Source organism: Acinetobacter sp. ESL0695 (genome assembly GCF_029392135.1).
GTDB lineage: Bacteria > Pseudomonadota > Gammaproteobacteria > Pseudomonadales > Moraxellaceae > Acinetobacter > Acinetobacter pollinis.
Genome location: NZ_CP113932.1, coordinates 1903159 through 1960829 on the forward strand (window position 1 = coordinate 1903159; position 57671 = coordinate 1960829).

The 57671-nt window shown below is 37.8% G+C and carries 56 protein-coding genes and 1 pseudogene (2 of these 57 only partly in view); 14 read left to right on the forward strand and 43 right to left on the reverse strand.

Going from position 1 to position 57671, the window contains the following annotated elements; translation table 11 throughout:
• The 7 genes from OZX61_RS09065 to OZX61_RS09095 form a co-directional block, all read right to left on the reverse strand.
• Positions 1-310: the 5' portion of a hypothetical protein gene (locus OZX61_RS09065; RefSeq protein WP_277094605.1), read on the reverse strand. The gene continues 191 nt to the left of window position 1, outside the view; the window shows 310 of its 501 coding nt (coding positions 1-310); its start codon is at positions 308-310; the stop codon falls past the left edge of the window.
• Positions 311-560: 250 nt separating this feature from the next.
• Positions 561-1184, reverse strand: coding sequence for a hypothetical protein (locus OZX61_RS09070; RefSeq protein ID WP_277094606.1), 624 nt, complete (start codon positions 1182-1184; stop codon positions 561-563).
• Between the two features lie 10 nt (positions 1185-1194).
• Positions 1195-1689, reverse strand: a complete 495-nt coding sequence (locus tag OZX61_RS09075) for a hypothetical protein (protein ID WP_277094607.1) — start codon at positions 1687-1689, stop codon at positions 1195-1197.
• Positions 1690-1762: 73 nt separating this feature from the next.
• Entirely contained in the window at positions 1763-2386 is a 624-nt protein-coding gene (locus tag OZX61_RS09080; RefSeq protein WP_277094608.1) for a hypothetical protein, read from the reverse strand.
• A 10-nt stretch (positions 2387-2396) separates the two neighbouring features.
• A complete protein-coding gene (locus tag OZX61_RS09085) occupies positions 2397-2897 on the reverse strand; it encodes a hypothetical protein (RefSeq protein WP_277094609.1) in 501 nt (166 codons plus the stop codon).
• A 496-nt stretch (positions 2898-3393) separates the two neighbouring features.
• On the reverse strand, positions 3394-4014 hold the full coding sequence (locus OZX61_RS09090; RefSeq protein WP_277094610.1) for a LysE family transporter: 621 nt from the start codon (positions 4012-4014) through the stop codon (positions 3394-3396).
• 89 nt (positions 4015-4103) lie between these two features.
• Positions 4104-7025 (reverse strand): DNA translocase FtsK, encoded by a 2922-nt coding sequence (locus OZX61_RS09095; RefSeq protein WP_277094611.1) that lies wholly within the window; start codon positions 7023-7025, stop codon positions 4104-4106.
• A 243-nt stretch (positions 7026-7268) separates the two neighbouring features.
• Between OZX61_RS09095 and trxB the strand changes: the two genes are divergently transcribed.
• The 3 genes from trxB to OZX61_RS09110 all read left to right on the forward strand — a co-directional run bounded on the left by trxB (position 7269) and on the right by OZX61_RS09110 (position 9853).
• Positions 7269-8219, forward strand: coding sequence for a thioredoxin-disulfide reductase (gene trxB, locus OZX61_RS09100; RefSeq protein ID WP_196337615.1), 951 nt, complete (start codon positions 7269-7271; stop codon positions 8217-8219).
• A gap of 62 nt (positions 8220-8281) precedes the next feature.
• On the forward strand, positions 8282-9016 hold the full coding sequence (gene aat / locus OZX61_RS09105; protein WP_277094612.1) for a leucyl/phenylalanyl-tRNA--protein transferase: 735 nt from the start codon (positions 8282-8284) through the stop codon (positions 9014-9016).
• 21 nt (positions 9017-9037) lie between these two features.
• Positions 9038-9853, forward strand: a complete 816-nt coding sequence (locus tag OZX61_RS09110; RefSeq protein WP_277094613.1) for an arginyltransferase — start codon at positions 9038-9040, stop codon at positions 9851-9853.
• Between the two features lie 4 nt (positions 9854-9857).
• Here OZX61_RS09110 and rimI read toward each other — a convergent pair whose 3' ends face one another.
• The 6 genes from rimI to OZX61_RS09140 form a co-directional block, all read right to left on the reverse strand.
• Positions 9858-10316: a ribosomal protein S18-alanine N-acetyltransferase gene (rimI, locus tag OZX61_RS09115; RefSeq protein WP_277094614.1), complete on the reverse strand. Its 459-nt coding sequence runs from the start codon at positions 10314-10316 to the stop codon at positions 9858-9860.
• A gap of 118 nt (positions 10317-10434) precedes the next feature.
• Entirely contained in the window at positions 10435-11625 is a 1191-nt protein-coding gene (gene tuf, locus OZX61_RS09120; RefSeq protein ID WP_195771079.1) for an elongation factor Tu, read from the reverse strand.
• Positions 11626-11717: 92 nt separating this feature from the next.
• The gene (gene fusA / locus OZX61_RS09125) at positions 11718-13850 is read right to left on the reverse strand and encodes an elongation factor G (protein WP_195771078.1); all 2133 of its coding nucleotides are present in this window, start codon (positions 13848-13850) and stop codon (positions 11718-11720) included.
• 125 nt (positions 13851-13975) lie between these two features.
• On the reverse strand, positions 13976-14446 hold the full coding sequence (gene rpsG, locus OZX61_RS09130) for a 30S ribosomal protein S7 (RefSeq protein ID WP_070069440.1): 471 nt from the start codon (positions 14444-14446) through the stop codon (positions 13976-13978).
• Positions 14447-14602: 156 nt separating this feature from the next.
• Positions 14603-14977, reverse strand: a complete 375-nt coding sequence (gene rpsL, locus OZX61_RS09135; RefSeq protein WP_023272703.1) for a 30S ribosomal protein S12 — start codon at positions 14975-14977, stop codon at positions 14603-14605.
• Between the two features lie 282 nt (positions 14978-15259).
• Complete coding sequence (locus OZX61_RS09140; protein ID WP_277094615.1) at positions 15260-16273, reverse strand: EcsC family protein; 1014 nt, start codon at positions 16271-16273, stop codon at positions 15260-15262.
• 254 nt (positions 16274-16527) lie between these two features.
• On the opposite strand from OZX61_RS09140, the gene OZX61_RS09145 reads away from it, so the two are divergent.
• Together OZX61_RS09145 and hemJ are read left to right on the forward strand one after the other, a co-directional pair.
• Entirely contained in the window at positions 16528-17757 is a 1230-nt protein-coding gene (locus OZX61_RS09145) for a beta-ketoacyl synthase N-terminal-like domain-containing protein (RefSeq protein WP_195771076.1), read from the forward strand.
• Positions 17758-17771: 14 nt separating this feature from the next.
• Entirely contained in the window at positions 17772-18224 is a 453-nt protein-coding gene (gene hemJ / locus OZX61_RS09150) for a protoporphyrinogen oxidase HemJ (protein ID WP_277094616.1), read from the forward strand.
• Positions 18225-18243: 19 nt separating this feature from the next.
• Here hemJ and OZX61_RS09155 read toward each other — a convergent pair whose 3' ends face one another.
• The gene (locus OZX61_RS09155; protein WP_195771074.1) at positions 18244-18720 is read right to left on the reverse strand and encodes an Lrp/AsnC family transcriptional regulator; all 477 of its coding nucleotides are present in this window, start codon (positions 18718-18720) and stop codon (positions 18244-18246) included.
• A gap of 156 nt (positions 18721-18876) precedes the next feature.
• Between OZX61_RS09155 and OZX61_RS09160 the strand changes: the two genes are divergently transcribed.
• Positions 18877-20043 carry a benzoate/H(+) symporter BenE family transporter gene (locus OZX61_RS09160; RefSeq protein WP_195771073.1) on the forward strand — a complete coding sequence of 389 codons (1167 nt, stop codon included), beginning with the start codon at positions 18877-18879 and terminating at the stop codon, positions 20041-20043.
• Positions 20044-20144: 101 nt separating this feature from the next.
• On the forward strand, positions 20145-20687 hold the full coding sequence (locus OZX61_RS09165) for a DUF2062 domain-containing protein (RefSeq protein ID WP_195771174.1): 543 nt from the start codon (positions 20145-20147) through the stop codon (positions 20685-20687).
• Between the two features lie 7 nt (positions 20688-20694).
• Here OZX61_RS09165 and OZX61_RS09170 read toward each other — a convergent pair whose 3' ends face one another.
• Positions 20695-21450, reverse strand: coding sequence for a class I SAM-dependent methyltransferase (locus OZX61_RS09170; RefSeq protein ID WP_277094617.1), 756 nt, complete (start codon positions 21448-21450; stop codon positions 20695-20697).
• Between the two features lie 301 nt (positions 21451-21751).
• Between OZX61_RS09170 and OZX61_RS09175 the strand changes: the two genes are divergently transcribed.
• The 4 genes from OZX61_RS09175 to OZX61_RS09190 are packed head-to-tail and all read left to right on the forward strand — an operon-like array spanning position 21752 to position 26682.
• Positions 21752-23395 carry an MFS transporter gene (locus tag OZX61_RS09175; RefSeq protein WP_196337611.1) on the forward strand — a complete coding sequence of 548 codons (1644 nt, stop codon included), beginning with the start codon at positions 21752-21754 and terminating at the stop codon, positions 23393-23395.
• A 59-nt stretch (positions 23396-23454) separates the two neighbouring features.
• Complete coding sequence (locus OZX61_RS09180) at positions 23455-24543, forward strand: HlyD family secretion protein (protein WP_228284794.1); 1089 nt, start codon at positions 23455-23457, stop codon at positions 24541-24543.
• Positions 24544-24549: 6 nt separating this feature from the next.
• Positions 24550-25425, forward strand: coding sequence for a pyridoxal-phosphate dependent enzyme (locus OZX61_RS09185; RefSeq protein WP_277094618.1), 876 nt, complete (start codon positions 24550-24552; stop codon positions 25423-25425).
• 57 nt (positions 25426-25482) lie between these two features.
• Positions 25483-26682 carry an NAD(P)/FAD-dependent oxidoreductase gene (locus OZX61_RS09190; RefSeq protein WP_277094619.1) on the forward strand — a complete coding sequence of 400 codons (1200 nt, stop codon included), beginning with the start codon at positions 25483-25485 and terminating at the stop codon, positions 26680-26682.
• 180 nt (positions 26683-26862) lie between these two features.
• Here OZX61_RS09190 and OZX61_RS12930 read toward each other — a convergent pair.
• The 3 genes and pseudogenes from OZX61_RS12930 to OZX61_RS09205 all read right to left on the reverse strand — a co-directional run.
• A pseudogene (locus tag OZX61_RS12930) lies at positions 26863-26967 on the reverse strand (hypothetical protein); the annotation flags it as partial.
• A 76-nt stretch (positions 26968-27043) separates the two neighbouring features.
• Positions 27044-28606 carry a mechanosensitive ion channel gene (locus OZX61_RS09200; protein ID WP_195771066.1) on the reverse strand — a complete coding sequence of 521 codons (1563 nt, stop codon included), beginning with the start codon at positions 28604-28606 and terminating at the stop codon, positions 27044-27046.
• Between the two features lie 1066 nt (positions 28607-29672).
• A complete protein-coding gene (locus OZX61_RS09205; protein WP_277094620.1) occupies positions 29673-29867 on the reverse strand; it encodes a hypothetical protein in 195 nt (64 codons plus the stop codon).
• A 273-nt stretch (positions 29868-30140) separates the two neighbouring features.
• Between OZX61_RS09205 and OZX61_RS09210 the strand changes: the two genes are divergently transcribed.
• Complete coding sequence (locus OZX61_RS09210; RefSeq protein WP_237411389.1) at positions 30141-30563, forward strand: hypothetical protein; 423 nt, start codon at positions 30141-30143, stop codon at positions 30561-30563.
• 13 nt (positions 30564-30576) lie between these two features.
• Here the strand turns inward: OZX61_RS09210 and OZX61_RS09215 are convergent, their stop codons facing one another.
• Together OZX61_RS09215 and OZX61_RS09220 are read right to left on the reverse strand one after the other, a co-directional pair.
• Positions 30577-30957 (reverse strand): hemin receptor, encoded by a 381-nt coding sequence (locus OZX61_RS09215; protein ID WP_277094621.1) that lies wholly within the window; start codon positions 30955-30957, stop codon positions 30577-30579.
• Between the two features lie 6 nt (positions 30958-30963).
• Positions 30964-31725: a ferredoxin--NADP reductase gene (locus OZX61_RS09220; RefSeq protein ID WP_277095653.1), complete on the reverse strand. Its 762-nt coding sequence runs from the start codon at positions 31723-31725 to the stop codon at positions 30964-30966.
• 82 nt (positions 31726-31807) lie between these two features.
• Between OZX61_RS09220 and gigC the strand changes: the two genes are divergently transcribed.
• Complete coding sequence (gene gigC, locus OZX61_RS09225; RefSeq protein ID WP_195771062.1) at positions 31808-32704, forward strand: LysR family transcriptional regulator GigC; 897 nt, start codon at positions 31808-31810, stop codon at positions 32702-32704.
• 48 nt (positions 32705-32752) lie between these two features.
• On the opposite strand, the gene upp is transcribed toward gigC, so the two are convergent.
• From upp to ndhC, 14 genes are all read right to left on the reverse strand, one after another.
• Positions 32753-33388, reverse strand: coding sequence for a uracil phosphoribosyltransferase (gene upp, locus OZX61_RS09230; RefSeq protein WP_277094622.1), 636 nt, complete (start codon positions 33386-33388; stop codon positions 32753-32755).
• 106 nt (positions 33389-33494) lie between these two features.
• A complete protein-coding gene (gene nuoN, locus OZX61_RS09235) occupies positions 33495-34979 on the reverse strand; it encodes an NADH-quinone oxidoreductase subunit NuoN (protein ID WP_277094623.1) in 1485 nt (494 codons plus the stop codon).
• Positions 34979-36580 (reverse strand): NADH-quinone oxidoreductase subunit M, encoded by a 1602-nt coding sequence (gene nuoM, locus OZX61_RS09240; RefSeq protein ID WP_277094624.1) that lies wholly within the window; start codon positions 36578-36580, stop codon positions 34979-34981. The genes nuoN and nuoM overlap by 1 nt, the downstream gene beginning before the upstream one ends.
• 1 nt (position 36581) lies before the next feature.
• A complete protein-coding gene (nuoL, locus tag OZX61_RS09245) occupies positions 36582-38477 on the reverse strand; it encodes an NADH-quinone oxidoreductase subunit L (protein WP_277094625.1) in 1896 nt (631 codons plus the stop codon).
• On the reverse strand, positions 38474-38782 hold the full coding sequence (gene nuoK / locus OZX61_RS09250; protein ID WP_195771057.1) for an NADH-quinone oxidoreductase subunit NuoK: 309 nt from the start codon (positions 38780-38782) through the stop codon (positions 38474-38476). Before nuoK ends, nuoL begins: the two co-directional genes overlap by 4 nt.
• A complete protein-coding gene (nuoJ, locus tag OZX61_RS09255; protein WP_237411394.1) occupies positions 38775-39302 on the reverse strand; it encodes an NADH-quinone oxidoreductase subunit J in 528 nt (175 codons plus the stop codon). Before nuoJ ends, nuoK begins: the two co-directional genes overlap by 8 nt.
• Complete coding sequence (gene nuoI, locus OZX61_RS09260; RefSeq protein ID WP_023272727.1) at positions 39299-39841, reverse strand: NADH-quinone oxidoreductase subunit NuoI; 543 nt, start codon at positions 39839-39841, stop codon at positions 39299-39301. The genes nuoJ and nuoI overlap by 4 nt, the downstream gene beginning before the upstream one ends.
• 20 nt (positions 39842-39861) lie before the next feature.
• Positions 39862-40878 (reverse strand): NADH-quinone oxidoreductase subunit NuoH, encoded by a 1017-nt coding sequence (nuoH, locus tag OZX61_RS09265; protein ID WP_237414663.1) that lies wholly within the window; start codon positions 40876-40878, stop codon positions 39862-39864.
• Complete coding sequence (nuoG, locus tag OZX61_RS09270; protein WP_277094626.1) at positions 40875-43565, reverse strand: NADH-quinone oxidoreductase subunit NuoG; 2691 nt, start codon at positions 43563-43565, stop codon at positions 40875-40877. Before nuoG ends, nuoH begins: the two co-directional genes overlap by 4 nt.
• An 11-nt stretch (positions 43566-43576) precedes the next feature.
• The gene (gene nuoF, locus OZX61_RS09275; RefSeq protein ID WP_195771054.1) at positions 43577-44911 is read right to left on the reverse strand and encodes an NADH-quinone oxidoreductase subunit NuoF; all 1335 of its coding nucleotides are present in this window, start codon (positions 44909-44911) and stop codon (positions 43577-43579) included.
• Positions 44908-45417: an NADH-quinone oxidoreductase subunit NuoE gene (nuoE, locus tag OZX61_RS09280; protein ID WP_023272731.1), complete on the reverse strand. Its 510-nt coding sequence runs from the start codon at positions 45415-45417 to the stop codon at positions 44908-44910. The genes nuoF and nuoE overlap by 4 nt, the downstream gene beginning before the upstream one ends.
• Positions 45418-45429: 12 nt before the next feature.
• On the reverse strand, positions 45430-47220 hold the full coding sequence (gene nuoC, locus OZX61_RS09285) for an NADH-quinone oxidoreductase subunit C/D (RefSeq protein ID WP_277094627.1): 1791 nt from the start codon (positions 47218-47220) through the stop codon (positions 45430-45432).
• An 87-nt stretch (positions 47221-47307) separates the two neighbouring features.
• On the reverse strand, positions 47308-47985 hold the full coding sequence (locus OZX61_RS09290; protein WP_277094628.1) for an NADH-quinone oxidoreductase subunit B: 678 nt from the start codon (positions 47983-47985) through the stop codon (positions 47308-47310).
• A gap of 6 nt (positions 47986-47991) precedes the next feature.
• Positions 47992-48525, reverse strand: coding sequence for an NADH-quinone oxidoreductase subunit A (gene ndhC / locus OZX61_RS09295; protein ID WP_277094629.1), 534 nt, complete (start codon positions 48523-48525; stop codon positions 47992-47994).
• A 543-nt stretch (positions 48526-49068) separates the two neighbouring features.
• On the opposite strand from ndhC, the gene OZX61_RS09300 reads away from it, so the two are divergent.
• Positions 49069-49428 (forward strand): hypothetical protein, encoded by a 360-nt coding sequence (locus OZX61_RS09300; protein WP_277094630.1) that lies wholly within the window; start codon positions 49069-49071, stop codon positions 49426-49428.
• Positions 49429-49442: 14 nt separating this feature from the next.
• On the opposite strand, the gene bfmS is transcribed toward OZX61_RS09300, so the two are convergent.
• The 9 genes from bfmS to panB all read right to left on the reverse strand — a co-directional run.
• The gene (gene bfmS / locus OZX61_RS09305) at positions 49443-51092 is read right to left on the reverse strand and encodes a sensor histidine kinase BfmS (protein ID WP_195771049.1); all 1650 of its coding nucleotides are present in this window, start codon (positions 51090-51092) and stop codon (positions 49443-49445) included.
• A gap of 47 nt (positions 51093-51139) precedes the next feature.
• Positions 51140-51856, reverse strand: coding sequence for a response regulator transcription factor BfmR (gene bfmR, locus OZX61_RS09310; protein WP_023272737.1), 717 nt, complete (start codon positions 51854-51856; stop codon positions 51140-51142).
• A gap of 474 nt (positions 51857-52330) precedes the next feature.
• A complete protein-coding gene (gene infC, locus OZX61_RS09315; RefSeq protein ID WP_195771171.1) occupies positions 52331-52879 on the reverse strand; it encodes a translation initiation factor IF-3 in 549 nt (182 codons plus the stop codon).
• A 5-nt stretch (positions 52880-52884) separates the two neighbouring features.
• Positions 52885-54807, reverse strand: coding sequence for a threonine--tRNA ligase (gene thrS / locus OZX61_RS09320; protein ID WP_195771048.1), 1923 nt, complete (start codon positions 54805-54807; stop codon positions 52885-52887).
• 186 nt (positions 54808-54993) lie between these two features.
• Positions 54994-55545: a ribosome biogenesis factor YjgA gene (gene yjgA / locus OZX61_RS09325; protein WP_195771047.1), complete on the reverse strand. Its 552-nt coding sequence runs from the start codon at positions 55543-55545 to the stop codon at positions 54994-54996.
• Between the two features lie 2 nt (positions 55546-55547).
• A complete protein-coding gene (locus OZX61_RS09330; RefSeq protein ID WP_195771046.1) occupies positions 55548-55817 on the reverse strand; it encodes an HPr family phosphocarrier protein in 270 nt (89 codons plus the stop codon).
• Positions 55814-56665 (reverse strand): RNase adapter RapZ, encoded by an 852-nt coding sequence (gene rapZ / locus OZX61_RS09335; RefSeq protein WP_195771045.1) that lies wholly within the window; start codon positions 56663-56665, stop codon positions 55814-55816. The genes OZX61_RS09330 and rapZ overlap by 4 nt, the downstream gene beginning before the upstream one ends.
• 22 nt (positions 56666-56687) lie before the next feature.
• On the reverse strand, positions 56688-57533 hold the full coding sequence (gene panC / locus OZX61_RS09340) for a pantoate--beta-alanine ligase (protein ID WP_277094631.1): 846 nt from the start codon (positions 57531-57533) through the stop codon (positions 56688-56690).
• A gap of 2 nt (positions 57534-57535) precedes the next feature.
• A protein-coding gene (gene panB, locus OZX61_RS09345; protein ID WP_277094632.1) for a 3-methyl-2-oxobutanoate hydroxymethyltransferase crosses the window boundary here: on the reverse strand, positions 57536-57671 show its final stretch. It continues 674 nt past the right edge of the window; 136 of the gene's 810 nt are visible here — the last part of the coding sequence; its start codon lies off the right edge, out of view; it ends in the stop codon at positions 57536-57538.

Sequence of the window (57671 nt, forward strand, 5' to 3'; positions counted from 1 at the left end):
GAGCAGTTCCCATACCTGCTTTTGCATCAATAATAATCGTCACACCTTGCTCTAAATAAGATTGCAACTGCTGTATCTGTTTTGTAGAAGGATTCACACTACTATCAACAATAATTGTGTTATACCCTTTAGAACTTGTTTTAAATACCTGACTTAATTTATTAAATACAAAACCAGATTTACCATTTACTGCATAAATAATTTTTTGCTCTGGTTTACCATCATAGTTCACCATATTTTCTGCAAAAGCTGATGTTCCTCCCAAAATAAGAGTACATACAAATAATGCACCTCTGCTAAAATTTTTCATTTAACCTACCCATTTAAAATTTAAAAATTTGTGTAAAGCAATAAATAAAATACTTAAAAATCAAAGTTATTTAAAATTAATTAATATATCTATAAATATATTAACTGGATGTATATTAATTTGTTTTATTTTTTTTTAGATAGCATTTTTTGCCATTTTTTTTACATAAATATTAATTTATTTTACATATAAAATATTTTTTTATTTTGAAAAATAAGAAAGCCTTAAAAAAATTAAGGCTTTCGTCTTGTTATTTATATACGTGATAGGTTGCGTATCTTCCAACCTCTACATTTGATGTCCAACCACTTGCGATACGATTTGGATCCCAACGATACATACTCGTTCTATCCGGTCTAATGCTTATTGTCCAACCACTTTCACCATTACATTTACCACCTGTTTGTACATAAGCACCTTTATATACACCACGCATCCAACGACGTGTCACTACTTGAATCGGTTCAGCAAAATAACCTGGCTGAATCGTGACATTCCAACCAAATGTTGTCGTTAAGCTTTTATTGCGAGTATAACTACCATTAATACTACCTGGTAAATATTTACCAACAACAGGGATTTTATCTAGATTCAAAGTACCACCAAGAGCCCAACTGTAGCCTGTTGTTTGTGCCTTGCTCCACTGATACATACAGCTTTGTGTACCTATAGAAGGACATCTAAACGGTTGACCATCCCCTTGTCTACCACGCCAAATCCAATCATCCCATGTATTACGTGCTTGTTGTTGTATAATTCTTTGAGAACCATCACCTAAAACTAATGGTTCATTGCGAGGATATAAGCATTCATCTGCAAAAATTTGGGTTGATGTCACTGCCAAAAGAGATAGTGCAATATGTTTAATTTTCATGTTTTATCTCCTATAGCCCAAATACAGCATCTACAGTATTCGATACTTTTTCACCACTATCATCGAGTGATGCTTGAACACCGTATACATTTGACGAAACAGGAGTGACGTCATAACCACCATTACCATCTGTACTTTTCTTAATCATGATTGCTTCTGAATTAATCGAGAATCCAGCAACTTTTTGTGCAACTGCTTGCGCTGTCCCCATGCCCGCTTTAGCATCAATAATGACTGTAATACCCTGATCTAAATAACTTTTAATTTGTGAAATCTGTGCACTTGAAGGCATAGTGCTACTATCAACAATAATTGTGTTGTATCCAGTTGTACTTGTCTTAAATGCTTGACTTAATTTATTAAAAACAAAGCCTGACTTACCATTTACAGGGTAAATCACCTTTTGTTCTGGTTTGCCATCATAATCAATCATGTCTTCTGCAAAAGCAGCTGTATTACCCAATACTAAGCTGCATACTAGAAGTAAAATAGCTTTATTTTTCATCACAATTCCCATTTTATAAAGTAAAAATATTTATTTATATGAAGATCTTACGTATAAAGATCTTCATTCATCTTTATTTATATACGTGATAGGTTGCGTATCTTCCAACCTCTACATTTGATGTCCAACTACTTGCGATACGATTTGGATCCCAACGATACATACTATGACGTTTAGGCCAAATCAGATGTGCCCAATCTGGCGCACCAGAACACATTCCACCCGTTTGTACAAATGCACCTTTATATACACCACGCATCCAACGACGTGTCACTACTTGAATCGGTTCAGCAAAATAACCTGGCTGAATCGTGACATTCCAACCAAATGTTGTTGTTAAGCTTTTATTGCGAGTATAACTACCATTAATACTACCTGGTAAATATTTACCAATTACAGGAACTTTATCTCCATTAAATGTACCGCCAACAGCCCAACTGTAGCCTGTTGTTTGTGCCTTACTCCACTGATACATACAGCTTTGTGTACCTATAGAAGGACATCTAAACGGTTGACCATCCCCTTGTCTACCACGCCAAATCCAATCATCCCATGTATTACGTGCTTGTTGCGTAACAACGCGCTGAGACCCATCACCTAAAAGTGCAGGCTCATTGTGTGGATATTCGCATTGATCTGCAAAAATTTGGGTTGATGTCACTGCCAAAAGAGATAATGCAATATGTTTAATTTTCATGTTTTATCTCCTATAGCCCAAATACAGCATCTACAGTATTCGATACTTTCTCACCACTATCATCGAGTGACGCTTGAACACCGTATACATTTGATGAAACAGGAGTGACGTCATAACCACCATTACTATCTGTACTTTTCTTAATCATGATTGCTTCTGAATTAATCGAGAATCCAGCAACTTTTTGTGCAACTGCTTGCGCTGTCCCCATACCAGCTTTAGCATCAATAATGACTGTAATACCCTGATCTAAATAACTTTTAATTTGTGAAATCTGTGCACTTGAAGGCATAGTGCTACTATCAACAATAATTGTGTTGTATCCAGTTGTACTTGTCTTAAATGCTTGACTTAATTTATTAAAAACAAAGCCTGACTTACCATTTACAGGGTAAATCACCTTTTGTTCTGGTTTGCCATCATAATCAATCATGTCTTCTGCAAAAGCAGCTGTGTTTCCCAAGAGCATTGCGGAAACTAATACTAGAACCGTCTTATTCAATTTAAACAATTTTTTACACCCCATGCCGCCATAGATTAAATATCAGATAAAGACCAGATGTTGCGATGGAACTGACATATCTAGTTTTCATCTTTTATGATCATATAAAATATATATTTGATAACAGTTATCATTTATTTTCAGAAAGATTAATCAAATCTTAAATTCTCTTTTTTTTTATGCTAATTATTTTTTTGTACCAAAATATAAAACAATAAATACGTCACAAAAATAATATAAAAAAACTATTAATTCACCAATTTATTATTTTTCAATCCACATAAATCGTCTGTCAATATAAAACCCATAGGTTCTATCAATATACACTTTAATTATTAAACTTTTATTAAGGTGATTTGTAGATACATGATTTTTCAAGTTTTGCCTAGTTGCATAATCTTCCAATTATTTTTTTTTGCACTATTTCTAACCACCCAATAAATTACTATCTACCAAATTTTTTCTTTTTATACCTTCAACTAAGGAAGGTATTTTATATAATAGATTATCTTCCAATTAGAAAAATACCAAAAGCTGTAAATAGTCCACCAGATATCCCATCAATCCATTTCATAGATCGTTGATAAAAGGCCTTACACTGCGGTAAAGAAAAAAGACATGCAACTAGACTAAACCAAATCAGAGTCTCTGAAATAATAATGAATAGCAATAAACCATGGATATGTTCAAGCAAAGGATTAGATAAAAATATAGAAAGCACACTACCAAAGTAAATCACAACCTTAGGGTTAGAAAGGTTTGTCATTAAGCCTTTGAAAAAGAATTTTTTTAGACTCATTTCTCTTTGTGAACTATTCAACGATGTCTCTGGTTTTTTCTTATTGAAAGCGGATTTTAAAAGTTGAATACCTAACCAAAGTAAATAACTGCCTCCCACCACAAATAATATTTTTTGAAGCCAAATAAATTTTTCAAAAATAAGATTTAAACCTAAAAATGCAAGTAGGGACCAAAACAATACTCCACAAGTAATTCCTCCAACTACAGATAAAGCAGCTCTTTTTGAGTAACTCATGGCTGTTTGTGTCACAAAAAAGAAATCAGGCCCTGGTGTAAGCAATGCACACAAATTAATAAAAGCCAAAGTGAATAATAATGTGACCACTTTAAATACCGAATACTTTTAAAAAACGGGATTTTATACTTTTAATCTTTATTAGAAAAGAGAAAGCCTCTATTTCAGAGGCTCTATTTTTATACTAAAATTTCACGTTTACTATTCGGTCCAGCAGCACTCACCACGCCATTGTCTTCCATCTGATCAATTAGCCTTGCTGCTCTGTTATAGCCTAGACTAAATTTACGTTGTAAAGATGAAGCGGAAGCTTTTCTACTTTCAAGTACGAAAGCCACGGCTTGATCATAAAGTACATCACGATCTGAGGCACCTTCGCCACCTTCGCCACTAGCTCTTGCCGATGGCTCCTCATCGTATGGCGTTAAAATTTCATCCACATAATCTGGATCACCACGTTCACGCCATGCATCACAAATTCTATTTACTTCATCATCACTAATAAATGCGCCATGTAAACGTTCAGGTTCAATTTTTCCGGGTCCTAAAAACAGCATATCGCCATGACCTAAAAGATCTTCTGCCCCACCGGCATCTAAAATAGTTCTTGAGTCAATTTTACTATTTACACGTAAAGCAACTCGCGTTGGAATATTGGCTTTAATTAGACCTGTAATAACATCTACAGACGGACGCTGAGTTGCAAGTAATAGATGAATACCCGCAGCACGAGATTTTTGTGCCAACCGAGTAATCATTTCCTCTGCTTTTTTACCCACCTGCATAATCATGTCAGCAAATTCATCAGCAACAATCACAATCATTGGCAAAGTTTGTAATCTTGGTGCACGCTCCTGAGTCGCTGAATCACTTGGTTTCCATGTTGGATCAATCAAGTCCTCGCCTGTCTCTAATGCCTCTTTTACTTTTCTATTATAATCTACAATTTTACGAACTTTAAGAAATGACATCAGTTTATAACGGCGTTCCATTTCATTCACACACCAGTTTAGTGCACTTACAGCATCTTTCATATCTGTAACAACTGGTGTTAATAAATGAGGAATATCGCTATAGTTAGCAAGCTCTAACTGTTTAGGATCAATTAAAATTAATCTTAAATCTTGAGGGGTATATTTAAGCAACATAGATAAAAGCATTGCATTGACTGCCACAGACTTACCAGAGCCTGTTGTACCTGCAACTAACATATGTGGTGCTTTTGCCAGATCAGTTAAAACAGGTTGTCCAGAAATATCTTTACCCATAGCCATACTAATTAGGCCATTAGGATCTAAATACTCTTGAGTATTTAGTAGCTCAGTTAAACGTACCATTTCACGGCTACTATTGGGTACCTCAATACCAATATAAGGTTTACCCGGAATAACCTCTACCACACGCACAGATGCCATAGACATAGAACGTGCTAAATCTCTTGAAATATTTGTTACCTTAGAAGCTTTTACACCAGGTGCTAAATCTAACTCAAAACGTGTAACAACAGGGCCAGGTTGTGCTTCGACCACTGTTGCTTTGACATTAAATTCTTGTAACTTAATTTCGAGAAGTTCAGACAGTCGTGCAAGCTGCTCTTCAGTAAAATTTACTTTTTTATTAGGATCTACTTCATCAAGTAAGCTTTTCTCGGGTAAAGTCGATAAACCTTTCCTTTTTGCAACAACCTGCATTGCTCTTGACATTGGTCGACCAGATGCATCTGTCAATGGTGCATCAAAATCAAACTCATCTTGTTCTTCATCAGGTTTTCCAGCAGTTTCTTGCCATGCATTTAAAAACTCTTCTTTTGAAAGTGTGGTATTTAAATGTGTTTGAATATCTGCTTGGACAAAAGCGGAAGACTGTGCATAACTATTTGTTTCTCTAGGTTTACTCTCTACAACTGACTTATTGGTTTCTTCTACTGGAGTGTGCTGAATTTCAGGCTCAGATTCCTTTTGATCCAATGCAAGTAATTTTTCAATATCATCAACATGAGAATCATAACTTGTAGATGCAACCGATGGTTTAGCTACAGATGTATTTTCAGTTTTTTCAGACTCAATATGAAAAGGTGTGTGTACATCTGGTGCAACCGCATCTTTTGGCACAGTCTTTAATAAATCATTAAATACTTGGTCATCATCCCAATTCACACTGGAATGAGGTGTATGAGTAGTATTTTCATCTTCAGAAGCTTTAAGTAATGCATGAATTTCTTTTTGCTGTTCATCTTCAGTATTTTGATCCGGTACACGCCAAACTTGACCAGTTGCAACAGTCGCATTAGACGAATGAGGAGCAGCCTGCGTTGTAGGCGTTGAAACTTTTGATGTAACAGACTCATGCTCAGCTTGTTTTACCACTAAATCATCAAATAATTTTTCAGCAGCAGGATCTGCATCTGGTGCTTTCTTTATGTTTTCAACAGGTGCCTTTTCAGCTTCCTGAGTGACTGCTTCATTTTCTTCTAATTTGTCAATTTTTTTCGGCGCAGTTGTTTTATCGTAAGCCGCTTCTGCTTCTGGTACGTTACGATAAAATAAATCCTGTAAATATTTAGGCGTCGCTTGCAGCGTTACCCATGTTTTGTTCCACTGTATACCAAAGGCAAGTGTAAAAAGTACACCCCAAAGTACAATCAAGAATAAACTAGCACCATAAATTGTAATTAGATGAGAAAGACTTTCTCCAAGTTCGTAACCAATAATGCCACCGGACGCATTCGTTAGTGCATCGGTTGGTACATTCCAAAATAGATAAAGTAAACTTGAAGTTGCGAGCAATATAAAGAACTGAGCAGCATAGCGGAATGGGCGACTTAAAAAGCTTCTTGGCCACCACACTTGAATCGCTTCAATGAACAAAAAAATGGGAATGAGTAAGCTTGCCCATCCTAAAAATCCAAATAATAAATCTGCAATCCAAGCACCAGCAACACCACTTGCATTTGATACTTCTTGGGTGTCACTTGATATGTGCATCCACCCAGGATCAAATGGTGTATATGTGACCGTTGCTAAAAACAAATAAATACCAAACGATACTAAAAATAATGTCGTAATTAAGCGCTGTGCATACACACTCGACACCGCAGTCATATACTGTCCTGTACTTGAAAAATCAATGAATATTTATGAAATAAAGTAAATTACTTTTTTCAACGATTTAATTTTAATATTATGCACATGTTATACAAGAAAATATGCAACGCTTTGTTAGTATTTATATATTAACATAGCTAAAATCGATTTAGCCCATCCATAATATCAACATTTACGCACAACACAAAGATTCTTCTTTGGCGTATAATTTTATTAACGATTTATTATAAAGGAATTCTTATGAGCGCTCGCCATTCGCGATTGATCATTTTAGGTTCGGGCCCTGCAGGTTATAGCGCAGCGGTATATGCAGCACGTGCAAACTTAAAGCCTACACTTATTGCAGGGCTACAACTTGGTGGTCAATTAACAACGACGACCGAAGTAGATAACTGGCCAGGTGACCCTGAAGGTCTTACAGGCCCTGCATTAATGGAACGTATGCAAGCACATGCGGAACGATTTGGTACAGAAATTCTCTATGACCATATTAATGAAGTTGATTTAAAAAATCGTCCATTTACCCTGAAAGGTGATATGGGTGAATATACCTGTGATGGGCTAATTATTGCTACTGGTGCGACTGCACAGTATTTAGGTCTAGCCTCTGAACAAGCATTTATGGGCCAAGGTGTGAGTGCCTGTGCAACCTGCGATGGTTTTTTCTATAAAAATCAGAATGTAATGGTTGTTGGTGGTGGTAATACTGCAGTTGAAGAAGCACTGTATCTTTCTAATATTGCTGCACATGTAACACTTGTTCACCGCAGAGACAGCCTACGCTCTGAGAAAATATTACAAGATCATATCTTCGAAAAAGAAAAAGAAGGTAAAATTTCAATTGTTTGGAATCATCAAGTAGATGAAGTATTAGGCGATAAGACTGGTGTTACTGGTGTACGCTTAAAATCTACAGTAGATAATTCAACGCAAAATATAGATGTCCAAGGTCTATTTATTGCAATTGGCCATAAACCAAATACAGAGATGTTTAAAGACCAATTAGAATTACGAGATGGCTATATCCAAATTCACAGCGGAACTGCGGGTAATGCAACAGCAACTTCTGTCGCTGGTGTTTTTGCTGCTGGTGATGTTGCAGATAGCGTTTATCGTCAGGCGATTACTTCTGCCGGATCAGGCTGTATGGCTGCACTAGATGCTGAAAAATATCTAGACAATATCGAATAACTTTAAAAGCCGTAATTATTACGGCTTTTCTTTTATACCTAAAATAAAATTGTTATCTAACTATGAGTCATATTCACCCATCGCATTATACATTTCCATTGCCTAAAGATGCCGACCCAGAAGGACATGGTTTAATTTGCTTCGGCGCTGACCTCTCTCCTTCAACTCTGCTTGAAGCATATACACATGGACTATTTCCTTGGTTTAATGAAGATGAACCCATCTGTTGGTGGAGTCCTGAACCACGCTGTATTATCTTGCCGAATGCTTATATTCCAAGTAAGTCGTTATTAAGAAATATGAAAAAGTATGATTATAAAATCACGATTAATCATGCATTTGAGCAAGTCATACGTAAATGTGCACTACCAAGAAATTACACCAATGAAACATGGATTAGCGAAGATATTATTGAAAGCTATGTCTCCATGTTTGAGCAGGGTTTTGGTTATAGCATAGAGATTTGGGACAAAGATGAGCTAATTGGTGGATTATATGGTTTAACTATTGGTCATGGCTGTTTTGGTGAGTCTATGTTTAGTCAACGTACAGATGTATCAAAAATGGCTTTTTATACACTAATGCTAGTAGGAACTGAACAGAATCTACCATGGATCGATTGTCAATTGGTAAATGATCACCTACTTAGCTTAGGTGCTACTACGATGAGTCGAGAGAATTATTTAAATTCGTTACAATCTGTTATAAAACATCCTAGAATTGATTGGAAAAAGTATCAGGACAGTGTATTTTCTAGTAAGAACATTGCAAATATGAAGCAACTACTTTCCAAATAATCAAACTGGAGGGAGACGAATATGAATACATACACCCCGAAGTCCCCTTTAAGTACGCTACAGTATTTTATTACACCTCCACATGACTGTAGCTACTTAAATGCACGTCCATCAAGAATGGTTTTTCTTGACCCCAAACAACGTATTGACGTACTTACATTGTCAGACCTATCTAGAACTGGTTTTCGGCGTAGTGGCGATTATATCTACAGACCAGAGTGTCACTCTTGCCGACAATGTCTTTCTTGCCGTGTTCCTGTTGAAGAATTCACAATGAATAGCCAACAGAAAAAGGCTTGGAAACGTAACCAAGACTTAAGTATGAAAATTACACCGATTCAGGAAGCTACTGAACAGCATTATCACTTGTACGAGAAATATATTAACATCCGACATAAAGATGGTGATATGTACCCTGCAAGCCAAGAACAATTTGAAAAGTTCTTACTGCATACATGTACAGAAAGTTTTTTCTTGGAACTTTGGAAAAATGAACAGCTTATTAGTGTTTCTGTATGCGATGCTTTAGATGATGGACTATCTGCAGTCTATACATTTTTTGAACCTGAAGAGAATAAACGCTCACTTGGTGTATTCGCTATTCTTAAACAAATCGAATATGTGAAGTCACTTAATCTGGATTATGTTTATCTTGGTTATTGGGTACCCCACTCTAATAAAATGAATTACAAATCACAATATGCCCCTTTTCAATTATTTATTGATGGTCAATGGCATACTTTAAATAAGCAATTATCATCAGAAGAAATCATTCATTTAGGCGAGTCTTTAATGACAAGCTATCCTACAGATTGGCAACATCTTTTGGGGAAATAAATGATTATTTTTTCATGTATGCACTAAAATCATCACTACACAATTTAATCATGATGATCGCATGTTCTCGTGAACCATCTTTATTGGGATAATAATTTTTTCTAAGATCAATTTGATGGAATCCAGCTTTTTCATATAATTTTATTGCTGCCAGATTACTTTCACGAACCTCTAAAAAAATTTGTATTGGATGATTCGTTAATAAATTTAAAGATCCTTCTAATAATTTGAGACCAATTCCTTGACCTTGTTCTGAAGGCATCACTGCCATAAGTAATAAATTCGCCTCATCTAAAACGGGCTGTAAAATACAAAAACCGCATATTTTATTATCTTTAACATATACTGTTGCCTGATAGTTTAAAGCTTCTTCAAATTGCTTTAATGACCAAGGATGTGTTTGTACTGCTTTTTCTATTTCATAAACCTGAGCAATATCAGCTTGCTCCATAAAACGAATCATAATTAATGAGTTAGTAAATTTTTGCTGATTATAATCTTTTTAAGCGTTTTTTCTAGATAAAACAAATTTTTTGCAATAAAAAAACGCCCCAAAGGAGCGTTTTTTTACTTTTCAGTGATTATGCTGTTACTTTAGAAACAACACCAGCACCTACAGTACGACCACCTTCACGAATCGCGAAGCGTAAGCCTGCGTCCATTGCGATTGGGTGGATCAATTCTACTGACATTTCAACGTTGTCACCTGGCATAACCATTTCAACGCCTTCTTTCAACTGGATTGCACCAGTTACGTCAGTTGTACGGAAATAGAACTGTGGACGGTAACCATTTAAGAATGGAGTATGACGACCACCTTCTTCTTTCGCAAGTACATATACTTCTGCGTCGAATTTAGTGTGTGGCTTAATTGCACCTGGCTTAGCCAATACTTGACCACGTTGTACGTCTTCACGCTTAGTACCACGTAAAAGAACACCACAGTTCTCGCCTGCACGACCTTCGTCTAGCAGTTTACGGAACATTTCAACGCCAGTTACAGTTGTTTTAACCGTGTCTTTAATACCAACGATTTCAACTTCTTCACCAACTTTTACAATACCTGATTCTACACGGCCAGTTACAACTGTACCACGACCAGAAATTGAGAACACATCTTCGATTGGCATTAAGAATGCTTTATCGATAGCACGCTCTGGCTCAGGAATGTAAGAGTCTAACGCTTCTACTAGAGCAATTACTGCAGATTCGCCATACTCACCTTGGTCACCATTAAGTGCAGCTAATGCTGAACCACGGATTACAGGAGTGTCATCACCAGGGAAGTCATAAGAAGAAAGAAGTTCACGAACTTCCATTTCTACTAATTCAAGTAACTCTTCATCATCAACAAGGTCACACTTGTTTAAGAATACGATGATGAAAGGTACACCTACCTGACGAGAAAGAAGGATGTGTTCACGAGTTTGTGGCATAGGACCATCAGTCGCAGCACATACAAGGATCGCACCGTCCATCTGAGCAGCACCAGTGATCATGTTTTTAACATAATCGGCGTGTCCTGGGCAGTCTACGTGAGCGTAGTGACGAGTTGGAGAATCATATTCTACGTGAGATGTATTAATTGTAATACCACGAGCTTTTTCTTCAGGCGCAGAGTCGATTGCTGCGTAATCTTTAGCTTCACCGCCATAAGTTTTCGCACAGATCGTTGCGATAGCAGCTGTTAAAGTTGTTTTACCATGGTCAACGTGACCAATTGTTCCCACGTTTACGTGTGGTTTATTACGTTCAAACTTGGCTTTAGCCATGATGATCTTCCTTTATTAACTGCTCATAAGGGTCACTTATGAGCAATAGGTTTTTAACTCAAATTGGGTTAGGTAATATAGTAATCGAAAGATTACTCGTCGTCACCTGATTTACCTGTTTGGAATTTAGTAATGATGCCTTCAGCCACGTTACGCGGAGTTTCAGCATATTTTGCAAATTCCATAGAGTAAGTTGCACGACCTTGAGACATAGAACGCATGTGTGTCGCGTAACCAAACATCTCAGCAAGTGGAACTTCAGCACGAATTGCTTTAGTACCACCAGGTAGGTCATCCATACCTTGAACCATACCACGACGACGGTTTAAGTCACCCATGATATCGCCCATGTAGTCTTCTGGAGTTTCTACTTCAACTTTCATAACTGGTTCAAGAAGAACAGGATCTGCTTTCATGAAACCGTCACGGAATGCGTAAGAACCTGCCATTTTGAACGACAATTCATCAGAGTCGACATCGTGGTAAGAACCATCAAACAATGTCGCTTTAATGCCTACAACTGGGTAACCAGCAAGGACACCATTCTTCATACGCTCTTGGATACCTTTATCCACAGCGCCAAAGAATTCTTTAGGTACTACACCACCAACAACTTCTTCAGCAAATTCGTATTCTTTATCGCCTTCAGGATCCATTGGCTCTAAACGAACATATACATGACCGAATTTACCTTTACCACCTGTTTGACGAACAAATTTACCTTCTTGTTCAATTGTTTTACGAATTGTTTCACGGTAAGCAACCATTGGTTTACCAATATTTGCTTCAACACCGAATTCACGCTTCATACGGTCAACAATGATGTCAAGGTGAAGTTCACCCATACCAGCAATAATTGTTTGACCAGATTCTTCATCTGTACGTACACGGAATGAAGGATCTTCTTTTGCTAAACGACCTAACGCCACTGACATTTTTTCTTGGTCAGCTTTTGTTTTTGGTTCAACTGCAAGTGCAATTACTGGCTCAGGGAATTCCATACGCTCAAGTGTAATGATGTTTTTCTCATCACATAACGTATCACCAGTTGTTACGTCTTTTAGACCTACACATGCAGCGATATCGCCCGCACGAATTTCATCTAAGTCTTGACGTTGGTCTGCGTGCATTTGCACGATACGGCCAACACGTTCACGCTTAGATTTAACTGGGTTAAATACAGGATCGCCTTGCTTAAGAACACCTGAATACACACGGATAAACGTTAAGTTACCTACGAATTTGTCATTCATAATTTTGAATGCAAGTGCAGAGAACGGAACATCATCAGATGCTTCACGAGTTGCTTCAGTTTCAGCTTTGTCATCTAAAATACCGCGAATCGCTTGTACTTCAGTTGGAGATGGTAAGTATTCAATCACAGCATCCAACATACGTTGAACACCTTTGTTTTTGAATGCTGAACCACAAAGCATCACTTGAATTTCAGATGCTAATGTACGCGCACGTAAACCTTTCATGATGTCTTCTTTAGAAAGATCACCCTCTTCAAGGTATTTATCCATGAGCTCTTCAGAAGCTTCTGCTGCTGCTTCAACCATGTTCACACGCCATTCTTCTGCAGTGTCAACAAGATCAGCTGGGATTTCACCTAGATCGAATTTCATGCCTTGAGATTCTTCATCCCAAATAATTGCTTTCATTTCGAGAAGGTCAACAACACCAGTAAATGTATCTTCTGCACCAATTGGAATTACGATAGGTACAGGGTTACCACCAAGGCGTGTTTTCATCTGTTCAACAACACGGAAGAAGTTTGCACCTGTACGGTCCATCTTATTCACGAATGCTAAACGAGGTACTTTATATTTGTTTGCTTGACGCCATACAGTTTCAGACTGAGGCTGAACACCACCAACTGCACAGTAAACCATGCAAGCACCGTCAAGAACACGCATAGAACGTTCTACTTCAATTGTGAAGTCAACGTGTCCTGGAGTATCAATTACGTTAATACGGTGTTGTTTAAATTGGTTAGCCATACCAGACCAGAAGCAAGTCGTTGCAGCTGAGGTAATTGTAATACCACGCTCTTGTTCTTGCGCCATCCAGTCCATCGTTGCAGCACCGTCATGCACTTCACCAATTTTGTGAGATACACCAGTGTAATACAAGATACGTTCTGTAGTGGTCGTTTTACCTGCGTCAATATGTGCAGAAATACCGATGTTACGGTATTGAGAAATAGGAGTTTGACGAGCCATGATGTTTTACATTCCTAATGTTATTTATAAAACAGGACGCATTAAGTCTAAATGACTTAATGCGTTCAAATATTAAAAATACAAGTATTTTTAATATTATTTTTTTGAAGGCCTGTTTTATCCGCTTAGAAACGGTAATGAGAGAAGGCTTTGTTAGCTTCAGCCATACGGTGCACGTCTTCACGTTTTTTAATTGCAGCACCTTTGCCTTCAGCCGCATCAAGCAACTCGCCAGCAAGACGTAAAGCCATAGTTTTTTCAGAACGCTTTGCAGCAGCGTCTACTAACCAACGCATAGCTAGAGCAGTACGACGGGATGGGCGCACTTCCATAGGTACTTGGTATGTAGCACCACCAACACGGCGAGCTTTTACTTCGACCATAGGACGAACTTTTTCAAGAGTAGTCTCGAAGAATTCAACTGGGTCTACTTTATTTTTTTCTTGAACGCGGTCTAAAGCACCATAAACAATGCTTTCTGCAATCGATTTTTTACCGTCTTGCATAACGTGGTTCATGAATTTAGCGATTGTTTGGCTACCGAACTTAGGATCCGGAAGGATTTCACGGGCAGCGACTACGCGACGTCTTGGCATTTTAATACACCTAATAATATGACACTTCAGGATGATCCAGCAGTTTGTGCAAAGTGTCATGCACATGACGCTGGCCTTACTATACGTCGCTTGATTTAAAAATCTAAATGATCAAACAAGCGAAACGCTAAAGGTTTTTTCGGTTTTAAGGCCTAATTATTTCTTAGGACGCTTAGTACCGTATTTAGAACGTGCTTGGTTACGATCTTTTACACCAGCACAGTCTAATGAACCACGAACGGTATGGTAACGTACACCTGGTAAGTCTTTAACACGACCACCACGGATAAGCACAACACTGTGCTCTTGTAGGTTATGCCCTTCACCACCGATGTAGCTTGAAACTTCAAAACCTGAAGTTAAACGTACACGGCAAACTTTACGCATTGCTGAGTTTGGTTTTTTAGGTGTAGTTGTATAAACACGAGTACATACACCACGACGTTGTGGACAAGCCTTCAACGCAGGAACTTTGGATTTTTCAACCAAAGTTGAACGACCCTTACGGATCAATTGATTTGTTGTTGCCATATGGCAATTCTCCCGTTAATAAAAAACCCCACAAAAGGAAATTTAACTCTTTTTGAGGGCACATAATTGTATTCAAAAACTATATCTTGGTCAATATAAGATGAAAAAGCCTTTTTAGAGTCAATCCAATCGATTACTCAATAAAAATTTATATAAAACAAATATTAACTATCTCATCGGCATAATTAAGTATGAAAGAATATATTTACTGACAAAAAAATTGATATAAACACACCTTGATCAGGCTATCTTTTAATACAGTATGAAACTAGACAAAAATATCTAATTTCTGTTTCCTATCGACTTTACCGAAGCCTGATAAGCATCAAGAATTGAAAGTGGCTCATTGGGGTGGTTTAAAAGATAATCACGTGCAATAGAAAAGATATGCTGTGATTGTTGCCCTGCTTCATCAATAAGCTTCCAACTGTATACTGCCCCCAAACCAGATAAAATAACTGGCGTGAGTTTATTTGCTAAAGAAATCTTAGGTATTTTTTCAAGCCATTCAGGCTGAATCGACTGATCTTTCAATAAATTAGAGAACCATTCAAAGTCACTTTGTGATCCCATAAAACTTTGTAATTTCTGAATATCATGTGTTTCTAAAGCACCTGAAATTGATCGAATTAACAAAAGTAGACTTTGCTTTTCTACGATCTTTTCAATTGGAATATTTTGAAAAATAAATTGAATTACATCTTGATCTTTATCGGTCAACTCAAAACCATAAGCACGACCTGTCTGGTAAACTGTTTTTAATACAAAAATTAAAGATAAAGGTACATCTATGGCCAATCCTACAATACCTAATGGCGCACAAATGCCTGCTTGTATACTTACAAGCCATTTATTTTGTTCAATGAGTGCCTGACTTAAACGTCCTGCACGTAAAATATCGTGCTCTAAGTCCTGCAATGATTTTACACCAGCTTGCGATAAAATAAGATCTGTTGTACTCATTTTTTCAGCTGTTTGATTTATCTTATTATACAAATAATCTGCAACCTGATCTCCTCCAATTGGAGATAAAAAACTCGCAATTTTAGAAACAGAACCATAATGTCTGCCAAATATTTTTTGCGACATATCTGGCACGTACTGGCGCATGACTAATTGTGATTTATCTAAAGTTTGGTTATTTAGTTTTGTTGTATTATTCGTTTGCATTTTCATGGGATCTGTTTTCATTGTATGGTCATTGAGTTTTTGAAACGCTTCGCTACTGAGCTTTTTAGCCACTCCAAAAATATGATGGACTGGCTTTAATGAAGGGTTATTACCTGTTTTTGGCATATCCATCTCCCAATTATTTTTCTTTAGATACTTAATAAATATTAGAATTACACACCATTTATCTCAACTTTAATATGTATCTTTTCATTAAATACGACAACATGCTCATTTTTTATATGAATCCTAAAAATACATATACCATTTGCCATAAGATTTAAAAAAGCTTTCTGTTATTATGCATTAAACATCAATATATGAGTAATTGATATCATAATGATAATACTTACTCATCACCATATTAAAGGGATCTGTCGATGAAACGTGTCGTCATTACAGGCATGGGAATTAACTCATGCATTGGTAACTCATTAGAACAAGTCACTGAATCTTTAAAAAAAGGGATCTCAGGTACTCGCCTTAATCAAGTACATGTAGATCTAAACTTTAAGAGCCATGTGAGTGCACCTGCTGAGCAAGAGTTTGACCATATTGATCGTAAAACAAAGCGCTTTATGGGTGTATGTGCAATGTATGCATACAACTCTGCATTAGATGCATTAAAACAAGCAGGATTAGAAGTTTCTGACTTGGGTGGCAACCCTCGTTACGGTATCGCAGGTGGTTCAGGTGGTGGTTCAACAGCTTCAGTTGTTGAAATGAATGAAATACTAGAGACCAAAGGTGCTCGTAAAGTTGGTCCATTCTTTGTACCAAGAAACATGACAAACACAATCACAGCAAACCTTGGCACTGCATTTAAATTGCAAGGTGTCGCTCATTCTGTAGCAAGTGCTTGTGCAACTTCTGCAGATGCGATTGGCTACGCTTACAACCTTATTGCACTTGGCAAACAAGATCTTATGCTTGCAGGTGGTGGGGAAGAAGACCACTGGTCACAAAGCTTACTGTTCGATGCAATGGGTGCATTAAGTAATAAATTTAATGACACACCAGAGTCTGCTTCCCGCCCATACTCTAAAGACCGTGCAGGTTTCGTCATTGCAGGTGGCGGTGGCTTCCTTGTTCTTGAATCACTTGAACACGCTCAAGCACGCGGTGCAAATATTATTGCAGAAATTGTTGCTTACGCTGCAAATAGTGATGGTGCAGATATGGTTGCTCCAAGTGGTGAAGGTGCAACACGTTGTGTACTGATGGCACTTGACGAAGCAAAACAGCATGGTGTTGAGAAAGTAGACTATGTGAATTCACATGGTACTTCTACACCTGCTGGAGACATTACAGAATTAAAAGCAATGGAAAATGCTTTTGGTACAGGTAATGTTCCACCAGTCAGCTCAACAAAATCGATGACAGGCCACAGCCTAGGTGCTGCGGGTGTACAAGAAGCAATCTATTCTATTTTGATGATGCAAAATGACTTCATTGCACCAAACATTAACGTGACTGAACTTGATGAAGGTACTGAAGGTTTCGATATTGTACTTGAAAAACGTGATGCAAAATTAAATACTGTAATGAGTAACAGTTTTGGTTTTGGTGGTGTAAATGCTTGTCTCATTTTCAAAAAGTGGGAAAGCTAATGTAAGGAAGGCTTATGGATGCTCCCTCTAGTGCATTTTTGTGGGTAAAAGCACTACATATTATCGCGGTGGTATGCTGGTTCGCGGCATTGTTTTATTTGCCACGATTATATGTTTATCACGCAATGAGTAATGATCAAGTCAGTCATGAAAGATTCCAAATTATGGAGCGTAAGCTTTATCGTGGAATTATGTGGCCAGCAATGATCGCGACACTCATTACGGCACACTTTTTAGTAGACTGGGGGGATGCAACTCGACATTATCATGAAGCACTTTGGTTTTATTTCAAAGTTGGATTAGTTGGTCTGCTTGTCATTTATCATTTTGTTTGTGGCTATTATCGAAAAAAACTTATGGATAATGCTCACTATAAGACGCATAAATTTTGGCGAATGTTCAATGAGTTGCCTACAGTCATCTTATTTGCCGTCGTTATTTTAGTTGTAGTAAAACCTCAGTTTTAACTGAGGTTTTACTTCTTCATCAAAAAGATAAAAGCCCATCTGTAATAACTTCATTTAAGACAAAGAATGTCCTAACTTGCCTTACCCCTGGTAATGCAATAACTTTTTCACTATGAAATCGATTAAATTCAGCTAAATCTTTAACACGTAGCTTTAAGAAATAATCAACCTCCCCTGCAACTAAATAACATTCCAAAACATTTGGTAGTTTCTTTACATGAGCTTCAAACTCTTCAAAACTATCAGGTGTAGAACGATCTAGAACTACCCCCACCAGTACAACCGTTTCTTTTTGCACCATCATTGGATTAATAATTGCTCGGATATCTACAATTGCACCAATTGCAAATAAGTGTTGAGTATGTTTCCAACATGAAGAACTACTAATACCTACTATTTTTGCCAACTCAGCATTGGTCAAACGACCATTTTCTTGCAAAGCACGCATAATTTTTAAATCTAAATTCGATAGCTGATTCAAGCCAACGTCTGACATAAATAATATCCCCTTATTAAGTATAATTTTTAAATATTATTACCCAAAAACACACATTATTGAAATAATTTTATTAATTTTTAATTAAATTAGAAAGCACATTCTTCTATTAAGTTGCTACATTACCGGCATAAACTCTTAAAAATGGCCTGATTAATGCTAAAACAGCTTATAAACGATTTCTCTCTCAGCGCAGCATTTGCAGGCATAATTACTTTTATTATTGGAATAAGTGTTTCAGCTGTTTTAGTCATAGAGGGAGCTCAACGTCTTGGTGCAACACCTGCTCAAATTTCTTCATGGTTTTTTGCATTAGGTATATCTATTGGGCTAATCGGAGCATTACTCTCTTGGAAATATAAATACCCCGTTTCAACAGCATGGTCAACACCAGGAATTGCTCTCATCATTGCATCAAGTCAGCACTACTCACTTGCTGAAGCAATTGGTGCTTTTATTGTATGCGGTATATTGGTTGCCATCACTGGTTTTTCTGGCATATTTCAAAAAATTATGTCTAAAATTCCACTCAGTCTAAGTTGTGCCATGCTTGCAGGAATTTTACTTAAATTTGGTTTAAATCTATTTATTCATTTGCCAGATCAGTGGTTTTTTACATTAGGAACCTTGTCTAGCTATTTCATACTTAAACGCTATGTACCACGTTATAGTATTGTTATTATGGTATGTATTGCTTTTATACTCAGTACAATTTTTTGCGATGTCTCTATTCCTAGCTTATCTCTTGAGCTCACAACACCTTTATGGATAAGTCCCACTTTTTCTCTGCAAAGTATTATCGGCCTCGCAATTCCACTATTTATTGTAAATATCTCATCTCAATTTTTACCAGGAATTGGCATGATCAAAAGTTATGGTTATCAACCAAATACCAATCAAATTGTAGGATGGATTGGTGTTACTCAAACTTGCTTTGCCCCGTTTGGTGCTTTTTCTGTCTGTCTAGCTGCTATTAGTGCCGCAGTTAGCTTAGATCATCAAGTTCATCCAGATCCCAAAAAACGTTATGTTGCAGGAATATGTTGTGGCATCTGCTATATCTTAATGGGAATATTTGCAACATATCTTACCCACCTACTCATTAACCTACCCCAGTTATTTATTATTACCGTTGCAGGTATTGCCCTACTTGGCACAATTAGTCACAACATCAGCGTTGCTTTCGAAGACAGTGACAGTCGTGATGCATCATTATTTACATTTCTATTAAGCGCATCTGGTATACAAATTCTTGGTATTGGCTCTGCTTTTTGGGGGTTGGTCTTCGGAATAATTATTTATAAATTCTTACGTTTAAAATAAAATATTTATTTATATAAATCATATAGATAAATTCTATTTAAGATTAATTAAATTAATATCAGTTAAATCTACGTTATACTAAATATGAAATAGATAACGCGATAATTATGCTAAAACAAACGCTTCAATCTTGGCTACCGACCTCTGAAAAAGTTGCATCTTCAAAGATGATGAAGCTTTTTGGAAGTCGTACGCGAGATCCATTACTTTGGTATGTTAATCGCAGATCTATTTCCAAAGCGGTATTTATTGGCGCTTTTTTTGGACTCTTGCCTATCCCATTCCATAGTATACTAATTGTTATTGCAATTTTATTACTTGAAGTTAATTTACCCATTGGTTTAAGTCTTGCTTGGTTAACCAATCCTTTAACTATTGCACCTATTCTCTACATCGCATTTTGGATTGGTAGTAAAATTTATCATGTACAAATGATTGATAAAGAAGTTTTACTTACGACATTCCATCAGATTTCAACTTGGTTAACGCATTTTGGTCATGGGTATATTGATACAACCATAACCAAAGTATTGTTTTCAGGACTACTTATCGAGGCACTATCTTTCTCTCTTATTTTATATGTAGTGACTCTAATCAGTTGGCGATGGAGCACCATTCACCAGTGGCATAAACGTCATATTTAATAAGATATTAGCGAAAGACAAAATAACCCACTTCTGTTTCAAAACTTCCATCTGATTGAATATTAAAATAACTCCTTACATGATCAGATACACTTTCTTGCAAATATCGAATTGTATGAATGGCTTCTGACGGCGTTTTCATACGTTCAACCCACTGCTGAAAATCAAGCTGTAATTTTTGCTTCTCAATAATATCGACCTCAAACTCAGCTTTCTCAGCCAAATTAATCCATTCCGCTAAACTATAATCTCTTACATGACTTGGATCTCGGATTACTTCAATACTTTGCAAAAATGTATCAAATGCTGGATTATTTGAACCTACGATATCAATCAGAATAAATACGCCACCCTTGGTAAGCACCCGTCTTATTTCTTGCATTGCTTGACTAATATTTTGCCAATGATGTGCTGAAAAGCGACTAACCACAAAATCAAATGTTTGATCTGAAAAAGGAAGCCTTTCCGCAGGGCCTTGCTGAACTCTAATATTATTTAACTGTTTTTGATTTGCCGCATCTTTAACAGTTTCCAACATTTCGGCAGATAAATCATATGCCACAACCTCTTTCACAAAAGGTGCTATTTGATAAGAGACATGACCACCACCGCACCCTAAATCTAGAACACAACTTTTCTGCTGATTTGAAATTAAGTTTATGATTTTTTTGAACTCAATACCTTGTGCATGAACTTGGCTATTTAAATAACTGATCGATTTATCTGCATATTGTTTTTGATTAATATCGTGTTGTGTTTTCATTATTCACTTTCTTAGTTACAGAACATTTAATAAACTTAAAGGATTTATTTAATAATAAAAATTCAATTATTTTAATTTGAATCATAATTTTTTTTTATCACTTATTCACTATATAACTAGTGAATAAGTATGACTTACATAATAAAAAATTTAATTTCCAATATTTTTATATGCTTTGATTTATAATATTTTTATTATAAATCGAAGTTACCGATACCAATATATATTAAGTAATACATCTTAGAATAAGAAAAATCTAAGAACGAATCTCGCCACATAATTGTCAAAGATTAGGTATTTCATGTCCAATGATAAACCCAGATATTTAGAAACACCCCCTGCATGGGAGGATGATGAAAAACCAGTCATCCCTGGTTCTCCACCAGCTTTAGATCATCCCAAATCAAAGCGCTATCTATACTTTATTATTGGTACATTTATTGCCATTACTTCTGGTTTAAGCAACGGTTTTATCACGGCGAATCTACCACAACTACAAGGTCAGTATGGCATTACCCCCTCTGAAGGTGCATGGTTACCTGCAGCTTATGTAATGGCGAATGTCAGTTCAAACCTTATCTTATTTAAAGCAAGGCAACAGTACGGTTTACGGGCATTCACAGAGATTGGTTTACTGGGGTTTATTGCTGTAATGGTACTCCACCTGTTGGTACAGAATTATCACATGGCTGTTTTTGCACGTTGCATTAGTGGTTTTGTGGCAGCTCCTCTTAGCTCTTTAGGCATGTATTACATTATGCAAGCTTTTGGTAAGGTACATCGCCTCAAAGGGCTATATTTGGGCTTTGGATTTGGCCAGCTTGGCATACCACTTGCGTGGATTATTTCCCCTTATCTGGTGAATGTAAATAACTGGGAAGACCTATATACATTTGAGCTTGGACTTGCAATTTGTTGTTATGCCATGGTGGTTTCATTAAAATTACCACGCAGTATTCGTATTGCTGTATTTGAAAAAGGAGATATATTTACATTTGCACTTCTTGCACCAGGTTTTGCATGTTTATGTATTGTTTTAACACAAGGCCCTATTCTATGGTGGTTTGATAGCCCATGGTTAGCGTATATCCTCATTATAGGCTTTACACTTATTGTATTTGGTTTTTTCTACGAGCATCAAAGAACTAACCCTCTTTTAATGACACGATGGTTGGGTACTATCCCCATGATTCGGTTTATTTTTGGTGCATTTTTTCTACGCTTCTTACTTTCAGAACAGAGTTATGCCGCTGTCAATTTTTTAAAAACCGTAGGTATGGGCCCAGACCAATTTGTAGGACTATATAGTGTTATTTTTATTGCAACGATATGTGGTGTTGTTTTTAGTGCACTTACTTTTTCTCGTGAAAGAACAGTCTTACACCTTCTACTCGCAACATTCCTAATTCTTATTGCAAGTCGATTAGATGCACACCTAACCAGTGATGTACGTCCAGAAAACTTTTTTTATAGTCAGTTCCTCATTGCATTTGCAAATGGTGTGTTTATTGGCCCATTACTTTTAACAGGTATGGGAAAGACATTACAACAAGGTGCAAGCTATGTAGTCACCTTTATTGTGCTATTTTCTGCCACCCAAAACTTTGGTAGTTTAGTAGGCTCATCATTTTATAATACGTATCAAAAACATCAAACACAGGTCTATCAGTTAGATATTAACCGAACTATGGATGCGACAGATCCAAATGTCACCAATCGAATTAATCAGTACAAAGCAAAATATAGTTCTAATCTTACAGATACTTCACAAGATCAAGGTCAAGCCGTCAAATCACTGGCACAAATTGCGACACGAGAAGCTCAGGTACGTGCTTATAATGATGTCATCAACTTAAATAGCTGGATTGCAATTATTCTATTTCTTTGGACAAGCTTTAATATTTTGTGGGATAAGTTTTATGCATCCCGTAAAAAGAATGCCTAACATTTTGAGTAAAAAACATGAGTAATACCAACGATACTGAATCAAAAAATACAAAAAAAATGGATGATGCCAATATACAAATTAAATCTATTCCTCGTGTTGGAAAGCTCATTAAAACGAAGAAATCGACGCTCATATTAATGTTTTTTGTTTTATTAATTGGTATTGCTGCAATTTTATGGGCATGGCGACTTGGGCCTTTTAACAGTCCAATTCAGCAAACAGACAATAGCTATATTAAAGGTAAAACAACAGTACTGTCGTCGCAAATTAATGGATATATTCAAGAAGTACTTGTTAATGATTTCGATCATGTAAAAAAAGGACAGCCACTTATTAAAATTAATCCTGATCGTTACGACCAACAAGTTATTCAAGCTCAAGCAACCGTTGATCAAGCCAAAAATTCATCTAGAAATCAGAATCAAACCATTGAGCAACGCAAAGCAGATATTCTTGCAGCAAAAGCAAAAATTGCGCAAGCAGATGCACAATACCAACTTTCTTTACAGCAATTACGTCGTTATCGAGAGTTACAAAATACAGGTGCAATCTCTAAAACAGAGTTCGACTCTACAAATGCGTCAGTGAAAAATAATTTGGCTTTATTGCAACAAGCCCAAGCCAATTTAGATGTTTCTAACGAAGCACTGAAAACGGCTCAAGTTGCACAAATTGGTTTAGATGCACAAATTAAAAATAGCCAAGCAGCATTAGATCAGGCACAAATCACTAAAAATTACGCTATTATTACAGCGCCTATGGATGGTCAACTTGGTGAAGTAACCCCACGTCTTGGACAATATGTCGCTGCTGGCACACAACTACTTTTTCTAATTCCTCCTAAACGTTGGATTATTGCAAACTTTAAAGAAACACAAATGGATGGTATTAAAATCGGACAAAAAGCATCTTTTACTGTAGATGCACTTAACCACCAGAAATTCACAGGCCACGTTGAACAGATTTCACCTGCTGCTGGCTCAGAATTTAGTGTACTTAAAGCAGATAATGCGACAGGCAATTTTACAAAAGTCGTGCAACGTATTCCTGTACGTATTAGTATTGATGACAATCAACAAGATCTTTCTCGTTTAAGTCCAGGAATGTCTGTCGAAACTTCAGTAGATACAAATTCAGCCAAATAATGCCCTATGTTCCAAGACATTAAAAATTATACACCTATTGAACATGTCACCATTAAAAATGGTGTACATGTTGATATAAAACGCCTTGATCAAATCCATCCTTATATTTCAGGCAATAAATTTTATAAACTCAAATACAATTTAATAGAAGCAAAACAACAAGGATATTCACAGATTCTTACTTTTGGGGGCGCATATTCTAATCATATTGCTGCTACTGCATATGCAGCAAAATATTATAATTTTAAGAGTATTGGTATTATTCGTGGCGAAGAACTTGCTAACCAACCTTTAAACCATACTCTCAGCTTTGCGCATGATGCATGTCAGATGCAACTTTCATTTGTGTCTCGAAGCGAATATAAAATGCGTGATCAATACAATTACTTAGAACAATTAAAAGCACAATATCCCAATATTTATATTATTCCTGAAGGTGGAACCAATGCTTTCGCTATTGAAGGATGTAAAGAAATTCTTAAACCATCTGAAACGAGTCAATACGATATCATTTGTTGCGCTGTAGGTACAGGTGGAACATTATTAGGTTTAATTCAGTCAACACCTCCCTCATGTAAAATATTGGGTTTTTCAGCATTGAAAGGAGACTTCCTTGCAAAAGACCTCAAAAAATTGACAACCAAAACACATTGGCATATTACAGATGAGTATTGTTTCGGTGGTTATGCAAAAACCTCACCTGAACTAATCAGTTTTATAAAATGGTTTGAAACAGCATACGGTATGCCTTTAGAACCGATATATACAGGAAAAATGTGTTATGGAATTTTTGACTTAATTAATCAATCCATTTTCCCGCAAGGTACAAAAATCTTACTTATTCATACAGGTGGCTTGCAAGGAAAATCGAGTTTGATGTAACGACAGTTTATTCGAAATCACGTATAATTCAGCGCTTTTCATTAACGGCAGAAGGTCATGACACAACAAACATTTGATGTAATTGTTTTAGGTGCAGGAGCAGCAGGACTCATGCTTGCAGCACATGCGGGTCGTCGTGGTCGTTCTGTACTTGTATTAGAAAAAGCCAACAAAGTAGGTAAAAAAATATTAATGTCTGGCGGTGGAAAATGTAATTTTACCAACCTCTATGTCGAACCAGATAACTATATCAGCCATAATCCTCATTTTGTAAAGTCTGCCCTTTCTCGTTACACACAATGGGATTTCATTGGACTTGTATCTGACTATCAAGTTGAATATGAGGAAAGAAAACATGGTCAACTTTTCACAACAAAAGGCTCTAAGCACATTCTCAACTTACTACTAGATGAGTGTGCTAAAACCCAGCATGTCACGATTGAAACAGATCATGAAGTCACAGAAGTTCATCAGCGTGATGATCTTTCATTTGAGGTCACATCCAATCATGGACATTTCTTCTGTGAATCTTTCGTCGTTGCAAGTGGGGGCTTATCTATTCCAACCTTAGGCGGTTCAGGTATTGGTTATGAAATTGCAAAACAATTTGGACACCATATTTATCCAACGCGCGCAGGCCTTGTTCCATTTACTTTTTCAGACTACATCAAAGATGTTGCCATTCGTTTAAGTGGAAATGCATTAGATGTCACGTTATCTCACTCTCTGAGATCATTTACCGAAGCATTACTATTTACCCATCGTGGTTTAAGTGGGCCAAGCGCATTACAAATTTCTAATTATTGGAAACATGGTGAACCACTTACGATTAATTTCTTTCCGACGCTTGATGTATTGCAGCTATTTCAAGAGAAAAAAAGAGAACAACCTAAAGTGTTATTAAGAACTATATTAAGTTCATATACCACAAAAAGTATTATTCAAGAGTTTCAACAACTGTTTTGGGCACAAGAATCAGAAACTTCGATTGGCGAAATAAGCGACCAAAGGTTAAATGAAATTGCAAAACAGCTTCATGCATTTTCTGTGAAACCATCGGGTACGGAGGGATATCGAACTGCGGAAGTCACTTTGGGAGGTGTAGATACAAAAGAAGTGTCATCTAAAACAATGGAAAGTAATAAAGTTAAAGGTTTATTTTTTATTGGGGAAATTTTAGATGTGACAGGCCATTTAGGTGGTTTTAACTTTCAATGGGCATGGGCATCTGCAGCTGCCGCTGCAGAATATGTATAATTAACCATTCTTTGGTTCATTATTTTGATCTTTTTTAGGCTCATGTGTGTCTTCTGATTCAGTTTTTTCCTCTTCTTCAGACACATTTTTGGTTTTTTCATCATCTTTATGATGTAAAACACTTTTCGGCTCTGTCGTCGTAAAGTCATCATTTTCTGTATATGTTGTTTCATATTCGGGCTTTTTAAAAATCGCTTTATATGCCGAATACAACACACCAGCAGTAATACCAGTGATAACTAAAGGTCCAAAAAAACGACCAGGTTTTTTATTTTCACGGCTCATCATTTTCTCCTAGTGATTAAAAAGTTCGATCATCATACGATGATCGAACTTTTAAGAACTACTTATCCATTATTGCTTATTCGCCATTTGGACGTTCGTTAGTTGGGTTTGTCTCATTCAACTTTGGTGTAGAAGAAGTATCTTCAGATTTTTTGTCTAAAGCACAACCTTCAGATTTTGCTTTATCCATAAGATCTGTAAGAAGACGCTCTGCAGGCTGACGGCCACCTAAACCAAACGCTAGTGCAAATGCAACAGCAACAGCACCGAGTGTTAGACCAAATGCAAGGTTTACGATTGAATCTGCAATACCCATTGCACGTAAGCCCATTGCAAGCACTAAGCCCATGATTAACACACGAACTAAGCAGCCTAACCAACGTGAACTCTTATATTCACCACGTTGAACAATGTTTGCAACAACATTTGCAAGCCAGAAACCAATAACCAGAATAACGGCACCAAGTAAAATATTCGCACCAAATTCAATAAACATTGAAATTAAGTGGCTTACTTGATCGAATCCTAGACGGTTTGCTGCTTCAGAAACCGCAAACAACATTGTGAAAAATACAATTAAAGATGCAACAATACCTGAAACTTTTGTTGTTCCCATGAAACGTTGAACATCAACTTTCGCAGGAATATCATCTACACCTGTACCAGAAATAACGTCTTTTACAAGGTTCGCAACAAAACGCGATACAATATAAGCAATAACAAGAATTAAACCTGCTGCAATAATATTTGGAATCGCAGACATGATTTGGTTAAGCATTGCTGTTGCAGGTTCAGAAATTGCCTGAATTCCTAGAGCTTCGAATGCAATAATTAATGATGTGATCATAATTAGTGCTGAAACAAAAGAACCTAAAACTTTTGCAATACCCGTATTTTTAAATAGGCCAAATTTTTCAACTTGTGCTTGTAAGCCAAAGCTATTAATTAAACCTTCAATAATGCCACGTACGATTTTTGCAAGAATGTAACCAACAAAGATAATTACACCAGCAATGAAGATATTTGGTAAGAAACCAACTGCCTCATTTACCATGTTTTGTACAGGTACAAGTAAACCTGTTAAGCCTAAAATAGATAAAATAATTGGTAAAAATAGTAATAAAATTAACCAATAAACAATATCTGCAATATTTTGGCTAACTGGCTGTACACCAACATCTCCACTCAATTTTTCATCAAGTTCAGTTCTTGCTAGTAAGTTTGTTAACCCTGCTCTTGCTAAACGCGCAACAACCCAACCGATCACGCCAATAACGGCTGCTGAAATGAGATTTGGAATAAACACCAATACTTGTGTAACCATGGCACTAAACGGACCACTTACACTATTGATATTTAGAACATTAAATGAGGCAACAACTGCAATAATTAGGACAAACCAAAAAACAAATTTTGAAATGAGCCCTTCATAATCTGACTCAGGTGTTTGACCCGTTGCAGTAGACAAACGTTTATTTGTATCAATTGCATTTAGTGCTTTTTTTACGCCAGCAGCAATAACAAGTGCCAATATCCAACCAATAATAAAAATTATGATTGCGCCTAATATTGGTTGGAACTGACTCCAATAGTAATGGAAGTCAAATCCTCCTTGCATGCCCTTTAGATAGTTATCCATCTTATTATACCCTCTTGTTTTTATTACACATTTAGATAAGCATCTTTACATCAATAATAAAGTGCATTATTTCTTTAGCATTCGTTCTTCGTATTAGCTTATAACCGTAACACTATAAAAACAATATCATTTCTTTAATAAATTGAGATATGAGTCACAATAAAAATATGTGTCTATCCAACTATTTTGCTTTTATACGTATTATAAGGTCATATCATCCGTACTTTATTATAGATATAACCTGCCTTAACGTTATGACTTGCTTATAAGTATACAGATATCTAATCATAATCAAAAAACTGATAACAATAAGTATAAAAAAACTTTTTAAATAGATAGGGCTAGACTATATTTGTTTTATAACATATAGATCAAACATACCAAAAAACCAATTTAGATATCAAATTTCTCTTTTTTATAGAAAATTACCCTTATTTTTAGATAGGCTTTTAACATAACGAGATTCAAGTTATAGGTACGATTCTAACGATTTTCGATATGTAAACCTCTTACCTAATGTCTATCATATTTTGGTATGTATTAAATACTGATTTATTATAGAAATATCTACTCTAAAAAATCTAGTGAGAGATCTCCCTACTTCCGATGCTATATATAGGCTTCATATTATGTTCAAACTAAATATCAATTATTTAAAATTAAGTGAAATAATTATCTTATTTGAATTAAAGTTTAATGTATGACTTTTTAATTTACCGACATTTCAGACCATGATTCAAAAAAACTCGCTCTTCTCTTGCTCTCAAGCATAGCCTTAAATGGTTGTGTACAATCTGGAATGACTACAGATACGATGGGAGTACCTTCCACAAAAACCAGTCTCTCTACTGAACAAAAACAACAATTACAACAACTCATTGATAAAACAAAAAAGAACCTCATTTTTGTGAAAGGTGGCTATACGATTTTTCTTAAATGCTTGTTCCAATTCATCAAGGGTCATTTTATCTGAGTTAGAAATAGTATTCTTTCATCATAACGGATGGTTTAGAATGACCAACGTAACATATATTGTTCTTGAATCTGATGGTCTGCAGTTTCTCGATTAGGTTTTTTTATCTAGAGTCAAATCAATTAAAATGAGTTCACAACTCAGGCCTTTATTCACTTCATGGTGACCATCGATGCGTTGTATAAAAAGTTGTGGACTAAGTAGCAGACTTGAGAATTGAGCGTGAATCGCTCGTGTTTGATATCCAAACCCCAAACTTTCTAAAAGAGAAAAAACATCACTGATCATTAGAAAAAATTATTTATACAATAAATAATCAAAATTAAGACACAAATTTAATATAAAATGTGATTTTTTTTCAAAAATATTAAATAAATATTACATACCACTTAGTTGGAGAGTAATTTTTTATTCTATCGGAATAATTAAAATTAGCATTTGATGACATTAAACATATAACTATATTAATGCTTCTTTAGGATCAAAGATGACTCCATAATGTTTTAGCATTCGCGCGAAATACGTTATAATTACGCGCTCACTTTTATCTGATCATTTTATATGCCATACAAGCTACAAGCTGTTTCCCTTGATTTAACGACTGATGTCACTCATGAGTGTTATCTGCATTACACACGTGATCAACATTTAATTGGTGTGATTAAATTTCATAAGGAAACTTATCAGCTAAAATGGCAAGATTTAGAGTACATTCGACGTCGTACAGAAGAATTTTCTGTGATGCCTTATCCAGACTGTATTGTAGCTATGATTGTAGATATTCGTGATGTTGCACCATTTATAGATCAGGATGTACCAATTATTCCTTGGAAACTGGTAGATGAAGAATGTCCTATACGCATCGTTGTCCCACAAGATCGGCTCGAATTTTATAGTGGCTTTTTTGAACCGACTTGGCTGACCTCAAGCGTAGATACAGCACTGTTAGAAATTCGTACATTTATGGATATGTTCGTTCATTAAAACAAGGGAGACTTTATCTCCTGCTCTGACAATGTTGAATGTAGTATTCAATATCTTCATGATCATATCCAAGTAAATGACCGACTTCTCGCTCTAAATCAGGACAAAATCCTTTTTGCATAATTTCGGCTAAAACTGCTGCCAACCTCAGTCCACTTTTAGACTCAGGTTGTTGTGAAATAATGTAATGAATCACCTGATACATCTCTCCATCTAAACCTTGCAAAAACCGATCGTACTTAATCGTTTTACAATGCAATCGCCCAGTCTTAAGGTATGGATTAAACGCATCAGGTATTTCACTACCTGTATAAAAAAATGCGAGCTCTTTTTTATTTTGTAGCATTAATTCTAGTTCGTTGCTTTCATGTGGCCCTAAAGATGGATGCGTCATTATTATTTACCAATAATTTTCAACAGCAATATTCCCCACACCACGGCGATTCATGGTTAAACCACGCGATTTTAGTGCCTCCTTGGTGTCCTCTACCATTTGAGGGTTACCACACAGCATAATATGGCTTGATGATGCATCAAAACTACGTCCTGCTACTTTTTCTAATTGACCATTTTCAATAAGAATAGGCAATCGGTGGTGCAACTCTGCCGACTCATCTCGCGTAATAATTGGAATGAATTTAAAGCCTTGATGCCCTTCGCCAAAGGTTTCAGCCGTTGCTTTAATTTTTTCTACATATGCCAATTCATCTTGTGTACGTACACTATAAACGAGATAAATATTTGTGTAATTTTGCCAAGTTTCAAACTCTTGTAACATCGATAAAAATGGTGCAAGTCCTGTACCTGTACCTAAAAGCCATAAGTCCTGCGGTGCAGGCGTTTGATAACGTGCCAAAGTTAGAAAACCATACGGAATTTTTTCTAAATATAAATCATCATTCACTTGCAAATCTTTCAAATGCGAAGTGAAGGCGCCATCTGGAACAACTATTGAAAAAAACTCCAAAGTTTCAGCGTAAGGAGATGATACAATTGAGTAAGCTCGAACAACCAAGTCGCCATCAACTTCAATACCAATACGTGCAAATTGCCCAGCTGTAAATTTAAAATGAGCGGGTCGCGTCATGGTAAAACTAAACAAATTGGTTGCCCAGCGATGTACAGATAAAACTTTTTCGACACTAAATTTTTCAGAAGTCATGTTTTCAAGGTGCATGAAAATGTAGCTCCATGTTAGCATGACCCTAGAAATTTTGATATTTTTACAATTAAGGCTTCAACCCATGCGCATGACCTTACGCCAATTGGCTGTATTTGTAGCCGTAGCTCAAGAAGGAACTGTCACTAAAGCAAGTGATGCGGTGAAATTGACACAAAGTGCGGCAAGTATGGCATTAGCTGACCTAGAAGACGGTCTAGGTGCACCACTATTCGACCGTCTTGGAAAAAGACTACAACTCAATGATTTGGGAAGATTTTTACTCCCTCAAGCCTTAGAAATTCTTGGCCGTTGTGAATCTTTTGAACAGATTGCAAAAGGTGAATTACAAAGTATAGATCTTCGTTTAGGTGCAACACTCACCATTAGCGACTATCTTATGCCAGATCTTATGGCAGGTTTTTTAGGTCAGCATCCTCAAGCTCACTTACAACTTCAAGTTGGTAATACCCGACAAATGATTGAAGCAGTCAGTCAGTTTCAACTCGATCTTGCACTTATTGAAGGCGCATGCCACCTTCCACAACTACATACCATTCATTGGCGTGATGATGAATTGTCTGTATGCTGTTCTCCTGACCATCCACTTGCACAATTAGATCGTCCACTGACCATTAAAGATTTTGAAAATATTGAGTGGATTTTGCGTGAAGAAGGTTCAGGAACGCGCGATGTTTTTAATACAGCTATTTTAAAAGATTTAAACAGTGCAAATATTCGTTTAACGCTTGGACACAATGAAGCCATTTTAAAAATTATTGCAGGTGGCTTAGGTTTATCTTGTATTTCTAAGCTTGCCCTCAAACCCATGTTAAAAACTGGACAATTGGTCGAACTAAGCACTCCTTTTTGGGAGTTAAAGCGTCCCCTATATATGCTCATTCATCATCATAAATATCAGGGTCCAGGACTCAAAGCATTTAAGAAGTTTTGTGAGGCGCAAAGCTTTTTGGAAATGTAAATAAAAAAGGCACAATAAGTGCCTTTTTTATTTGCTCAACACGTGTACCTAGTCTTTTTGAACACTACCAAAAATCTTATCGCCTGCATCGCCAAGACCCGGAACAATATAACCTTGCTCATTTAAACCTTGATCTACAGAAGCAGTAAAAATACGTACATCTGGGTGATGTGCTTCAACTTTTGCAATACCTTCAGGTGCAGCAACAAGCACCATCACTCGAATATCTTTACAACCACTTTCTTTTAAGACATCAATGGCAGCAATTAGTGAGTTTCCTGTTGCTAGCATTGGATCAATAATCATAGCAATACGATTTGCCACATCTGGTACGAGCTTTTTATAGTAAGTACGTACTTCTAGTGTTTCTTCATCACGCTCTAAACCAAGTACACTCACTTTTGCACTCGGAATAAGGTTTAAGAAACCGTCCAACATACCAATGCCTGCACGTAGAATTGGAACAACGGTGATTTTTTTACCTGCAATACGCTGAGTCGTTACTTTTCCTGCCCAACCATCAATTTCCTGATCAACCACAAGTAAATCTTGTGTTGCTTCATACGTCAGCAACATGGTGACTTCTTGTGAAAGTTCACGAAAGTTTTTCGTACTGATATTTGCACGGCGTAACAAGCCAATTTTATGTCGAATCAGTGGATGACGAATTTCTTGGATTGGCACGAGGAACACCCTAAAAATAGCTCAAATTAGACATAGTATAACGAGTTTTCAGTAGAAATAAAAAAGCCCTCATCACTGAGAGCTTTTAAGTGATTAAATAATCGTATTAATGATTAAATAATACCGTTTGAATAGGTGCTAAGATTTGAGATGCAGTTGAGATTTTCAAAACAGGATCTGGATATACACCAATGAGCAAAACTAAAATTGCACAAAGTAATACCATAATCCCACCTGCTTTTTGCCCCCAATGTTGTGCTGCATCAATCTTGACCAATTTCGGTGGTGTCATATACATAACAACGGTTACACGTAAATAATAATATAACCCAATACCACTGCCTAAAATAATCATGGCAGCTAAGAACCAGTGCCCTGCATCTACGGTCGCTTTAATAAGCATAAACTTACCAATAAAGCCCGCAGTTAATGGAATACCTGCCAACGACAACATCATCACTGTAAGTGTTGCTGTCAGAATTGGTCGACGCCAAAAGAGACCTGTATATGCAGATAACCCTTCAGCCTCACCCATTTCTCTATATGGACTAGACATAAGTGTGACCACACCAAAAGCACCAATGGTGGTCAGTATATAAGTAATCATATACATATTTAGACTGTCTAAACTAAAGTAATTCTTGCTAACAAATGCCACCAATAAATAACCAAAGTGAGCAATCGATGAATACGCCAAAATTCGCTTTAAATTAGACTGACGTACTGCAAGCAAATTCCCTGCTAAAATTGAAAGTACAGCAATAATTGATAAAATAAAGGTAATTGATGCAATCATTGCACCCGATGCCAATAAATATCTAATTAATAAACCAATCGTACCTACTTTAGCCACGGTTGCCAAAAATGTAGCAAGTGGTGCAGGTGCACCTTGATACACATCAGGCGTCCATTTATGAAACGGCGCTAAAGACAACTTAAATGAAACAGCAAAAATAATCAGGCCAATGCCAAGAATGACCATTGGATTACCTGCCTGAATTAAATGTAGTAACTGCTGAAACCCATTATAGAAAGATAATGTTCCTGTATAGGCATAAATATATGCCATACCCATAAGTAACATTGCAGATGCAGTTGCAGATAAAATTAAATACTTAATTCCAGATTCAAGTGATTTTTCACGTTCATGTGTATATGCAACCAACCCATAAACAGGTACAGACATCAGCTCTAGACTAATAAAGAATGATGCATAGTGACTGCTGGCAACCATAAGCATTGCACCAATCACAGATAACAACATGAGCATATAAAGCTCTTCTTTATTATTGTTATAACCTTCAATGTATGCATGAGATAGCGTACAACATGCCAATGCTGCAATTAGAATAAGTAATTGATACAGCATCGTAAATGGATCGACAACAAACATACCCATAATGTCTGCTGGTTTAAAACCACCACCAAACATCGTCATTAAGATAGAGAGTCCAGCCAAATTCAAACCAATGACCGACACCGTTGCAATTAAGTGATGGTTACGTTTAATGGCCGTAATGATCATGACAATCACAGAAGTTATTGCAACAATAAATACAGGCACAAGTGGTATAAATGCAGAGTAATTCATTATTGGACCTCCACATGGTCAAGTTGGGTCGCTGCCTGTTGCATGACTTCAACGCTGTTGTGCACAGGAATATAACTATTGGCTAACCAATGCATTGTAGAGTTTGAAATATCTAAGAATGTTTGTGGAAATAATCCCAACCATACTAATCCAACCACACAAATCATGAGTAAGCTTATCTCGCGTACACTTAAGTCTTTCAGTGGATGAGGATAATGTTTTTGCTGTGCTTCATTCGGTTTACCGAATAAAGTTTTATGAATAAGAATCAGACCATATAAGCCCGCAAAGACAAGGCTGACTGCTGCAATAATCGTAAACTTTGGAAACTTTGCATAAGCACCCATAAGAATAAGGAACTCACCAATAAAGTTACCTAATCCTGGAATACCAACCAATGCAGTCACAAAAAACATGAGGAAGAATGGTAAATAACGGAATTGACCGCGCATACCGCCCATCAAACGTAAATCACGTGTGTGTAGACGTTCGTAAATTTGACCACACATAATAAATAGTGCCGCAGACGATAAACCATGTGCCAACATCATGATCATAAGACCTTGATAACTTAAAACACTTCCTGCATAGACTGCAAGAATAACAAAGCCCATGTGTGAGATTGAGGTATATGCCAACAAACGTTTCATATCAGTTTGTTGGTAAGCACACCATGCACCGTAAAAAACACCAATTAAACCAAATACAATTGCGGTATCGGCAAATTGTGCCGATGCTGTTGGAAAAAATGGAATAACGAAGCGTAAAAGACCATACGCTGCGGTTTTAATGAGAATACCGGCCAAATCTACAGAACCTGCCGTTGGTGCTTGAGCATGAGCATCCGGCAACCAACCATGTAAAGGAAATACTGGTAGTTTCACAGCAAAGCCAATAAATAGACACAACATAAAACCAAAAGCGAACTCTGGTGGTATGTTATGTGCAACTTGCATGAGGAAACTATAATCGAAACTCACCATGCCATTGGTTAAGATATAACCCCAAACAACAAGCCCTAAAATCCCAATGAGCATAATGAGTCCGCAAACTTGGGTATAAATAAAGAACTTTGTTGCAGCATATACACGTGACTTTCCTTTCTCTCCTTTATGTCCCCATAATGCAATGAGGAAATAAATTGGAACAAGCATCATTTCCCAAAAGAAGAAAAATAAGAATAGGTCGATGGCAAGAAATACACCTATTACCCCACCTAAACTCCATAACAGATTTAAGTGAAAGAATCCTACATTCTTTTGAATTTCTCCCCAAGAACATCCAACAGCCAAAATACCTAACAGTGCAGTCAATCCAACCATCATTAAAGATAAGCCATCGACAGCCAAATGAATACTAATACCTAGACTAGTAATCCATGGAAGTTGAAATTCAGAAGCAAAGGTAGGCTGTACTGAACCCAGTTGAAAATGGTAATTGCCTTGACTCCATAACAATAACGTCAATACAAAAGTAAGTACCATCCCAATCATAGCAATCCAACGTGGCAGATGCTGATCGACCTTATCGACACACCAACACAAAAAACCTGCTACAAAAGGTACAAGAATTAGTGCGGGTAAAATTAAATTGTTTTCCATTTTATTTCCCCACAATCTGTACGGCAATTAAGATCATTAATAAAACGACCACACCGAATGACATACTAGATGCATATTCACGCAACGATCCTGTTTGACGTGAACTTGTAAAACCACTTCCTGCTTTTACAATTGCAGGCAACACGAGCCATAAACGATCGATTGGGTCATGTCCAAATAGTTTGGCGAATAACAAATATGGCTTCACAAATACAATGTTGTATAACGCATCGAAACCAAATGCATTTTCTAAGATATGTACAAGACCTGCACCGAACCAAGTTTTAGCAAATGATTTGACAGCACCATACGCAAATACAAATAAACCGACACCCACTGCCAAGCCAATTAAGGCAATAATCACAGCGGTGTACTCAGCAGAATGAACAGCGCTTTCAACCTGTTCTGGCATTAAAAATTGAGGAATACTTGCAGACGTTAATAGATTGGCAACAGGTGTTTTTAAAAAGCCACCAACAAACGTAGACAGTACAAATAAAATAGATAACGGCGCCCAATATGTCACACCTTGGATTGCATGTGCATGGGTTTTTTCTTTGCCAAAAAATACAATCCAAATTAGACGGAACGTATAAATGGAGGTTAAGAATGCACCTGCAACACCTATCCAATACAATGTATTGTATAAAGGCAAATTGCTTAACATACCATGTGCATACACTGCACCTAAAATGGCATCTTTAGAGAAGAAACCAACCGTAATAAATGGAATTGCAGCAAGTGCACCGCCACCAATTACAAAACATGCAAATACAAATGGAATCTTCTTCCACAAACCACCCATTTTAAAAATGTTTTGCTCGTGGTGACAGGCTAAAATGACCGCACCTGAAGATAAGAATAACAATGCTTTAAAGAACGCATGGGCAAGCATATGAAATAAACCTGCTTGATATGCTTCTGCACCCACAGCCATAAACATATAGCCCAACTGGCTCATGGTCGAATAGGCCAAAATACGTTTAATGTCTGTTTGTACCAGTGCAGCAAAGCCCGCAACCAATAAAGTGACTGCACCTGTCACAGAAATAAACTGCAACACTTCAGGTGCCATTTCAAATACTGTATGTGTACGGCAAGTGAGATAAACCCCTGCTGTTACCATTGTTGCAGCGTGAATTAACGCCGAAACTGGCGTTGGCCCTGCCATTGCATCTGCAAGCCATGTTTGCAGTGGAATTTGTGCAGATTTACCTGCAGCACCTAAGAACAACATGAGTGCTGTCCAAAAAGCTAAATTATGCTGACCTGCAAACACTTCATACGCATGCGTTACAATCGTTTGAATATGCAATGTGCCAAATTGTTGATACAACAAAAAGAGTGCGATTAATAAAAACACATCACCGACACGTGTTACGGTAAATGCTTTAATGGCAGCCCACCCATTAGAAGGGTTAGCATAGTAAAAACCAATAAGTAGATACGAGCATAACCCCACGCCCTCCCAACCAAGGAATAAAAGCGCTAAATTATCTGCAAGTACCAATACCAACATGCTTGCAACAAACAGGTTAAAATATGAGAAGAAACGGGCGTAGCCTTCATCGCCTCTCATATACCATGATGCAAAGATATGAATGAGAAAACCTACACCTGTAATCATTCCCATCATAAGTAACGATAAGCCATCAAGCTGCAAGTTAATGCCCGGTGCAAATCCATTGACATCGAACCATGTCCATAAATGCTGAACAAAAACAGGTTGACCACTACCTACAAAACTGATGCCCGCAATCGCAGCAAATAAAGCGGATAAACCAACTGAACCTACACCAATAATTGCAGCTATATTTTCTGAGAGCTTGTCACGCCCAATGGACAATAAAATAAAACCAATGAGCGGAAATAGTACTGTTAAAAATAGAAAATTCATCCGCGCATCTCACTGGCTGCATCCACATCTAAATGATGGAATCTGTGATAGAACTGAAGCACAAGTGCCAATCCAATACATGCCTCTGCCGCAGCAAGCGTCAGTATAAAAATGAACATGACTTGTCCATCTGCTTGTCCCCACACACTGCCTGCCAAAACAAAGGCCAAAGCAGCAGCATTCATCATGATTTCTAAGCTCATCAAAATGAATAAGAAGTTACGGCGAACCATCACGCCATAAAAGCCTAATGCAAAAAGAATAGTCGCAACGATCAGGCCATGTTCTAAAGGAATATTACCCATTACTTTGCTCCTGTTCTTCAGTTGGTTCACGTTTACCTAGATGAAACGCAGCAACCAATGCAGCCAATAGCAACATTGCAGCAATTTCTACCAGTAAGACATATTGTGTAAACAGTGTTTTTCCTACATCTTGAGCACTGATTAAACTTGTACCCAGTACAGCATTTTTTGTGTTGTAATCACTGCCAAGCATCCACACCAATGTTAAACCGAGTAAAAAACTCATTAACGCAGGAATGGCCCATGTATCGGAGCTCAACCATTTTCTTTCTTGCTCCATGGTATGCTGTCCAAGATTCAGCATCATCACCACAAAGACAAAAAGTACCATAATTGCGCCTGCATACACGATCACTTCAAGAGCACCTGCAAACGGTGCACCCACAATCATAAAAATACCTGCAACAGCAAGCAAAGAAACAATCAGACAAAGCAAAGCATGTACAGGGTTCGTATTCGTAACAACGCGAATGGTTGAAACAATGGCCACGACTGCCATTAAATAAAATGGCCAAATCATGGTAATAAACTCCGTACATCTACAGGTTTAGATTCTTTTTGTGCTTCACCTTTATCTTTGCCTGCAACAGCCATTCCCGTTACACGATAAAAGTTATAATCTGGGTATTTGCCCGGCCCTGAAATCAGTAAGTTTTCTTTTTCATAAACCAAGTCTTGGCGCACATACTCACCCAATTCAAAATCGGGTGTAAGCTGAATTGCCGTAGTTGGACATGCCTCTTCACACATCCCACAAAAGATACAACGTGAAAAATTTATTCGGAAAAATTCAGGATACCAACGTCCATCTTCTTTCTCTGCTTTTTGTAATGAAATACATCCGACAGGACATGCCACTGCGCAGAGGTTACATGCCACACAGCGCTCCTCTCCATCGGGGTCACGAGTCAAAACAATACGACCACGATAGCGCGGAGGAACAATGTCTTCTGCAGGTACGTCAGGATATAAAATGGTGTCTCGCTTACGTGTTGCATGGCTAAAGACCATCCATAACGAACGCACGATTGAGCCAACACCAGCTAGAATTTTAATCATTAAATGCTCTCCCTGCTGTTTTAGGCTGAATGTCTAAGTAGAATGACTGCACCTGTCACCAAAAGGTTAACGAGTGCAAGTGGCAAACAGACTTTCCAACCAAAATTCATGACTTGGTCATAGCGTGGGCGCATCAATGAACCGCGCGCAAGAATAAACATCATGACAAAAAATGCTGTTTTGAGAATGAACCAAAACGCTGCTGGAATAAACGGTATATCAAGATTAAATGGCGCTAACCAACCACCAAAAAACAGCGTCACAATTAATGCTGATATCACAATAATATTGACGTATTCGGCAACGAAGAACATGCCCCACTTCATTCCACCATATTCGACATGGTAGCCTTCAGAAAGCTCTTGTTCTGCCTCAGGTTGATCAAATGGATGACGGTGAGTTACTGCTACACCAGCCACCACAAACACCATAAAACCAATGAACTGTGGAATAATGTTCCACATATCGCGCTGTGACTCGACGATATCTCTTAAATTAAATGAGCCTGCAATCGCAACCACACCCATTAAAGAAATACCTAAGAACACTTCATAAGAGATGGTTTGTGCCGATGAACGTAGTGCACCTAATAGTGCATATTTATTGTTTGATGACCAACCACCAAACAGTACTGCATAGACTGCTATTCCTGCCATTCCCATAAAAAAGAGCAAACCAATATTCATATCGGCCGCCCCTAAATAAGGACTGATTGGAATAATCATAAATGATAAAACAGCCGTTGCCATTGCGACTGCAGGCGCGAGTCGGAACGTCAGTTTATCTACAAATTTAGGTGTCCAGTCTTCCTTGAACATAATCTTAAGCATGTCTGCCACAATTTGTAGCGAACCAAAAGGCCCAACACGGTTTGGCCCATAACGGTCTTGCCATAACCCAAGCAAACGGCGTTCAACAAAAGACAGTAAAGCTGCACATACCACCACAACTAATAAAATAACAATTGCTTGAATTACACTGTATGCAACAGGCCAGTCCGTTGCCCACTGTGGCAGTACACGTAAATTTTCGTTCATGCGTGTGCTCCCAACGAAAGTGCTACAGGCTCTGCCCAAGAAACCGTCGGTGCTTGCCCAATTGGATAACCAATATATCCTTCAGGCAAATAGTCAATGATATGCACAGGCAAAGAAATACGGCTTTCACCAACTTGAATTGTAACTTGCTGTCCGTCTTGAATATTTAAACGTTTTGCATCGTGTTCGCCCAAAGCAAAAGTTGCCTCTGGAATGCGTGACTGCATAGCAGGTGTTTTAATACTGAATTCACCTGATGCAAAAATATGATGCATTGGAATAAGATGGAAGCTGTCTGTACGTTGACTGGTCGCAACTGGTGTTACATAGTGGCGTGCAGGACGTTTTGGCAAAAGATCGAAAAGTCGAATACCTGAATCGCCCCCTTTGAGATGTCCCCCCACTTCATCCTGATATTTATTCCAAGATTGTGGTGAGTTCCAACCCGGTGCCCATGCAAACGGCACAAGTGATGATGCATCTTGTGGCCCCACATAGCCTTCCATAGAGAATGTAAGTGCAGAGTCTAAATCTACAGGCTGTTTTGGCTCATGTACCGAAATTGGCGCACGCATAGCAGTACGACCTGAATAACGTCTTGGTTCACGTGCCACTTTTAAACCATGAACACGATAACCTGCATTTGGTGCAACATCTTGAATTGCTTCAAGCGTTGGCACTTGTTTCACAATATGTTCAATCACATCATCTAAAACAGTCCATGACACTGACTGACCACGCAATCCCGTTTGAATTGCATGCAACCAACGCCAAGATTCTTTAATGGCATATTCAGGTTTGTAGTAACTCGGATCATAGACTTGATAAAAACGTTGTGCACGCCCTTCTTGACTAACAACCGTACCATCACCCTCTGCAAAGCTCGCTGCAGAAAGCACAATATTGGCCTGTTGAAGTGTTGCCGTTTCACTATGATCAAGCACGATAATTTGTTCAGCTTTCTCAAAAGCCGTTTGAACTTGTGCATTTGGTAAATGTCTATATAAGTCATTTTCAACAATAACCAACGCATCGTAGGACTGACTAAGCGCTTGTTCGAGACTTAAACCATCTAACAGTGCCACACCCATCGAGTTCACTTCAGGCACAACTAAACTCAAACCTGCATTATCATCTAAGGATTGTACAAGCTCAGCCGCCGCTTCCATAATTGAAGCATCTTGTAAACTTGTACCTGCAATAATAAGCGGTTTTTTTGCGGTTTTTAGCGTATCAGCAATACTTTCAGCAAACGCTTTAGCATCATCATCTAGACCAACAACATGCTCACCTTTTAGCACAGATGCGATACCAAAACCTAAACGCGCAATATCATTTGGCGATGCGACAACTTCAGCCGTTGCTACATCAGCAAGGCGTGTTTGTGTTGCTGCCAAAATATAAATTGGAGATTTTTCATCTTGACCAATACGCAAAACAGGCTCCGCAAGCCATGCAGGTGTACGTGTTTTTGCAGCCATTTCTTTGGCTTTGTTTTTTGCTGCTTGACGTACCGAAAGTGCCATACGTGGTGCAGTTTGCGTTAGATCTTCACCTAAAATGACAACCGCATCATAGCTTTCAATTTCACGTAGATTCGGGTTATAAATTCCTTCACTTTGTAAAATAGAAACAGCCAACTCTACAAGAGATTGCTCTTTTTGGCTCATTCCTGTCGAGTAGGATGATGTACCCACCAACTCACGCAGCGCAAAGTTAGACTCTAAGCTCGCACGAGGTGAACCAATACCGAGTACTTTTTTACCTTTCAACGTTGCAATCACTGCATCAAGCGCTTCATCTACTGAAACGCTAGAAACTTCATGTTTATTTCTAAATTGTGGCTGACGAGGACGACTGTCTAAATTGACATAGCCTGCACCAAAACGACCTTTATCACATAGGAAATATTGATTCACTTCACCATTGAAACGGTTTTCTATACGGCGTAATTCGCCATAACGTTCGCCCGGAGAAATATTACAACCCGATGAGCAACCATGACAAACACTTGGTGCATACTGCATGTCCCACTTACGGTTATAACGTGCAGAATGTGTCTTATCGGTAAATACACCCGTTGGACACACTTCAGTTAAGTTACCTGAAAATTCACTTTCAAGCGTACCTGACTCAGGACGTCCAAAATACACACGAGATGCATTGGCATACACACCAAAATCTGTACCACCTGCATAGTCTTTGTAATAACGAACACAACGGTAACATGCGATACAGCGATTCATCTCATGCGCAATAAATGAACCCAACTCTTGGTTGTAATGAGTACGTTTAGTAAAGCGATAACGACGGCGATCATGCCCCGTCATCACTGTCATATCTTGTAAATGACAGTGACCACCTTCTTCACAGACAGGACAGTCATGTGGATGGTTTGTCATTAAAAACTCAACCACAGACTCACGAAAGTCGGTGGCTTCTTTGTCTTCAATTGAAATAAATGTATTGTCAGACGCAGGTGTCATACATGACATCACCAAACGCCCACGTGTATCCTCTGGGTTTGCATATTGCTTCACAGCACATTGACGACAAGAACCCACGGAACCTAAAGATGGATGCCAACAAAAATACGGGATGTCTATTCCTAAAGATAGACATGCTTGCAATAGGTTCTCTGACCCATTGACCTCATACTGTTTTCCATCGACATGTATTGTAGCCATAGTCGAATTCCTTAAGCTTGTTCAGCATGTGTCGTTTGAACAACAGGACGATCCGTCACTTTTGCTTCAAACTCACCACGCCAATATTTTAATGCGCTTTGTAACGGTTCCATTGCACCCGGTGCATGGGCACAGAACGTTTTACCAATCCATAGTTTTTTTGTGAGCTCTTGGAGATGCTGAATATCCATCATCTTCCCATCACCTGCTTCAATCGCACGTAATGCTTTTACACTCCAAGGTAAACCATCACGACAAGGCGTACACCAACCGCAAGACTCTCTTGCAAAAAACTCTTCTAAATTACGTGTCGCGGCAACCATACATTGTTGCTCATCAAACACCATGAGTAAGCATGTACCTAAACGTGAGCCTGCTTTCATAATGCTGTCTGAATCCATTGGAATATCTAAATGGTCAGGCGTTAAAAAGTCAGTTGAAGCACCACCCGGCAACCATGCTTTTAAGGTTAAGCCTTCACGCATACCGCCTGCATGCTCTTCAATCACTTCACGCGCCGTTGTACCAAAAGGAAGCTCCCAAAGTCCGGGAAAGTTTACTTTTCCAGAAGCCCCATAAATTTTTGTACCGGGATCTTTAGACTTTCCTGCAGATAAGCCAACATACCACTCAGCACCGCGTAGCAAAATTGCAGGTAAGTTGTTGTATGTTTCAACATTATTCACAATTGTTGGACGACCCCATGCACCTGCAACTTGTGGAAACGGTGGTTTTGTACGTGGGTTCGCTCGGCGACCTTCTAACGAATTAATAAGCGCAGTTTCTTCACCGCAGATATAACGCCCTGCGCCTGTATGCACATGAAGTTCAAAATTCCAACCAGTGTCTAAGATATTTTCACCCAAATATCCCTTGGCACGAATTTGATCAAGTGCATGATTTAGATATTGCGCAGCCTCAATATATTCACCACGAATAAAGATATAACCATGCGTTGCTTCAAGCGTATAACCTGCTATAAGCATCCCCTCAATAAGTTGATGCGGTAGCTTTTCCATGAGCAAACGGTCTTTAAACGTCCCCGGTTCCATCTCATCGGCATTGCAAATTAAATAACGTGGCCCACTCTGATCATTGGGTGCCATTAACGACCACTTAATGCCCGCTGGGAAACCTGCACCACCACGACCTTTTACTGTCGCAGCTTTAATCACATCTAATACTTCTGCAGGTTGCATAGTAATTGCTTTTTTAAACCCTGCATAACCCTCTAGACGCTCATAGTCGTCAAGCAAATGAACATATTCTTGCTGGCTTAAACGCCAAGTTAAAGGATGTGTTTCAGGGTTGCCATCGCCGTAAATTGGTTTTGGTGTCGTATTCATACATACTTCTCCAACAATTGTTTGACTGAGGCAACATCTACTAACCCATGTGTGTCTTCATCAATCATGAGTGTTGGCCCTTTGTCACAGTTTCCTAAACAGCAAATTGGCAATAAAGTAAAACGATTGTCTGCTGTAGTTTGTCCAAACTGAATACCCAGTTCACGCTGAAATGCTTCAGCTAAAGTTTCTGCACCCATTAAAAAGCAAGCAATCGAGTCGCACAGTAAAATAACGTGCTTACCTACAGGTTGGCGGTAAATACGATTATAAAATGTTGCTACACCTTCTAAGTCAGCAGTACTGATAGTCAGCAGTTGTGCAATCGCATTAAGCTGTGCATCATCTACCCACCCATTTCGACGTTGTACACATTTGAGTGCATCTAAAGATGCTGCACGTGGATAAGGGTAATGCCCAACATGATGTTGAATCTCATGAATTTCTTCTTGCGTCAAAATTCCCTCAACATTCACACGTGGTTTTCGATCAGTTAAAATCATCATCTGTATTATCCCCTAGCGATCCACATCAGCCATAACCACATCAATGGTTGCCAAGTAAATGATTAAATCCGAAACAAGACTGCCATTAATGACAGATGGAATTTGCTGTAGATGCGTGAATGTTGGCGTACGAATACGTGTGCGATAACTCATGGTTGCTTTATCTGAAGTGAGATAATAATTACTCGCTCCTTTCACAACTTCGGCCATCACAGAAGACTCGCCAGCAGGCATAACAGGGCCCCACGACACACTTAAGAAGTGGGTAATTAGAGTTTCAATATCTTGTAAGGTTTTATCTTTCGGTGGAGGAACTGCCAGTGGATGATCCGCTTTATATGCGCCAGATGGCATATTGTCTAAGCACTGTTGTACAATTTTTAATGACTCTCTGATCTCGTGAAAATGCACCATGACACGTGCATAAGCATCGCCTTCATACTCTACAGGCACATCGAAGTCATAGTTCTCATAACCACTATATGGACGGTACTTACGTACATCAAAGTCAATGCCTGTTGCGCGTAACCCTGTCCCTGTTACACCCCATGCAAGGGCAGATTTTGCATTATATTGCGCGACGTTGCGGGTACGTCCAATAAATACCGAGTTACGTAATGCTGCTTTGTAATACTCATCTAAACGTTTAGGCATCCAATCTAAGATGTCACGAATGAGCTTTTGCCAATTATTTGGCAAGTCATGTGCTGTACCGCCAATTCGGAACCATGCAGGATGCATACGAAAGCCTGTAATTGCTTCGATTGCATCATAAATTTTTTGACGATCGGCAAACATATAAAATACAGGTGTCATTCCCCCTGCATCTTGAATCGCTGTACCAATAAACAATAGATGGTTATTAATGCGAAATAGCTCAGACATCATGACACGAATACATTGCGCACGATCAGGCACAGTAATACCTGCAAGTTTCTCGACACCCATCACATACGGCATATTTTGTGCACAACCGCCCAAATAGTCCACACGGTCTGTATATGGAATAAATGAGTGCCATGTTTGACGCTCTGCCATTTTTTCCACACCACGATGGTGGTAGCCAATGTCAGGTACACAATCTTTTACTTCTTCACCGTCAAGTTGCAAAATAATACGAAATGCACCATGCGCAGATGGATGGTTTGGCCCCAAGTTTAAGAACATGAAGTCTTCATCATCATTGCCACGTTTCAGTCCCCAATCTTCTGGGACAAAACGTAAATGCTCTTGTTCAAAATCTTGCTTCGCCTGATTCTGCATATATGGCGTGTATTCCGTTGCACGTGCAGAATATTCTTTACGTAACGGATGCCCTTCCCAATAAGTTGGTAGCAAAATACGGCGTAACATTGGATGACCATCAAAATGTATACCGAACATGTCATAAGCTTCACGCTCATACCAGTTGGCATTTGGCCAAATATTTGTTGCTGTAGGCAATTTCAAATCGGTTTCGTTTAAAGCAACTTTAATACGAATATCTGCATTGCGCTCTAACGAAAGTAAATGATAAAAAACTGTAAAATCTGAGGCAGGGAGTCCCTCACGATGTTGACGCATACGCTCGTCTACTGCCGACAAATCGAACAGCATGACATAGGGACGTGAAATAGTACGCAAGAACATAAGAACGTCTTGCACTTGAGCACGCTCAACCCAAATCGTTGGAAAATCTTCAAACGTCGGTTGCACATAGAAGTTCTCTCCAAATTTGGATTTTAATTCTTCTATGATGGCAAATGCTGGGCGTGAATCAACTTTGCTTGATTCGTCTGGCATAGCAATTTCCGTTTCAGCCATTGTTTTGGCTTCCTTATTACAAATTATTATTAATGATCCTTAACGACAAATGACTCATCCAGAGTCTTTATTTTTTTATCGTTAGAATTATTTAATCTCATCCATAGAGCGAAGATTTTTTACCGCAATGCGCTGTGCATTTTTACGGTCACGTTCTGGCATCATCTTTGGCTTATAAACTGGCTGAAGATCATCACCAATCACAGCAGAGAGCGGACGGCGCTCTAACTGAATCTGGTCTTGTAATAATAATAAAGCTTGAATGAGTGCTTCTGGACGTGGTGGACACCCTGGTACATACACATCTACAGGTATAATTTTATCTACACCTTGAACTACTGAATAAATGTCATACATGCCACCTGAATTTGCACAGGCACCCATTGAAATGACCCATTTAGGCTCTAACATCTGTTCATATAAACGTTGAATGACTGGTGCCATTTTCATAAAACATGTCCCTGCAACAATCATTAAATCTGCTTGTCGAGGTGATGCACGAATCACTTCAGCACCGAAACGTGACATGTCATGAACACCCGTCAATGTGGTTGCATATTCCACATAACAACAAGAAGTACCAAAGTTAAATGGCCAAACTGAGTTTTTTCTTCCCCAGTTCACAACACTATGGGCAACATCTTCTAGGCGGGTCATGAATACATTTTTATTCACTTCTTCCTGAAGTGGATCATCCACAATTTGTCTTTCTTGTAACGGATATTCATCCGCTTGCGGATTAGCACGGGTTAATGTGTACTTCATCCCGTATTACTCCTTGTCAGTAATGACTTTCTTTTTTACACGTGATTGGGCTGGTATATTTCCTGTTGGATCTCTTACTAATTCATCAACAGAATTGAAACGTGTGATCTGTGCAATATCCATATGCGCAGAACTAACGAGGGATTGTTTATTTGCAGCTTTAAAACGATCTGATGGTGACCAGTTTAATGCACCTGTCGAAAGCGCATAAGCAAGACCAATTAAAAGATCAATCACAAAAATTGCAACGGTTGTATAACCAAACCACCCAACATCACGAACAGAGGTTGCCCATGCGTATAAATAAAGCGCTTCAATATCGAAAATAACGAAGAAAATAGCAACGAGATAGAATTTTGCAGACAAACGCATACGTGCGCCACCTGCACCAACAACACCAGACTCAAACTGCTCTTGTTTGGCACGCCCCCACGACTTTCCACCAAGAAGCTGTGGAACGGTAAGCATGAAGACGCAAAGGAATGTAACACCGATTACGAAGGCAATAATTGCCCAATCGTCTGAGGTAATGGCACTCATGCGGGGATAACTCCTGGCTGGCCTGTTTTAAAAACAAAAATTTGTATAACTGTTCAAAAATAGCTTACAAATTAACTTTAAACAGATTTATTGTACTCATTTATTATTTTGCTTACTAGGTTATACCATTAGGTCAAAAAGACTAGAAATTAAACACTTTCATTTAAAAAACCGACCTAAGACTTAGGTATATATACTTATTGATGAATACTATTAAAATAAAAAGTATTCACTTTTTTTTCAATACATCTTATATTTTTCTTTATTTCTACCAAAATCATAAAATAATAAAAAACCAATCAAAATAGTCGGAATAAAGCCTTATTATATCTTATAATGAGAATACTTCTTATATAAGCACATAAAAATTAATTTATGTGAAATACAGCATTATTTATATTTAAAATAATTTTGTATTAAATCATTTCTCATATAAATATTTATCTTTGAAAAATATACTTATTTTTAGCAAATCTATTACAAATCATTTCTACGAAATTTGTTAATGTGACGACATAAAAAAGGTAAAAATGGAAAGAAAAAATGAACCTAGAATTTACACATAAACCAAACTATTTTTTGTATGCACAACTATTGATTCGACATATTGAAGATCAATTAAATAAGGACAAAACCTTACATCAAATTAGAATTTCTTTTGAAAAACTCAAACATATTTTTCAAGAGGATACTGCTGCAACAAGTACAAATCTAGATAGTATTCTACATATCGCCAGTGAGTATAAAATTGAAACACTTTCGGGTGATGAGCGTATTATTCAAAAATATGCGATTGATGTTGAAGATAAAGAGTTAATTCTAAATATCCCTGAAAGCATAATCCAATCATGGATTGATGAAAAAAAGCCTATTTTATTTCCAAATTCAATGGACTATGATTAATTAAAAAGGCGACCTTATAGGTCGCTTTTATTTGTTTTACTTAATTGTTGTACCGTACTTCTTTGAGCAGGCCATCTCATTATAAATCTTGCACCGCCGAGGTCTGGACTGCTGTCTACTTTAATACTTCCACCAAACCAAAATGCAATACGGCTCACGATAGATAGGCCTAGACCATATCCACCCGATGCACGCGTTCTACTGTCATCCAATCTTGCGAATGCTTCAAAAACTCGTTCACGATCTTCTTCTGGAATACCAGGCCCGTCATCTTCGACGCAAACATAAGCTTGCCCATCCTCTTCAACACCACCGCTAATACGAATACGCTGATCACAATGACGTACTGCATTACCCACTAAGTTTTGCACCACCCGATGCAAATATCTTCTCTCTGCATCTGCAACCACATCAATATCTGGGGCAATTAATTGAATATCTTTTTGTGTTTTTAAGGCCTGTGTTTCTCGCTCTACTTGCTCAAGTACACCAGCAATATCTATACTTTGAATATCTAATGATGGCATACCTTGTTCAAGTTTTGCATAAGTCATAATTTCATCAATTAAAGTATTTAATGCTTCAATATCTTTATCGATCATCTCCACCTGACTTAAGCGATACTCGTATTCTTCTTCCTCTGCAAGCATTTCCATACCAAATCGAATACGTGCAACAGGTGTTCTTAGTTCATGTGACACCGCGCGCATAAGCTCACGCTGTGCTTCAATCAAACGTTGGATATGTGTTGCCATATCGTTATAACTTGAAGATAGGCTTGCCATTTCATCTGTACCCTCTACAGGTAACCGTGTAGACATATCACCAGTTTTAATTTTATTAAGTGCAAGAATTGCCTGTTTAATTTTTCTTTGTAATGGAAAAATAAGCACATATACGCCCAAACTTAATAAGAATAGACTTAATAAAGTAATACCAGCAGCAATTTGAAATGGCATCCAATTAAACATAGGTACAGGACCTATGACTAAGACTTCAGATGGATTATTTGGTATTGGAGATACGATAGATATCGTTGTACCACGCATTGTAGCGTTATCACGGTACAATAAAATACTTTGATCTTGGCGCAGTCGACCCACCTGCTCTGAGTCTAAGCCTAGGCTCAAAATAGGCTGAATTTCAATTGGATAAGAAAAGTGACGATGTATTTTGTCTAAATACTCTTTTTCTTGTCCGGGATAGTAAATCAGATAGTCTAAAATAAAAATAGGAAGTGCCTTAATTTGGCGCTCGCCTATTTTGTTCGCATTAATAAATAAATAATGCTTTGGATCACTAGGCAATCCAAGATAAATATCTGCAACTGACGTTTGTGCATCATAACGTACAACAGCTTGTTGATTATCCATTCGCTTCTTTTCAGAACGAGATAATTCAACTTTGCTACTATCTACTAAATAAATAGGTAACTCTAAAAGATCAGATGCATCAGAAATCCAATCTTTCTTTTGCTGTGCTGTTGGCTGGCGTTCTATTCCTTGTGCAATGACATAAGAAATACCATCTGTTAATGACTCACGGTATTCTTGGGCGCGCTGATAGTTAATTACCTGTACCAACAAGTAACCAAAGACAGCAACCAACGCAACGAGAATAACAACGCCAGCATAGATACGTAAGAATATACTGTGTTTAAACACGAACTATCTATCCTTTAGGAAAAGCAACAGCAACAAACATCAATGGTTTACATTCCATTCGTTTCTTTAACGAATAAGTAACCTTTACTACGAACAGTTTTAATACGTTTAGGGTTTTCAGGATCATCACCAATCTTCGGACGAATTCTTGAAATACGCACATCAATTGAACGATCTTGACCGTCATATTCAATACCACGTAGACGCTCAAAAATATCCTCACGAGACAAGATACGACCTGCATTGGAAGCAAGTAACCAAAGTAAATCATATTCTGCACTTGTAAAATCGACAAGCTCGCCATTTAGAGTGACTGAACGGCCACCATTGTCGATGACTAGATCGTCAAATTCAATACGTTGAGAAACTTCGTCTTCTGTTGTTTTGTCTGTACGACGCAGTAATGCACGAATACGTGCAAGTAACACACGAGGTTGTACAGGTTTAGCGACATAATCATCTGCACCCATTTCTAGACCAAGTACCTGATCCATATCTTCTGTACGTGCAGTCAACATTAGAATCGGTTGATGGTAATGAGGACGAATTTCACGACATACTGTTAGACCATCTGCTCCAGGAAGCATCACATCTAACACAACCATGTCTGGTTGTTCTGCAATAATTCGACGAATAGCACGATTACCATCAGGCTCAACACCGACTTCCAATCCATTACGAATTAAATATTCTTGAGTTAAACGTGCTAGTCGCTCATCATCTTCTACAATTAAAATCTTTGGTAACTTTTCTTCTTGGCTCATGTTAGCCCCCTTCTCATTTCTATATTTAGGCACCGATATTCAATCAGATACGCTATTTCATAATGAGCAATATACACATGTTTACATTGTAAACAAGATCATTTTCACCAAACTGATACATGAGAGATGTAATTTGTAATAAACACTCTAGTCATTGAAATTATTGAATTTATTTTTAAAATAGATCATATAAAAAAACTTATTAATTCAAAAAAATGAATAAAAAAGTTTAAGAATTAAATTAAATACATATAAAACAACAACTTAAACCATATAAATACTTTTATGCTTGATTCACTATCAGAATAAACTTTGTTCTTAAAAAATAAGAGAAATCACAAGATATACATAAAATAATATAAACCTGTCTGATAAGCACAAGTAAACCAATATCTTAACTCAATCTTAATCTTTTAAATGCCCAATAAAAAGCCAGCTTTAGAAGCTGGCTTTTTATCGTCTAGCAGATCAATATTACTTTTTCTTTTTCGGTCCAAGTAACATACCCATCTGACGACCTTCCATTTTTGGTGCTTGCTCAACAACGCCGATTTCAGCAACATCTGCCTCAATTTTTTGAAGCTGTACTAAACCGAGTTGTTGATGAGCCATTTCACGCCCACGGAAACGCAACGTAATTTTTACTTTGTTGCCATCCTCAAGGAATCGGATAATCGCACGTAATTTTACGTTGTAATCACCTACATCCGTACCTGGGCGTAATTTAATTTCTTTTACTTGCACTTGATGCTGTTTTTTCTTCGCATCTTTTTGCTTTTGTTTCAGGTCAAACAAGTGCTTGTTGTAATCCATGACTTTACAAACAGGTGGTTCAGCATTGGCAACAATTTCAACCAGATCAAGATCATCTTGCTCTGCAACACGAATTGCTTCAGTCAAAGCAACAATGCCTTTTTGCTCGCCATCGGCCCCAATTAAACGAACTTCTTTTGCACGAATTTCATCATTAATCGCAGGGCGATTAGTTTTACCACCTTGTTGGTTACGATCAGACTGTTTAATCTTTCTTACTCCACAATGTACCGGCCACGTTCGGCAACGGCTGTTTCCACTAAGTCAACGAAAGCATCGATTGACATAGTACCCAAATTTTTTCCTGAGCGCGTACGAACATTGACAGTGCCCTCTTCGACCTCACGGTCACCGAGCACGAGTAAATATGGAATGCGCTCTAGTGTACGTTCACGAATCTTAAATCCGATCTTTTCATTTCTCAAGTCAGAAATAGCGCGAAGACCACGCTCTTTAAGTTTTTTCACAACACCTTCACAAGCTTCAGCTTGCGTACCTGTAATATTCATTACACATACTTGTGTTGGAGATAACCATGGTGGCATAAAACCAGCATAGTGTTCAATAAGTATACCAATAAATCGTTCAAAACTACCAAGAATTGCACGATGCAACATGACTGGTTGGTCACGTTCATTGTCTTCTGTCACAAATGAAGCATCTAAACGTTCAGGTAGATTAAAGTCACACTGAATTGTACCACATTGCCAAATTCGGCCTAAACAGTCTTTTAAAGAAAATTCAATTTTTGGACCATAGAATGCGCCTTCACCTGGTTGAAGATCCCATGCCAAGCCTGCTTCATCTAAGGCATCAGCAAGTGACTTCTCTGCCAAATCCCAAAGTGCATCATCACCTACACGCTTTTCTGGACGTGTAGAAAGTTTCATTTGAACTTCTTCAAAACCAAAATCTTTATATACATCTAAAGTCAGTTTAATAAAGTCTGCAACTTCTTTACCAATTTGGTCTTTTGTACAGAAAATATGACCATCATCTTGAGTAAAGCCACGTACACGCATAATACCATGAAGTGAACCAGACGGTTCATTGCGATGACATGAGCCAAACTCTGCCATACGAATTGGTAATTCACGATAAGACTTCAAGCCTTGATTGAAAATTTGAACATGACACGGGCAGTTCATCGGTTTTACTGCATAATTTCTGCTTTCTGAATGTGTTGTAAACATATTCTCAGCATAGTTTGCTGCATGACCTGACTTTTCCCAAAGTACAAAATCGACAATCTGAGGCGTACGCACTTCTTGATAGCCATGATCTTTTTGCACCTTACGCATATATTGCTCAAGCGCTTGGTAAATTGTCCAACCATTTGGATGCCAGAACACCATACCAGGTGCTTCTTCTTGCATATGAAATAAGTCTAATGCTTTACCAATTTTACGGTGGTCACGCTTTTCTGCTTCTTCTATACGTTTAATATATGCAGCAAGTTGCTTTTTGTCTGCCCAAGCTGTGCCATAAATTCGTTGTAATTGCTCATTCTTAGCATCACCACGCCAATATGCACCAGAAAGTTTTGTTAACTTAAAAGATTTTAAAAATTTAGTATTTGGAACATGAGGACCACGGCACATGTCTACATATTCTTGATGATAATATAGCCCCATTGCTTTTTCTTCAGGCATATCATCGACTAGACGCAATTTATAATCTTCACCACGAGATTTAAATAACTCAATGACTTCAGCACGTGGTGTCATTTTTTTTATAACGTCATAATCTTGCGCAATCAAAGATTTCATACGCTCTTCAATTGCAGCCATATCATCTAATGTGAAAGGGCGTGGCATATATACGTCGTAGTAAAAGCCTTCTTCAATCACAGGGCCAATGACCATCTTGGCTTCAGGGAATAGCTGTTTTACAGCATGCCCAACAAGATGCGCACATGAGTGGCGGATAATTTCAACGCCTTCTTCATCTTTTGGTGTAATAATTTGAAGGGTTGAATCTTCAGAGATTAAATCACTTGCATCTACTAAACGGTCATTTACACGACCTGCAACAGTATTCTTTGCAAGACCCGGCCCAATACTCTGAGCAACGTCCATGACAGAAACTGCATGATCAAACTCTTTTTTATCGCCATTTGGCAATGTAATAATTGGCATAAGAAATCCTTAAGGAGTGATGCCCCATACAAAGGAGCATGTCACCGCGAGATTATGATCGAGGGAAACCTCAAAATATAAAAACGGTGGTTGTATAAAATTAAGGCAATAAGTTTACATCTATAAAGACTTTTTCGAAAGTATTGATATGAACTTATTACCAGTCAATGCTTCAGAAATTTGTACTTAGCCTTTGGCTTTTCCTTGATCTGAAAGTAATGCAACTTGTTGAACGTAATTTACAATTTTTTGACGCGCTTGCTCTAATTCATCTGGCGTTGCTTGTAAATTTTTATCGCGATGGTAACGAAGCACATGCTGACGCAATGTATGCTTCTCAGTGGCATTATATTTTTTGCTAAACTCATGCACTGCTGCATCACCTTGCTCGATTAAACGATCTACCCAACGTGTTAATAGAGCCTGCTGCTTGAGTCCTTGTTTTGGCGTAAGATAAGATAAAATAACAGCCTCATCTTCATTACGTAACAATTTTCCAATACGCTGAAATTGACGACGACGTGCTTCAAAAGAAGTAATTTCACGCACATCAAGTAAGGCGTCTATTAATCGATCTTCTACAGGCAATTGTCGAATCTGTTTTTCAGAGAGTTCAGCAAGTTGTTCACCTAGTGCAGCCATTCGCTGTACTGCACGTTTTTGCTCGCTTTTACTTGCACGCCCCTCTAATGATTCAAAATCTTCACTTGTATAACTTTTTTGCGGTCGACGTGCCACGATTAATCTGCCTCGTAAAATTTTGCTGCAAACAGAGCCTGTACTTCCGATACAGCCTGTTCTTCATCTGGTCCATCTACAACTAAACGTAATGTTGTTCCCTTACCTGCACCAAGCATCAATAATGCCATAATATTTTTAGCATCAATTAGCTTTTCACCTTTTCCGATTTGTATATTAGAACGGAACTTTGTAGTGACTTCAATAAGCTTACCAGATGCACGTGCATGCAAGCCAAGTTTGTTAATTACATCTACCGTTGTGTCAATCATGACCAGTGCTTCATTTCTCTGTGTAAAATTTGGATAGACCAGTTGGCTTCTAAAGCCTTCTTGAGTCTATCAACGATATAAACTGAACGGTGCTGACCACCAGTACATCCAATAGATACGGTTAAATAGTGACGGTGTCCCTCTGCAAAAGCTGGCAACCATTTATTTAAAAATGTATGAATGTCGTCATACATTTCATTGACTTGGTCGCTTTCCACAAGGAACTTTTGAACAGGCTCATCCAAACCAGATAATTTACGCAATTTTAAATCCCAATGTGGATTAGGCAAATGGCGTACATCAAATACATAATCTGCATCTAGAGGAATACCATGCTTATAACCAAAAGATTGCAAAATTAAGATGAGTTTATCTGACTGTCCAAGTTTAGATAGAAGTGTATGTTTTAAATCATGCACACTCTTATCCGTTGTATCAATATTTACAGTCGATCTTAGTTGGATAGGCAATAATAAACTTTTTTCTTCCTGAATGCATTCATTTAAGCTTTTACAACGACCACTCAGTGGATGTGGACGTCTTGAAGCACTAAATCTAGCAATCAGCTGACCATCGCTAGTACTCAAATAAATAACATCAACTGAGCCATGTTTTTTCAGCTGTTCAAAGACCGTATCAAACTCTTCTAGGTCTGCTTGTGTACTTCGAACATCGACACCTAAGGCCAATTGCTCAAGATTATTTTCATGGTCAAGTTTAGACACAATTTCAGGCAATAGTGCTAAAGGTAAGTTATCTATACAATAGTAGCCTAAATCTTCCAATACCTGTAGTGCAGAAGATTTTCCCGATCCAGATTGGCCTGTAACAATCAAAATACGCTTCATCACTATATCCTTGATATCGTATCTAAGTCGCGAAATGAACGATTAAATTATCTATTAAGCGTGTTTTACCAAGCTTTGCTGCTACAAATAACACAATATCTTGATTAAAATCAGTTATTGTCTGTAGTTCAGGTGTACGTGCCTCTACATAATCTATTTCGAAGCCATGAGCTTGTAAATGACTTCGCATATCTTCAAGCACGCTAGTTAACAATTCGCCTTGTTCTAAAGCACCTTTTGCATGCTGTAAACTTGCATAAATTTGAGGTGCTTTATTACGTTCTTCGGAAGTCAAATAACCATTTCTAGAGCTTAGCGCCAAACCATCTTCAGCACGTGTCGTAGGTACGCCAATCACTTCAAGTGGCATATTCAGATCACGTACCAATTGTTGCACGACAACCAATTGTTGAAAATCTTTTTGCCCAAAAAAAGCATAATTGGGCTGAACAATATTAAATAGCTTCGTTACGATTAAAGCAACGCCATCAAAATGACCAGGACGTGCATGGCCACATAAACCATCCGTAATATCTGTAACTTGAATATTAGTTTTTCTTGGTGCTTTTGCAAACATTTGCTCAACTGCAGGAGCAAAGATAATATCGCAACCAACATCTGCTAAAAGATGACTATCCTGCTCAAGCGTTCTTGGATAGCTATCAAAATCTTCATTTGGACCAAATTGAGTTGGATTCACAAAAATACTAACGACCACAAGGTCGCAAATTTTCTTTGCCTCACGAACAAGGTTTAAATGCCCTTCGTGCAAATTACCCATGGTTGGTACAAAACCAATGAGTTTTTTTGCATGTTTTGCTGGGCTTAATGACGCAGTAAGACCATGTATCGTGGTTTCCGTTTTCATGTTTACAACTCTACTCGAAATGTATGTTCAGCAGCTGGAAATTCCTGTTCTCTTACCGCTTGATGATAGGCCTGAAGCGCATTTAAAACCGCTTGGCTACCCGATTGCTCTACCATAAAATTACGTACAAATTTAGCC

Bases quoted from the DNA above. Each gene is read 5' to 3' on its own strand.
- OZX61_RS09070 (WP_277094606.1), bottom strand. From the start codon at position 1,184: ATGAAAATTAAACATATTGCACTATCTCTTTTGGCAGTGACATCAACC.
- OZX61_RS09075 (WP_277094607.1), bottom strand. From the start codon at position 1,689: ATGAAAAATAAAGCTATTTTACTTCTAGTATGCAGCTTAGTATTGGGT.
- OZX61_RS09080 (WP_277094608.1), bottom strand. From the start codon at position 2,386: ATGAAAATTAAACATATTGCATTATCTCTTTTGGCAGTGACATCAACC.
- OZX61_RS09095 (WP_277094611.1), bottom strand. From the start codon at position 7,025: ATGACTGCGGTGTCGAGTGTGTATGCACAGCGCTTAATTACGACATTA.
- trxB (WP_196337615.1), top strand. From the start codon at position 7,269: ATGAGCGCTCGCCATTCGCGATTGATCATTTTAGGTTCGGGCCCTGCA.
- aat (WP_277094612.1), top strand. From the start codon at position 8,282: ATGAGTCATATTCACCCATCGCATTATACATTTCCATTGCCTAAAGAT.
- OZX61_RS09110 (WP_277094613.1), top strand. From the start codon at position 9,038: ATGAATACATACACCCCGAAGTCCCCTTTAAGTACGCTACAGTATTTT.
- rimI (WP_277094614.1), bottom strand. From the start codon at position 10,316: ATGATTCGTTTTATGGAGCAAGCTGATATTGCTCAGGTTTATGAAATA.
- tuf (WP_195771079.1), bottom strand. From the start codon at position 11,625: ATGGCTAAAGCCAAGTTTGAACGTAATAAACCACACGTAAACGTGGGA.
- fusA (WP_195771078.1), bottom strand. From the start codon at position 13,850: ATGGCTCGTCAAACTCCTATTTCTCAATACCGTAACATCGGTATTTCT.
- rpsG (WP_070069440.1), bottom strand. From the start codon at position 14,446: ATGCCAAGACGTCGCGTAGTCGCTGCCCGTGAAATCCTTCCGGATCCT.
- rpsL (WP_023272703.1), bottom strand. From the start codon at position 14,977: ATGGCAACAACAAATCAATTGATCCGTAAGGGTCGTTCAACTTTGGTT.
- OZX61_RS09140 (WP_277094615.1), bottom strand. From the start codon at position 16,273: ATGCCAAAAACAGGTAATAACCCTTCATTAAAGCCAGTCCATCATATT.
- OZX61_RS09145 (WP_195771076.1), top strand. From the start codon at position 16,528: ATGAAACGTGTCGTCATTACAGGCATGGGAATTAACTCATGCATTGGT.
- hemJ (WP_277094616.1), top strand. From the start codon at position 17,772: ATGGATGCTCCCTCTAGTGCATTTTTGTGGGTAAAAGCACTACATATT.
- OZX61_RS09155 (WP_195771074.1), bottom strand. From the start codon at position 18,720: ATGTCAGACGTTGGCTTGAATCAGCTATCGAATTTAGATTTAAAAATT.
- OZX61_RS09160 (WP_195771073.1), top strand. From the start codon at position 18,877: ATGCTAAAACAGCTTATAAACGATTTCTCTCTCAGCGCAGCATTTGCA.
- OZX61_RS09170 (WP_277094617.1), bottom strand. From the start codon at position 21,450: ATGAAAACACAACACGATATTAATCAAAAACAATATGCAGATAAATCG.
- OZX61_RS09175 (WP_196337611.1), top strand. From the start codon at position 21,752: ATGTCCAATGATAAACCCAGATATTTAGAAACACCCCCTGCATGGGAG.
- OZX61_RS09180 (WP_228284794.1), top strand. From the start codon at position 23,455: ATGGATGATGCCAATATACAAATTAAATCTATTCCTCGTGTTGGAAAG.
- OZX61_RS09185 (WP_277094618.1), top strand. From the start codon at position 24,550: ATGTTCCAAGACATTAAAAATTATACACCTATTGAACATGTCACCATT.
- OZX61_RS09190 (WP_277094619.1), top strand. From the start codon at position 25,483: ATGACACAACAAACATTTGATGTAATTGTTTTAGGTGCAGGAGCAGCA.
- OZX61_RS09200 (WP_195771066.1), bottom strand. From the start codon at position 28,606: ATGGATAACTATCTAAAGGGCATGCAAGGAGGATTTGACTTCCATTAC.
- OZX61_RS09205 (WP_277094620.1), bottom strand. From the start codon at position 29,867: ATGATCAGTGATGTTTTTTCTCTTTTAGAAAGTTTGGGGTTTGGATAT.
- OZX61_RS09210 (WP_237411389.1), top strand. From the start codon at position 30,141: ATGCCATACAAGCTACAAGCTGTTTCCCTTGATTTAACGACTGATGTC.
- OZX61_RS09215 (WP_277094621.1), bottom strand. From the start codon at position 30,957: ATGACGCATCCATCTTTAGGGCCACATGAAAGCAACGAACTAGAATTA.
- OZX61_RS09220 (WP_277095653.1), bottom strand. From the start codon at position 31,725: ATGACTTCTGAAAAATTTAGTGTCGAAAAAGTTTTATCTGTACATCGC.
- gigC (WP_195771062.1), top strand. From the start codon at position 31,808: ATGCGCATGACCTTACGCCAATTGGCTGTATTTGTAGCCGTAGCTCAA.
- nuoN (WP_277094623.1), bottom strand. From the start codon at position 34,979: ATGAATTACTCTGCATTTATACCACTTGTGCCTGTATTTATTGTTGCA.
- nuoM (WP_277094624.1), bottom strand. From the start codon at position 36,580: ATGGAAAACAATTTAATTTTACCCGCACTAATTCTTGTACCTTTTGTA.
- nuoL (WP_277094625.1), bottom strand. From the start codon at position 38,477: ATGAATTTTCTATTTTTAACAGTACTATTTCCGCTCATTGGTTTTATT.
- nuoK (WP_195771057.1), bottom strand. From the start codon at position 38,782: ATGGGTAATATTCCTTTAGAACATGGCCTGATCGTTGCGACTATTCTT.
- nuoJ (WP_237411394.1), bottom strand. From the start codon at position 39,302: ATGATTTGGCCATTTTATTTAATGGCAGTCGTGGCCATTGTTTCAACC.
- nuoI (WP_023272727.1), bottom strand. From the start codon at position 39,841: ATGATTAAAATTCTAGCTGGTGTTGGCTCAATCGTGCGTTCGTTATGG.
- nuoH (WP_237414663.1), bottom strand. From the start codon at position 40,878: ATGAACGAAAATTTACGTGTACTGCCACAGTGGGCAACGGACTGGCCT.
- nuoG (WP_277094626.1), bottom strand. From the start codon at position 43,565: ATGGCTACAATACATGTCGATGGAAAACAGTATGAGGTCAATGGGTCA.
- nuoF (WP_195771054.1), bottom strand. From the start codon at position 44,911: ATGAATACGACACCAAAACCAATTTACGGCGATGGCAACCCTGAAACA.
- nuoE (WP_023272731.1), bottom strand. From the start codon at position 45,417: ATGATGATTTTAACTGATCGAAAACCACGTGTGAATGTTGAGGGAATT.
- nuoC (WP_277094627.1), bottom strand. From the start codon at position 47,220: ATGGCTGAAACGGAAATTGCTATGCCAGACGAATCAAGCAAAGTTGAT.
- OZX61_RS09290 (WP_277094628.1), bottom strand. From the start codon at position 47,985: ATGAAGTACACATTAACCCGTGCTAATCCGCAAGCGGATGAATATCCG.
- ndhC (WP_277094629.1), bottom strand. From the start codon at position 48,525: ATGAGTGCCATTACCTCAGACGATTGGGCAATTATTGCCTTCGTAATC.
- OZX61_RS09300 (WP_277094630.1), top strand. From the start codon at position 49,069: ATGAACCTAGAATTTACACATAAACCAAACTATTTTTTGTATGCACAA.
- bfmR (WP_023272737.1), bottom strand. From the start codon at position 51,856: ATGAGCCAAGAAGAAAAGTTACCAAAGATTTTAATTGTAGAAGATGAT.
- thrS (WP_195771048.1), bottom strand. From the start codon at position 54,807: ATGCCAATTATTACATTGCCAAATGGCGATAAAAAAGAGTTTGATCAT.
- OZX61_RS09330 (WP_195771046.1), bottom strand. From the start codon at position 55,817: ATGATTGACACAACGGTAGATGTAATTAACAAACTTGGCTTGCATGCA.
- rapZ (WP_195771045.1), bottom strand. From the start codon at position 56,665: ATGAAGCGTATTTTGATTGTTACAGGCCAATCTGGATCGGGAAAATCT.
- panC (WP_277094631.1), bottom strand. From the start codon at position 57,533: ATGAAAACGGAAACCACGATACATGGTCTTACTGCGTCATTAAGCCCA.